The sequence below is a fragment of the Burkholderia sp. NRF60-BP8 genome, from assembly GCF_001522585.2.
Taxonomy (GTDB): domain Bacteria; phylum Pseudomonadota; class Gammaproteobacteria; order Burkholderiales; family Burkholderiaceae; genus Burkholderia.
Genome location: NZ_CP013373.1, coordinates 681412 through 739082, shown reverse-complemented (window position 1 = coordinate 739082; position 57671 = coordinate 681412). Strand labels below are relative to the sequence as shown.

The window sequence follows — 57671 nt, the reverse complement described above, 5'->3', positions numbered from 1 at the left end:
CGGCCGCCGAGACGATCACGGCCATGCCGATCCCGCAGTTGAACACGCGGTGCATTTCCGCGTCGGCGACGCCGCCGTGCTCCTGCAGCCACTTGAACAGCGGCGGCAGCGGCCATGCGTGCTGGTCGAGCTCGGCGGTGAGGCCTTCGCGCAGCACGCGCGGGATGTTCTCGACGAGACCGCCGCCCGTGATGTGCGCCATGCCCTTCACCGTCAGCTTCTGCATCAGCGCGAGCAGCGGCTTCACGTAGATGCGCGTCGGCGCCATCAGCGCGTCGGCCAGCGAGCGGCCGTGGAAATCCGCCGACAGATCGGGATTCGCGCGCTCGATGATCTTGCGCACGAGCGAGAAGCCGTTCGAGTGGATGCCGCTCGATGCGAGGCCGAGCACCACGTCGCCTTCGGCGATCGTGCTGCCGTCGATGATCTTGCTCTTCTCGACCGCGCCGACCGCGAAGCCGGCCAGGTCGTATTCGCCGTCCGGGTACATGCCCGGCATTTCGGCGGTTTCGCCGCCGATCAGCGCGCAGCCCGACAGTTCGCAGCCCTGCGCGATGCCCTTGACGACGGTCGCGGCCGTGTCGACGTCGAGCTTGCCGCACGCGAAGTAGTCGAGAAAGAACAGCGGCTCGGCGCCCTGCACGAGGATGTCGTTCACGCTCATCGCGACGAGATCCTGGCCGACGGTGTCGTGTTTGTTCAGATGAAAGGCCAACTTGAGCTTGGTGCCCACGCCGTCGGTGCCCGACACGAGCACGGGCTCCTTGTACTTCTTCGGCACTTCGAACAGCGCGCCGAACCCGCCGATGCCGCCGAGCACGCCGTCGCGCAAGGTTTTCTTCGCAAAAGGCTTGATCTTGTCGATGAGCGCGTCGCCTGCGTCGATGTCGACGCCTGCGTCGCGGTAGGACAGACCCTGAGCGTCGGGAGCGGATTTCGGAGGATTCATGGGGGAATGCGAGAAGGTCGGTAAAATGCGATTTTACCCGAAGCCGGCCGGTTGGCCGGAATTCCCAGCACCGAATCGTCAGGGATCGCATCTTGGTCAACACGTCCCCGTTTTCATCGCCGGGCGAAGCGCGCCGAAACCCGCGCCGCGCCGTGCGTACGGTCGCGCGTGAAGCCAGCCGGGGCGCCTTCCCTCGCGCGTGCCCGGCGTACGGCACGCGTTTTTTCAACCGACCCGCATTGTGACTGCTGTGTCCCGTCAACTGACGCTCGATCTCGGCACGCCGCCGCCCGCCACGTTCGACAACTTCATCATGAGCGACGAGAACGACGAGCTCGTCACGCGCCTGCAGAAGCTCGATCTCGCGCTCGCGGCCGGCCCCGTGCCGGACCGGTCGTTCTATATCTGGGGCGAACCGGGCAGCGGCCGCACCCACCTGCTGCAGGCGCTCGTGAGCGACGCGTCGTACGGCTACGCGCGCTACCTGACGCCGCAGAGCCCGCTCGGCGCGTTCACGTTCGACCCGCGCATCGGCATTTACGCGATCGACGACTGCGACCGGATGAGCGACACGCAGCAGGTCGCGCTGTTCAACCTGTTCAACGAAGTGCGCGCGCACCCGTCGAGCGCGTTCGTCGCGGCGGGCCCGGCGGCGCCGCTCGCGCTCGACGTGCGTGAGGACCTGCGCACGCGGCTCGGCTGGGGGCTCGTGTTCCACCTGTCGCCGCCGTCCGACGCTGGCAAGATCGCCGTGCTCAAGCTCGCGGCGAAGGAGCGCGGGATCGCGCTCACCGACGACATCGCCGCGTACCTGCTGACCCATTTCCGCCGCGACATGCCGAGCCTGATGGCATTGCTCGACGCGCTCGACCGCTTCTCGCTCGAGCAGAAACGCGCGGTCACGCTGCCGCTGCTGCGCCGGATGCTCGCGCGTCCCGGCGACGACATCGCTCCACCGGGCACGGGCCCGAACCGCTTCGAGTAAAATGCGCTCCCATGACTAATCTGGCACTCTTTGACCTCGATCACACGCTGATCCCGACCGATAGCGACCACGAATGGGGTCGCTTCATGGTGAAGCTCGGCATCGTCGACGCGGAAAGCTTCTCGCGTCAGAACGATCAGTTCTTCGCCGACTACAAGGCCGGCAAGCTCGACATCCACGCGTACCTGTGCGCGATGCTCACGCCGCTCGCGAAGTATTCGCGCGCGCAGCTGGCCGAATGGCACGAGCAGTACATGCACGAGGTGATCCGCCCCGCGATGACGCCCGCCGCGCTCGAACTCGTGCGCAAGCACATCGACGCCGGCGATCTGTGCTGCGTCGTGACGGCCACCAACGAATTCATCACGCGCCCGATCGCGACCGCGTTCGGCGTCGACACGCTGATCGCGTGCGAGGCCGAAACGACCGACGGGCATCCCGATTCGCCGTACACGGGCCGGCCGACCGGTACGCCGAGCTATCGCGAAGGCAAGATCGTGCGCACCGAAGCGTGGCTCGCATCGCTCGGCAAGCACTGGGACGACTTCGAACACAGCTATTTCTACAGCGACTCGCACAACGACATTCCGTTGCTCGAGAAAGTCACCGACCCGATCGCGACCAACCCCGACGACACGCTGCGTGCGCACGCAAGCAACCGCGGCTGGCGCATCCTGGATCTCTTCTGAACGTCGTGATCAAAAAATTCATTCGCAAGCTGCTCGGGCAGGACGAAACCGAGCAAACGCCTCCCGCCGCGGCCCCGGCCGACGAAGCGGCCCCTGCTGCCCCGCGCGCGCCGAAGGGCGCCCGCGGCGGCGCGAAGCAATCGCGCAGCAACCATGCGCCGACCGTCGTGCCGGCCAGCGTGCACGGCATCAACCCGGCACTGATCTCGAGGAACGCGGTACGCGTGACCGACACGCTGCAGCAGGCGGGCTTTCGCGCGTTCATCGTCGGCGGCGCGGTGCGCGACCTGCTGCTCGGCATCGCGCCGAAGGACTTCGACGTCGCGACCGACGCGACGCCCACCGAGGTGCAGCGCCTGTTCCGCCGCGCGCGCCTGATCGGCCGCCGCTTCCAGATCGTCCACGTGCAGTTCGGCCAGGAGCTGATCGAGGTATCGACGTTCCGCGCGCTGGTCGACGCGCCGCCCGAGGCGGCCGCGGCCGAGCCGCCGAAGCGCCTGAAGCGCGACGAACTCGATCGCCGCACGCACGCGGTCGATGCGAGCGGCCGCGTGCTGCGCGACAACGTGTGGGGCGAGCAGCACGAGGACGCCGCGCGCCGCGACTTCACGATCAACGCGATGTACTACGACCCGTCGACGCAGACGGTGCTCGACTATCACGACGGGATGGCCGACGTACGCGCGCGCCTGTTGCGGATGATCGGCGATCCGGCCACCCGCTTCCGCGAGGATCCGGTGCGGATGCTGCGCGTCGTGCGCTTCGCAGCGAAGCTCGATTTCGAGATCGAACCGCATACGCGCGAGCCGATCCACGCGCTCGCCGACCTGATCAACAACGTGCCGGCCGCGCGCCTGTTCGACGAAATGCTGAAGCTGCTGCTGTCGGGGCACGCGCTCGCGTGCCTGCAGCGGCTGCGCAAGGAAGGCCTGCATCACGGGCTGCTGCCGCTGCTCGACGTCGTGCTCGAACAGCCGCAGGGCGAGAAGTTCATCACGCTCGCGCTGAACAACACCGACGCGCGCGTGCGCGCCGGCAAGCCGGTGTCGCCGGGTTTCCTGTTCGCGACGCTGCTGTGGCACGACATGCGCCAGCGCTTCGAGCAGTACACGGCCGCGGGCGAAATCCCGGTGCCGGCGCTCCATCGTGCGATGGACGACGTGCTCGACATGCAGACCGAGAAACTCGCGATCCACAAGCGTTACTCGGCCGACATGCGCGAGATCTGGGGCCTGCAGTTGCGCCTCGAGAAGCGCTCGGGCCGCAGCGCGATGCGGCTGCTGGAACACCAAAGGTTTAGAGCGGGGTATGATTTCCTCCTGTTACGCTGCGAATCCGGCGAGCTCGACGCGGAAGTCGGACAGTGGTGGACGGATTTCATCGAAGGCGACGCCGCCGCTCGCGAGGCATTGCTCACGCAGGGCGGCTCGAAGGAAAAATCGCCCCGCAAGCGGCGCCGCCGCGGCGGCGCGCGAAACCGCAATCCGGGTGAAGGCGCCGCCGCGCAGGCGCCGGATACCGCGGGCGATACCGCGAGCGGTTCCGACGACTGACGCATGCGCCGGCGAACGACGTAGGAAGTGATGCCATGACGGTTGCATATATCGGATTGGGGGCGAATCTCGGCGATGCACGCCAGACCCTGAAGGACGCGGTGGTGTGCCTCGCGCAGCAGCGCACCATCTCGATCCTCGGCAAGTCGAGCCTGTATCGCACGGCGCCGTTCGAAGCCGGCGGCGATGACTACTACAACTGCGTCGTCAAGCTCGACACGACGCTGTCGGCCCGCGAGCTGCTCGCGCTCTGCCAGAAGATCGAACATCACTTCGGCCGCGAGCGCCCGTACCGCAATGCGCCGCGCACGCTCGACCTCGACATCCTGCTGTTCGGCGCCGATTCGATCGACGAACCCGACCTGATCGTCCCGCACCCGCGCCTCACCGACCGCGCATTCGCGCTCGTGCCGCTCGTCGAAATCGAGCCGGCGCTCGACATCCCCGCGCGCGGCCGTGCCGACGCCTTTCTCGCCGCGGTCGCGGATCAGCGCGTCGAAAAGGTGCAAACCTGCCAGTGCCCGATGCAGAAGGCGCTCGCCGCCGGCGAAAACGCCGACAAGACCCGCTGCCGATGAACTCGACTCCGCTGACCGTCACCGCGCCCGACCTGCGCGCCCCGCACCGCTATCTCGTGATCGAAGGCCCGATCGGCGTCGGCAAGACGACGCTCGCGCGCCTGCTCGCCGAGCGCTGGTCGATGCAGACGCTGCTCGAACGCCCGCAGGACAACCCGTTCCTCGAGCGCTTCTATCGCGACACCGCGCGCTACGCGCTGCCCGTCCAGCTGTCGTTCGCGCTGCAGCGCGCGCAGCAGGCGCGCGAGCTGATCGGCGCGCTCGACACGGGCCGGCCCGTGATCGCCGATTTCATGCCGCAGAAGAACGACATCTTCGCGCGGCTGAACCTGCCGGAAGACGAGTGGCAGCTGTATCGCTCGGTCGCCGCGCACGTCGACGTGCCGCAGGCGCCGTCGCCCGATCTCGTCGTCTACCTGCAGGCCAGCCCCGAAGTGCTGTTCTCGCGCATCCAGAAGCGCGGGACGCCGATGGAGCTGCAGATCAGCGACGCATACCTGCGCTCGCTCGTCGACGCGTACAACGAATTCTTCTACCACTACGACCGCACGCCGGTGCTGACGGTCGCGGCCGAACACCTGAATCCGCTGGATTCCCCCGAGGATCTCGCCCTGCTGGTCGAGCGCATCGAGACGATGCGCGGCCGCAAGGAATTCTTCGTCAAGGGCGAGACGGCGCGTTGACGCGTCCCGCCTGTCGTTCCTCCCTCATCGACCCGGATTTCCCATGACCTATCTCCAGGAATCGAGCCGGCCTGCCGTGACGGTACCCAAGCTGCAGGCAATGCGCGACGCCGGCGAGAAGATCGCGATGCTCACGTGCTACGACGCGAGCTTTTCGGCGCTGCTCGATCGCGCCGGCACCGACGTGCTGCTGATCGGCGATTCGCTCGGCAACGTACTGCAGGGCCATACGACCACGCTGCCCGTGTCGCTCGACGACATCGCCTATCACACGGCCTGTGTCGCACGTGCGCAGCCGCGTGCGCTCGTCGTCGCCGATCTGCCGTTCGGCACGTACGGGACGCCGGCCGACGCGTTCGCGAATTCGGTCAAGCTGATGCGCGCGGGTGCGCAGATGGTCAAGCTCGAAGGCGGCGAATGGCTCGCCGATACGATCCGCTTCCTCGTCGAACGGTCGGTGCCCGTGTGCGCGCATCTCGGCCTCACGCCGCAGTCGGTGCATGCGTTCGGCGGCTTCAAGGTCCAGGGCAAGACCGAAGCGGGCGCCGCGCAACTGCTGCGCGATGCGCGCGCGATCGAGGAAGCCGGTGCGCAACTCGTCGTGCTCGAAGCCGTGCCGACGCTCGTCGCATCCGAAGTCACGCACATGCTGAAGATCCCGACGATCGGCATCGGCGCGGGCGTCGACTGCTCGGGGCAGGTACTCGTGCTGCACGACATGCTCGGTGTGTTCCCCGGCAAGCGGCCGCGTTTCGTGAAGGATTTCATGCAGGGACAGCCGAGCATTCAGGCGGCCGTCGAAGCCTACGTGAGCGCGGTGAAGGACCAGTCGTTCCCGGGCCCGGAACACTCGTTCTGACGCGCACCCGGCGGCTCGTTCGCCGGTGCCCCGCCGATAAAAAAACGCGGCGCCCTTTGCGGGCGCCGCGCTTTTTTTCCGGAAGCCGCGTGGCCGATGCTCGGCGGCCGCGGCCCGGGCACGCTGCTCGAGCCGTCACCCCGTCACTTCAGCACCGCGTCGAGCGCCCCGCGCAGTGCGTTGGTCAACAGCAACGCCTGCGCGCGCGCCAGATCGTCGCGCATGACGACCCGCTCCACCGCGCCGAACGCGCGATCGTCGAGCAACACGCCGCGCATCACGCCCGGCAGCACGCCGCTCGTCAACGGCGGCGTCACCCACTGGCCGTCGAGCTTCACGAACAGGTTCGAGCGGCCGCCTTCCGTCACCTCGCCGCGCTCGTTGACGAACAGCATGTCGAACCCGCCGAGCGCCTCCGCCGCCTGCCACGCGCGGTCGTATTCGGCGCGGCGCGTGGTCTTGTGCAGCAGCAGCGCATCGCTCGCGCGGGTGGGCGCGAAGCCGTGCGCGGGGGCCAGCAGCACGCCGACGGGCCCCGCCGGCAGCGGCTTGAGCGGCGCCGCGACGATCTCGATCGTGCCGTCCTTCGCCAGCGAGAGCTTCATCCGGTACGCGCCGTCGCCGTCGAGCGCCGCGCAGCGCGCATCGATCTCGCGACGCAACGCGTCGGCATCGAAGCGAAACCCGAACGCCTCCGCACTGCGTTGCAGCCGCGCGAGATGGCGATCGAGATGGCGGATTCCGTCCGCCCGCGTCGCGGCCGTCGTTTCGAACAGCTGGAAGCCGGGGTCGGCATCCGTCAGGAATCGCGCTTTCAATTCGCACTCCGCGTATTCATCGGCCGCGACGCTGTCGAGCACGATGCCCGCGCCGACGCCCATCGTGCCGCGCCGCCGGCCGGCGGCAACCGTTGCCGCGTCGCGCGCGGCGATCGTCGCGGCCGGGTCGGCTGCGACCGCATCGAGCGTCAGCGTCCGGATCGCGACCGACAGGCAGAAATCGCCGCACCCGGCCGCAGCGCCTGCCGACGCGGCCTCGTCCTTCGGTGCGTCGAGCCAGCCGATCGCACCGGTATACAGCCCGCGCGGCGTCGACTCGATCGCATCGATCAATTGCATCGTCTGGTACTTCGGCGCGCCCGTGATCGACCCGCAAGGAAACAGCGCGCGCAGCATCTGCGCGAAAGTCGTGCCGTCGCGCCAGCCGGCTTCGACCGTCGACGTCATCTGCCACACCGACGCATACGGCTCGACGGAGAACAGCGCCGGCACCTTGACGCTGCCCGTGCGCGCGATCCGCGACACGTCGTTGCGCAGCAAGTCGACGATCATCACGTTTTCCGCACGGTTCTTCGGGTCGCTCGCGAGGAACGCGGCCGCCGCCGCGTCTTCACGCGGGTCGGCCGAGCGCGGCGCGGTGCCCTTCATCGGCCGCGCGCGCAGCACGTCGCCATGCTTCTCGACGAACAGCTCCGGCGAGCACGACACGACCCACGCGCCGTCGGGCAGCGCGATCAGCGCGCCGTACCGCACCGGCTGGCGCGCGCGCAGCCGCCGGTACAGCGCGAGCGGCGTGCCGAATACGTCGAAATTCAGCCGGTACGTGTAGTTGACCTGATACGAATCGCCCGCGCGCAGCGCGTCGTGCACCGCGGCGATCGCCGCGTCGAACGCATCGCGCGACACGCTCTTCGCGACGTGCGCGACGCCCGCGATCGACGGCGTGCCGCCGCCGTCCTGCTGCGCGAGCCATGCGTCGACGTCGTCGCGCGACAGCCGCTCGCAGCGCGCATACAGCAAAAAGCGCAGCGGGGCATCGCCCGGCTGCGCCCGTTGCAGGTTGCGTCCGAATTCGTAATCGCCGACGACGACCGCATGCAGCCCGTCGCGCAGATCCTGCCCGAGCGCCGCGTCGATGGCGTCGAGCTGCGCCGGGTCCGTGCACACGCGTTCGCGCACGAAGCCCGAATACAAACGACTCGACCGCGCGGACGCGGTCGAGTCGCAATCGTCCAAGAGCGCGAACGACGCGCTCTCGTTGCCTTCAGTCATGCCGTTACTCGAAGAAGCTCTTCACCCGGTCGAACCAGCTCTTGCTCTGCGGGCTGTGACGCGCGCCGCCCTCGGCCAGCGACTTCTCGAACTGCTTGAGCAGGTCGCGCTGGTGATCGGTCAGCTTCACCGGCGTCTCGACCTGCACGTGCACGTACAGATCGCCCGCGATGCTCGAACGCAGCCCCTTGATGCCCTTGCCGCGCAGGCGGAACGTCTTGCCCGACTGCGTGCCTTCCGGCACCGGGAACGACGCGCGGCCGGCCAGCGTCGGCACCTCGATCTCGCCGCCGAGTGCGGCGGTCGTGAACGGAATCGGCATCTGGCAGTGGAGATCGTCGCCGTCGCGCTCGAACACCGCGTGCGGCTTGATGTGGATCTCGACGTACAGGTCGCCCGGCGGCCCGCCGTTGATGCCCGGCTCGCCGTTGCCGGCCGAGCGGATCCGCATCCCGTCGTCGATCCCGGCCGGGATCTTCACTTCGAGCGTCTTGGTTTCCTTCACCTTGCCCGACCCGTGGCAATGCGCGCACGGCTCGGGGATGTAGGTGCCCGTGCCGTGGCACTTCGGGCAGGTCTGCTGGATGCTGAAGAAGCCCTGCGACATGCGCACCGTGCCCTGGCCGTGACAGGTCGGGCAGGTTTCCGGCTTCGTGCCGGGCTTCGCCCCCGAGCCGTGACAGACTTCGCACGACACCCAGCTCGGCACGCGGATCTGCGTGTCGTAGCCGTGCGCGGCCTGCTCGAGCGTGATTTCCATGCTGTAGCGCAGGTCGGCGCCGCGATACACCTGCGGGCCGCCGCGGCCGCCGCGCGCGGCGCCGCCCGCGGCCTGGCCGAAGATGTCGCCGAAGATGTCGCCGAATGCATCCGCGAAGCCGCCGAAGCCCTGCGCGCCCGCACCGCCCATGTTCGGATCGACGCCCGCGTGGCCGTACTGGTCGTACGCGGCCCGCTTCTGACCATCCGACAGCATTTCATAGGCTTCCTTCGCCTCCTTGAAATGCTCTTCCGCATCCTTGCTGTCCGGATTGCGGTCAGGGTGATACTTCATCGCAAGCTTGCGATATGCCTTCTTGATTTCGTCGTCGCTCGCGTTCTTCGCGACGCCCAGAACCTCGTAGTAATCCCGTTTCGCCATATCGATTCACTGTGCCGCCACGCATCGCGCACGCGGCGGCTCCTTTCGCCCGCAGTAAAGTCTCTCGACTCGTCTGGCGCTGCGCCGTCCGCGGACGGCTCATGCAGCACCCGCCAAAAAACAAATGTGCCCGGAGGGCCGCAAGGCCCGCCAGGCGTGGAGTCGATCCGGCCATCCGGAAGGAAAGACAGACCGCTTGTCAGCCGCGCCGCGCGCATTTCGCGCGCGGCGTACGGTGCCATGGCAACCCGGCTTAGTCCTTCTTCACTTCCTTGAACTCGGCGTCGACGACGTCGTCGGCAGCCTGTTGCGCACCACCCGCATGGGCCGCGCCTTCCGCCGCACCGGCCGCGCCGGCCGCACCCGCCTGCTGGGCCTGCATGTCGGCGTACATCTTCTCGCCGAGCTTCTGCGACACCTTGCCGAGCTCCTCGACCTTCGCGTCGATCGCCGCCTTGTCGGCCGACGTGTCCTTCAGCACGTCCTCGAGCGACTTCAGCGCCGCTTCGATCGCTTCCTTCTCGCCCGCGTCCAGCTTGTCGCCGTACTCGGTCAGCGCCTTCTTCGTGCTGTGAACCAGCGCGTCGCCCTGGTTGCGCGAATCGGCCAGCTCGCGCAGCTTGTGGTCTTCCGCTGCGTTCGCTTCCGCGTCCTTGATCATCTGGTCGATTTCAGCCTCGGACAGGCCCGAGTTCGCCTTGATCGTGATCTTGTTTTCCTTGCCGGTCGCCTTGTCCTTCGCGCCGACGTGCAGGATGCCGTTCGCGTCGATGTCGAAGGTCACTTCGATCTGCGGCACGCCGCGCGGTGCCGGCGGGATGCCTTCGAGGTTGAACTCGCCGAGCAGCTTGTTGCCCGCCGCCATTTCGCGTTCGCCCTGGAACACCTTGATCGTCACGGCCGACTGGTTGTCGTCCGCCGTCGAGTACACCTGCGCGTGCTTCGTCGGGATCGTCGTGTTCTTGCTGATCATCTTCGTCATCACGCCGCCGAGCGTCTCGATACCGAGCGACAGCGGGGTCACGTCGAGCAGCAGCACGTCCTTGCGGTCGCCCGACAGGACCTGGCCCTGGATCGCCGCGCCAACCGCGACGGCTTCGTCCGGGTTCACGTCGCGGCGCGGATCCTTGCCGAAGAACTCTTTCACCTTGTCCATGACCTTCGGCATGCGCGTCTGCCCGCCGACCAGGATCACGTCGTCGATGTCCGACACCTTGACGCCTGCGTCCTTGATCGCGATGCGGCACGGTTCGATCGTGCGCTCGACGAGGTCTTCCACCAGCGCTTCCAGCTTCGCGCGGGTGATCTTCAGGTTCAAGTGCTTCGGGCCAGACGCGTCCGCCGTGATGTACGGCAGGTTGATTTCGGTCTGCTGGCTCGACGACAGCTCGATCTTCGCCTTTTCGGCCGCTTCCTTCAGGCGCTGCAGCGCGAGCACGTCCTTCGACAGGTCGACGCCCTGCTCCTTCTTGAACTCGCCGATGATGTAATCGATGATGCGCTGGTCGAAGTCTTCGCCGCCGAGGAACGTGTCGCCGTTGGTCGACAGCACTTCGAACTGCATTTCGCCGTCGACGTCCGCGATCTCGATGATCGACACGTCGAACGTGCCGCCGCCGAGGTCGTACACGGCGATCTTGCGGTCACCCTTCTCGGCCTTGTCGAGGCCGAACGCGAGCGCGGCTGCCGTCGGCTCGTTGATGATCCGCTTGACTTCGAGGCCCGCGATGCGGCCGGCGTCCTTGGTCGCCTGGCGCTGGCTGTCGTTGAAGTACGCCGGCACGGTGATCACGGCTTCCGTGACCGGCTCGCCGAGGTAGTCTTCCGCCGTCTTCTTCATCTTGCGCAGCACTTCGGCCGACACCTGCGGCGGCGCGAGCTTTTCGCCGTGCGCTTCGACCCATGCATCGCCGTTGTCGGCCTTGATGATCGAGTACGGCATCAGGCCGATGTCCTTCTGGACTTCCTTCTCTTCGAAACGGCGGCCGATCAGGCGCTTCACGGCGAACAGCGTGTTCTTCGGGTTGGTCACCGACTGGCGCTTGGCCGGCGCGCCGACGAGGACTTCGTTGTCGTCCATGTAGGCGATGATCGACGGCGTGGTGCGCGCGCCTTCCGAGTTCTCGATGACCTTGACCTGGTTGCCTTCCATGATGGCGACGCACGAGTTCGTGGTGCCGAGGTCAATACCGATGATCTTTCCCATTTTTTCCTAATCTCCAGAAATGCTTGTTTGCTGCACGAAACGCCGCGTTTTTGGGTGGTTTCGCACGCCAGAATTCAACTCTGTTCCCGAAATGCGTCCGTCCGATCCGTTTTCAAGACCTGACGAGCGATGCGGATATTAAATTTTTTCAATCGCCGCCGGCTAGCGGATCGTGCCGGCCGCCGACGCTTTCGCCGGACGGCGCGCCTCCCGCCGCGGCCATCTTCGCGCGCGCCGCCGCGACGGCTGCCTGGAACTGCGCGAGGCCATGCCAGCCGGTCGCACGGCCCAGCCGCTTGCCGCGGTGGAAGAAGAACCACGTCGGCACGCCGTGCAGCCCGAAGCGGCGCCCCAGCTGTGGGTGCTCGTACACGTTGCAATGGAACCACTTCAGGCCCAGCGCGCGGATCGCGTCGGGCTGCGCGAGCATCGCCTTCTTCGCGATCTCGCAGTTGAAGCAGTCGACGCCCCAGAAGAACACCACGGCCAGTGCGTCGCCCGCGCCGTCGATGGCCGCGTCGAACGTGCCGGCGTCGAGCGCCTGCATGTCGAATACGTCGAACGCGGCCGGATCGACGCTGGCGGGCACCATGTCGGCCGCCTTACTTCGGCTGGGCGACGGTGACGAGCGCCGGGCGCAGCACGCGGTCCGCGATCATGTAGCCCTTTTGCAGCACCGTGACGACGGTGTTCGGCTCCTGCTCGGCCGGCACCATCGAAATGGCCTGGTGCTGGTGCGGATCGAACTTCTCGCCGACCGGGTTGATCGCGACGACGCGGCCCTTCTCGAGCGCGCTCGTCAACTGCCGCAGCGTCAGCTCGACGCCTTCGCGCACCTTCGCGATGTCGCCGGAGGTATCGCTGACGGCCGCTTCCAGGCTGTCCAGCACGGGCAGCAGGTGTTCCGCGAAGCTCTCGATCGCGAACTTGTGCGCCTTCGACACGTCGTCCTGCGCGCGGCGGCGCACGTTCTCGGTCTCGGCCTTCGCCCGCAGGAAGCTTTCCTGGAGCTCGGCGACCTTGGCTTGAGCCTCCGCGAGCGCCGCGTCGGCGGCTTCGGCGGCGGGTGCGGCGCCTTGCGCCGCCTGCTTTTCGCTACCGATGTCTTCGGCCGATTGGGTAGCCGGGTTCTCTTGCGTGTTTTCCATGTCGCTGAAAGTCGATTAGAGGTTGAAGCCAAATCGGCAACCGTCGGACGTATACCCGACGGCACCGCACATTGGTGGTGCAAATAAGGGCGAAAACTGCGATTTCAAGAGGGTCTTTCGCCGACATTCGCCAATGCCGTGAAACAACCGCGCGTTTCCTGGTGCAGGCGTCGCATCGTTCGCCGGATCGGGCGAAACGGCCTGTAACAACGCTTACCCGGCAAGTACTAGCTCCGCACAGGCCCGCTGCACTACACTCCACTCAAGCGTCGGAAAAGCGTGTTTACCCCTAGCTGACCGCCGCCCGACATCCACCTGGCGCCGTTTTCACCCTTGTTCTCGAGGGGAGTACCGTGAAACTGACCTTTGCGATATCGGTGGTCGCGCTGGTACTCATTGCCGGCACCACCACCATCTGCCTGTCGGGAGCCGTCACCGACCGCACGACCGAATACGGAAGCGCGCGGGCGACGTTCGACCAGATGTTCAGCTCCCACCAGAAAATCTGTCGATGATGCGCCGGTCGCGCTTGGTCGGCCGGCCGTGCAGCCCGGCCGCCGGCTCGCGATACGTGCGGCGTCGCTCCAGTTCGGCGAGCCGCGCGGCCCGCCCCGCTTCCGTTTCCTCGTAGAGCGTCTGCGCGACGCTTGCGGGGCCGCGCACGTCGCACACGCCCAGCACGGCAATGTGCCAGACGATGCCGTCGATCGCAATCTCGACCTCGTCGCCCACTCGCACGTCCTTCGCCGGCTTGACCGCTGCACCGCCGATCTTCACGTGTCCCTTGTCGACCGCATCGGTCGCGAGCGAGCGCGTCTTGAAGAACCGGGCCGCCCACAGCCATTTGTCGATGCGCAGCTTCGCGCCCGGCTCGGTGGAAATCTTGTAGTTCATGTCAGTCTCCGCAGGGCCGCCCCAAGGAGGCTGACCGCTTTCCGGGAAAACGGCGAACGAAAAGCGCGTGGAAATCGTTTCATCTCGTCTCAACCGACCGTTTCGGGCTGCGCGGCCTTGACGGGCCAGCCCTGCAGATTCTCCGCGACGATCTCGCCGAGCGCGCCGATCCACGCGGACGCGCCGTTCAGACACGGAATGCGGTGGAAGGTCTTGCCGCCGCCGGCGAGGAACTCGTCGCGCACTTCCATGCCGATTTCCTCGATCGTCTCCAGGCAATCGGCCGTGAAGCCGGGACAGAACACGTCCGCCCGCCGCACGCCGGCCTCGCCGAATTCGCGCAACGTCGGCGCGGTGTACGGCTGCAGCCATTCGGCCTTGCCGAAGCGCGACTGGAACGTGACGCGGCATTCGGTACTCGACAGCCCGAGCGCGGCCATCAGCAACGCGCCGGTCTGCTGACACTGGTCGTGATACGGGTCGCCGAGGTCGAGCGTGCGCTTCGGCACGCCGTGGAAACTCAGCACCAGCTTGTCGCCGGCCGCGAAATCGGGCCGGCCATGCTGCGCCCAGTACTGGCGCACCTGTTCGGCCAGTGCATGGATATAGGCCGGATGGTCGGCGTAGTGCCGCACCGTGCGCACTTCCGGCTGGTTGCGCATGCGCGCGAGCGCGTCGAACGCGGCATCGAACGCGGTGGCCGTGGTCGACGCCGAGTATTGCGGATACATCGGCATCAACAGCACGCGCTCGACGCCCGCGCGCTTGAACTGCGCGAGCGCATGCGCAATGTTCGGGCTGCCGTAGCGCATCGCGTAGTCGACCGTCACGTGATAGCCGTTCGACACGAGCAGGTGCCGCACGCTGTCGGTCTGACGCTCGGTGTACACGCGCAGCGGCGAGCCCTCGGGCATCCAGACGGCCGCGTATTTCTTCGCGGAGGCACGGCCGCGCAGCGGCAGGATCAGCGTGCGCAGCAGCACCTGCCAGACGGCCTGCGGGATTTCGACGACCCGTGGATCCGACAGGAATTCGGCCAGGTAGCGCCGCACCGCGCGCGGCGTGGGCGCGTCGGGCGTGCCGAGATTGATCAGCAGCACACCGATGCGATGGGCGGCCGCGATGTTCGAAGGCGGCTCGAGATCGAAACGCATGGGCAAGGACGTGCTCGAGGCACGGGACCGGACGGCCCTCAATTATAGCGGGCCGCCCCGTGCCGTTCGGCCGACTGTCGCCACAAGCGGCGGCACGGCACGATAGCGGGGCGGGATCGGGCCGGCGATCGCCGGTTATTGCTGGCTATTGCTGGCTCAGCGTGAGCGACAGCAGGCGCGCGGTGATGTCGACGATCGGTATCACGCGGTTGTACGCCATCCGGGTCGGGCCGATCACGCCGAGCGTGCCGACGATCTGCCCGTTCACCTCGTACGGCGCGGTGACGACGCTCATTTCCTCGATCGGCACGAGCGTCGATTCGCCGCCGATGAAGATCTGCACGCCCTGGGCGTGGCTCGACACGTCGAGCAGTTGCAGGAGGCCCGTCTTTTGGTCGAATACGTCGAACAGCTTGCGCAGCCGCGCCATGTCGGACGACAGATCCGCCACTTCGAGCAGGTTGCGCTCGCCGGAAATCAGCACGGTGTCCTCGGTGTCGGGCACCTCGGTGCTGGCCGTCACGGCCGCGTGCATCAGCGTCGTCATGTCGCCGCGCAGCTGGTCGATCTCGTCGCGCAGGCGGCGGCGCACCTCGTCGAACGACAGCCCGGCGAAATGCGCATTGATGTAGTTGGACGCCTCGGTCAGCTGCGACGGCGAATAGTCGCGCGGCGTCGCGAGCATGCGGTTCTGCACGTCGCCCTCGGGCGTGACGATGATCAGCAGGATGCGCTTGTCGGACAGGCGCATGAACTCGATCTGCTTGAACACGTGGCTGCGGCGCGGCGTCAGCACGACACCCGCGAACTGCGACAGGTTCGACAGCACGCTCGCGGCGGCGGCGACCACCCGCTGCTGCGGCTCGCCGGCCTGCAGCGTGTTCTGCACCTGGCGCGCGACGGCCTCGGCGTCGATCGGCGCCTCGACCGTCAGCATCGTATCGACGAACAGCCGGTAGCCGCGCGGCGTCGGCACCCGGCCGGCCGACGTGTGCGGACTCGACACGAGGCCGAGCTCCTCCAGGTCGGACATCACGTTGCGGATCGTCGCCGGGCTCAGCTCGAGCCCGGAGTAACGGGACAACGTGCGCGATCCGACCGGCTGACCGTCGGCGATATACCGTTCGATCAGGGTTTTCAGGAGGGTTCGTGCGCGAGGATCTAGCATGGTGGAAAATTTTAGCGCAACCGCGCGAGCGCGGCGAGTGGCGTCGACCACCATTGCGCGGGCCGGCCCGATCCGGCCCCGTCGGCGCACAGCCGGTTCTTTTCGTCAACGAGCTATGGTGTAATGCCGGCATGAAAACCGGTAATCAGTTCAACACTGTCGCGCTCGTCGGCCGGAGCAACACGCCCGGCATCGCCGAGCCGCTCGCCACGCTGGCCGACAGCATCGCCACGCTCGGCTGCGAGGTCGTGTTCGAAGGCGAGACAGCACGCGAAATCGGCATCGCCGGGTACCCGGCGCTCACGCCGGCCGAAATCGGGGCGCGAGCGGACGTGGCGATCGTGCTCGGCGGCGACGGCACGATGCTCGGCATCGGCCGCCAGCTTGCGCCCTACCGGACCCCGCTGATCGGGATCAACCACGGGCGGCTCGGTTTCATCACCGACATCGCGGCATCCGACATGCAGGCGCTCGTGCCCGTGATGCTGGCCGGCAAGTTCGAGCGCGAGGAGCGCTCGCTGCTCGAGGCGCGGATCGTGCGCGACGGCGAACCGATCTACCACGCGCTCGCGTTCAACGACGTCGTCGTGAACCGCAGCGGCTTCTCCGGGATGGTCGAGCTGCGCGCGTCGGTCGACGGCCGCTACATGTACAACCAGCGCTCGGACGGCCTGATCGTCGCGACGCCCACCGGCTCGACCGCGTATGCGCTGTCGTCGGCCGGCCCGATCCTCCATCCGCAACTGGCGGGCATCGTGCTCGTGCCGATCGCGCCGCACGCGCTGTCGAACCGGCCGATCGTGCTGCCCGACGATTCGAAGATCGCGATCCAGATCGTCGGCGGCCGCGACGTCAACGTGAACTTCGACATGCAGTCGTTCACGTCGCTCGAACTGAACGATACGATCGAGGTGCGCCGCTCGAAGCACACGGTGCCGTTCCTGCATCCGATCGGCTACAGCTACTACACGACGCTGCGCAAGAAGCTGCACTGGAACGAACACGCATCGAACGAAGACGACAAGGCGTCCTGACGCCGCTCCGCCCGACACCATGCTCCGCCACCTCTCGATCCGCGACTTCGTCATCGTCGCCGCGCTCGATCTCGAATTCGACAGCGGCTTTTCCGTCTTTTCCGGCGAAACCGGCGCCGGCAAATCGATCCTGATCGACGCCCTCGCCCTCGCGCTCGGCGAACGCGCCGACGCGAGCGTCGTGCGCACCGGCTGCGGCCGCGCCGACATCACGGCCGAATTCACGCCGCACGACCGCGTCGCGCGTTGGCTCGACGAGCACGCGTTCGACGCCGAGGACACCGTGATGCTGCGCCGCGTGATCGACGCGAACGGCCGCTCGCGCGCCTTCATCAACGGCACCAGCGCGACGCTCGCGCAACTGCGCGAGCTCGGCGAGATGCTCGTCGACATCCACGGCCAGCACGCGCATCAGTTGCTGATGCGGCCCGACGCGCAGCGCGAGCTGTTCGACACGCACGCGGGGCTCGTCGCCGATGCCGCGAACGTCGCGCGCGCGTGGCGCGTGTGGCGCGACGCGACGCAGGCGATCGACGCCGCGAAGGCGCACGAGCGCGAGCTGCAGCTCGAACGCGAAAAGCTCGCATGGCAGCTCGCCGAACTCGACAAGCTCGCGCCGCAAGCCGGCGAGTGGGACGAAGTCAGCAACGAACACAAGCGCCTGTCGCATTCGGCGAACCTGATCGAAGGCGTACGCGGCGCGCTCAACGCGCTGTCCGAGTCCGACGACGCGATGCTCGCGCAGCTCGGCGCGATCGTGTCGAAGCTGCGCGGCCTGGCCGACTACGACACCGCGCTCGGCGATGCGCTCGCGTCGCTGGAGCCGGCCGAGATCCAGTTGCAGGAAGCCGTCTATTCGCTGTCGCACTATGCACAGCGCGTCGATCTCGACCCCGAGCGGCTCGCGCAGGTCGAAACGCGTCTCGACGCGCTGCACTCGACCGCCCGCAAGTTCCGGCTGCCGCCCGACACGCTGCACGAAGAGCATGCGGCGCGCCGCGCGCAACTCGCCGCGCTCGACGCGGCCGCCGATCTCGGCGCGCTCGAGGCGGCGCAGGCCAAGGCGCGGGAAGCCTATCTCGCCGACGCCAAACGCCTGTCGAAGGCGCGCGCGCAGGCGGCCAAGGCGCTCGGCGCGGCCGTCACGGCCGGCATGCAGGAATTGTCGATGGCGGGCGGAAGCTTCGAAGTCGCGCTCGTGCCGCTCGCAGACGGCGGCCCGCACGGGCTCGAGCAGGTCGAATTCCGCGTGGCCGGTCACCCGGGCGTGCCGCTGCGGCCGCTCGCGAAGGTCGCGTCGGGCGGCGAACTCGCGCGGATCAGTCTCGCGCTCGCGGTGATCGCCAGCGCGGCGAGCCCGACGCCGACGCTGATCTTCGACGAAGTCGATACGGGAATCGGCGGCGGCGTCGCCGAAGTGGTCGGCCGCCTGCTGCACCAGCTCGGGCGCGACCGCCAGGTGTTGTGCGTGACGCACCTGCCGCAGGTCGCCGCGCGCGGCGACCATCATTTCCAGGTGGCGAAGGGCGCCGACGAACGCGGCGGCACGGTATCGACCGTGGTTGCGCTCGACCGCGCCAGCCGGATCGAGGAGGTCGCGCGGATGCTCGGCGGGCTCGAAATCACGGCCACCACGCGCAAGCACGCGAAGGAAATGCTGGCGGCCTGACATTGCCGCCGCCTGTCCCGCTCGAGTCGAACGGGCTCGCCCATTCGGCTCGGGGCGGTAGGCGGATCGATGCCGCGCCCGCCCCGCTTTCCGCTTTCGTTCAAACGCCCGTTTCAACCGCGCCGAACACACGCGTCCACAGCGCCGTCACGGCCGCGCGCTCGTCCGCCACCACCGCCGGATCGACGCGCGCCTTCTCCATCCCGTCGAGCCGCAGCTTGTGCTGCAGCTTCCGATATTTACGGTACGCCGCGCCGACGCGCTCGGCCTCGTCCTCGCCCATCAGTCCGAAGCGCGCGACTTCGCGCAGCAACGCGATGTTGCCGGTATTGCGGATCAGCTCGGCGTCGCTCGACGCATGCAGCAGCACCCAGTACTGGACGATGAACTCGATGTCGACCATCCCGCCGCGATCGTGCTTCAGATCGAACAGCGCGGTCTGGTTCGGGTGGCCGGCAAACACCTTGCCGCGCATGTCGACGATCTCCTTCGCGAGCACGGCGCCGTCGCGCGGCGTCGTCAGCACCTGCTGGCGGATCGCCTCGAAATCCGCGCCGATTTGCGCGTCGCCCGCGCTGTAGCGGGCGCGCGTCAGCGCCTGGTGCTCCCACACCCACGCGGTGTTCGCCGCATCGCCCTCGCGCAGCTGATAGCGACGGAACGCGTCGAGATCGGTGACGAGCAGCCCGGCCTCGCCGTTCGGCCGCAGCCGCAGGTCGATGTCGAACAGCGCGCCCGCGCCGGTCGCGGTCGTGAGCCACGTGATCAGGCGCCGCGTGAAGGTCGTGTAGACGTCCGCCGAACGCTCGTCCGGGTCGTCGTACAGGAAGATCAGGTCGAGATCCGACGCATAGCCGAGCTCCTTGCCGCCCAGCTTGCCGTACGCGATCACCGCGAACTTCGGCACGTCGCGGTGACGCTTCGCGAGCTGCGACCAGACGACTTCGATCGTCACGTCGAGCACCGCGTCGGCCAGCTCGGACAGCCGGTCGCTCACGTGCTCGACCGACAGTTGCCCGGCCAGATCGATCAGCAGGATCCGGAACACCTCCGCATGCTGCGCGTGGCGCAGCAGGTCCATCTGCTGCTCGGGGCCGTCGGCCGCCGCGAGCCGCGCGCGCAGCGCATCCTTGAACGCGGGCCAGTCGAACGGGCTCGCGATCGCCTCGTCGTCGAGCAATTCGTCGAGCAGCTGCGGGTGGCGGATCAGGTAGCCGCCGCCCCAGCGCGTCGCGCCGAGCACCGACAGCACGCGGTCGAGCGCGGCCGGATATTCGGTCAGCAGCGCGAGATAGACGCCGCGCCGGCTGACCGTCTCCAGCAGGTCGAACAGGCGCACGATCGTGTCGTCGCGGCGCGCGGCGTCGATCTTCGGCGCGGCGTCGAGCGCGCGCTGCGCGACGCTGTCGAAGCGCTGCCGGCTCTTTTCCGGCAGCCCCGTATAGCGCGACGATTGCCAGATCGCGCGCAGCCGCGCGAGCACGGCGGCCGGATCGGCGAAGCCCAGGCCGTCGAGGCGCGCGACCAGCGCGTCGTCCTCGCCGTCGTCGGCCAGCGCGCCGCTCCAGATCCACGCGGCGGCCGTGTCGTCGCCGGCCGCGCACGGCGCGCCGCTCGCCTTGTCGGCGAAAATCTGGTCGAACTGCGCTTCGACGAACGTGCGGTGGCCATCCAGCACCGTCATCAGCGCCGCATAGTCGGCAAAACCGAGCGACGCGGCCAGCGCCGCGCGCTCGTCGGGCTCGACCGGCATCGCGTGCGTCTGTGCGTCGTTGCGATACTGCAGCCGGTGCTCGAGCGTACGCAGGAAGTTGTAGGCGTCGGTCAGGCAGGCGCATACGTCGTCGCCGATCAGCCCGCGCGCCTGCGCATGCCGCAGCACCGCGAGCGTCGGCCGCACGCGAAATCCCGCATCCTGGCCGCCGCGGATCAACTGGAACACCTGCGCGCTGAACTCGATCTCGCGGATCCCGCCGCGCCCAAGCTTGATGTCGTCGGCCTTGTCGGGCCGCATCGACGCGCGCCGCGCCGCTTCGTGCCGGATCTGCTGGTGCAGCGAACGGATCGCGCCGATCACGCCGAAATCGAGATAGCGACGGTAGACGAACGGCTTGACGATCGACTCGAGCTGCGACGCGAGCCGCTGCGCCGCGTCGCTGTCGCCTTCCGACACGAGCCGCCCCTTGATCCACGCATAGCGCTCCCACTCGCGCCCCTGCACGTAGAAATATTCCTCGAGCATGCCGAGGCTGCACACGAGCGGCCCCGAATCGCCGTTCGGGCGCAGCCGCATGTCGACGCGAAACACGTAGCCGTCGGCCGTGACCTCGGACAGCACGCCGATCAGGCGCCGGCCGAGCCGCGTGAAGTATTCCTGCGTGGACAGCGGCGAACGTGCGCCGCCGGTGGTCTCGCCGTCGTCCTCGTAGACGAAGATCAGGTCGATGTCCGACGACACGTTCAGCTCGCGGCCGCCGAGCTTGCCCATCCCGACCACGCCGAGCACGACGCGCTGGCCGTCGGCGCCGCGCGGCTCGCCGTACAGCGCCTCGAGTTCGGCCGACAGCAGTGCCAGCGAGCGCTGCACGGCCACCTCGGCGAGATCGGTCATCGCGCCCGTGACCTCGGCGACGTTCGCCAGCCCGCGCAGGTCGCGCTCCGCGACCGCACCGAACGCCTCGGCGCGCAATTGCCGCAGCGCGCGCTTCAGTTGCTCGTCGCCCGGCGCGGCCGTGCCGGCCGGCGTCGCGAGCAGCTCGGTCAAGCGCGCGTCGAGCTGCGCGCGGCCGAGCGGCGCGGCCGCCCACGCGGCGACCTGCTCGGCCAGCGCGGGTCGAGCGGCAGCCGCGCGGGCCAGATATCGGGAATAGGACGTGCTGATCAGGTCGGAAGCGTCGGTCATCGAGAAGCGGGCCTGGCGGAAAGGCCGGGGGCGGCGGGCCGGCGCGTGCGCGCCCCGCTGCCGACCGGCCCCATGGACTCGGCGCGGCGTCGCGACGGACGCTCGTGCGCCCGTCGCGACGCCGCGCGCCGGAAAGCCCGTGCCGCGCTGCCCCAACGGCCGCCGGCACGAACCCGTGTGATACATTTCAACGTCAGTCTGCAAAACTACCATATCGCCGCCCGTCCGCCGCATGTCCGACCGTCAGGAATCCGCCGTAGCTGCGCCCGAAGCGGGACCTCCGAAGCACGATCATCCGGTCCTGCGTCGCGTGTTCAGGGTGACGCTGGCAGTCGGGATCGGCACCTACTTCGTCGCGTCCGGCGCCCTCCTCGGGCTGCGCTACGTACTGCTGCCCCGCATCGACGAATTCCGCCCGCGCATCGAGCGCGCCGTGTCCGACAAGCTCCACGCGCAGCTTTCGATCGGCAAGCTTTCCCCGAACTGGTCCGGCATGCAGCCGGGCGTCGAACTCACGAACCTGACGATTCGCGGCCGTGACGGCCAGGTCGCGCTGTCGGTGCCGCACGCGACGGCCGCGCTGTCGTGGATGTCGCTGCTGCGGCTGTCGCCCGCGCTGTCGAGCCTGATCGTCGACCAGCCCGACCTCGTCGTCGCGCGCGCGGCCGACGGCTCGCTGAGCGTCGCCGGCGTCGGCGTGGCCACCACCCACGGCGGCAACGACACGTTCGGCACCTGGCTGCTGAAGCAGGAGGCGATCGTGCTGCGCGGCGGCACGCTGCGCTGGCGCGACGCGCAGCACGACGCGCCGGAGCTCGTGCTGTCGGGCATCCGGCTCGCGGTGCTCAACGACGGCCGCGTCCACAAGGCCGCGCTGCAGGCGCCCGCGAACGGCACGCTGCTGCTCGGCCCGCTCGATTTCCGCGCGCGCTTCAAACACAAGCCGCTCGCGCCGATCGGCAAGCCGTCGAACTGGACCGGCGACGCCTACCTGTCGACCGGCCCCGTCGACCTGCAGACGCTCACGCGCTATCTCGACGTGCCGCTCACGATCCACGCGGGCCGGATCGACAACGCGATCTGGGCGACCTTCGGCGACGGCCACCTGCGCTCGGCGGGCGGCGACCTGCAAGGCGCCGACGTCGCGCTGCGCGTGCGCCCGACGCAGCCGCGGCTCGACGTGCCGACGGTCGGCTTCGGCTGGGACATGGTGCTCGACGCTGGCCACGACTACACGCTGCACCTGACGCGCTTCAATGCGGAGCTCGGCCAGCCGCCGCTGCCGGACGGCACGCCGCTCGCCCGCTCGCTCGCGCTGTCGACGCTGACCGCGCGCTACCGCGTGCCGACCGCGAACCAAGGGCAACTGCTCAGCGTGGTCGGCGACCGCGTCGATCTCGGCATCCTCAGCGAATTCATCCGCGGGCTGCCGCTGCCGGCGCGCCTGCGCAACGAGCTGATCAAGATCGACCCGCGCGGGATGGTGTCGAACTATCACATCGAGGTCGAGCGCGCGAAACCCGCGCACGCCGATCTCGCCGACGAGGAGCGGCGCCTGGGCGCCGCGCCGATCGTCCGCTACCGCTTCCTCGGCGATCTGCAAGGCATCAGCTTCGCCGCGCAGGAGCCGCCGCCCGGCCTCTCGCCGCGCGGCCACCCGCGCGCCGGCTGGCCGGGCGTCGAGAACCTGTGGGGCCGCGTCGACGCGAACGAGACGGGCGGCGCCGCGCATATCGACACGGTCAACGCGGCCGTCACCGTGCCCGGCGAATTCGACGAGCCGCGCCTGACGTTCGACCGGCTGCGCGGCAATGCCAAATGGACGATCACGCCCGCGCCCGGCGACAAGCACGCGCGCGTCGACGTGTCGCTGCCCGACCTGCTCGTGTCGAACCCCGATGCCGAAATCGCGGTGTCGGGCTCATACACGAACCCCGGCCACGGCCGCGGCTCGCTCGACCTGCGCGCCGATTTCGCGCGCGCGTCGGTCGCGCGCATTCCGCGCTACCTGCCGACCGGGATGTCCGAACACCTGCGCGACTATCTCGGCCACGCGTTGCAGGACGGCAAGGTGACCAAGGGCGCGTCGATCGTCGCGCGCGGCCCGCTCGAGAAATTCCCGTTCGAACACGAGCCGGACGCCGGCGTGTTCCACATCGTCGCGCCGTTCACCGGCGGCCGCTTCGAGCCGACGCCGTACCCGCCGCGCAAGCTCGCGAACGGCACGCCGAGCGTCTGGCCCGCGCTCGACGGCATCGACGGCGTGTTCGAGCTCGCGCAGAACAAGCTGCGCTTCGACATCGAGCGCGCGCACTACAAGCGCGTCGCGCTGACGAAGGTCGCCGGCCGCATCGACGATCTCGGCAATCCGTCGCACTCGCCGCTGATCATCGACGGCCATGCGCAGGGCCCGCTCGCCGACCTGATCGACTACGCGGACAACAGCTCGCTCGGCACGATGAGCAACCACATCGGCCAGCGCATCGATGCGCAGGGCCCCGCGTCGCTCGCGCTCAAGATCACGATTCCGCAGCACGTCCCCCATCCGCACACGCACGTCGAAGGCACGCTCGCGTTCGGCGGCAACACGCTGTCGACCAGCGGCGTGCCGCCGCTGTCGGCCCTGCGCGGCAGCGTCGGCTTCACCGAGGCCGGCGCGTCGCTGCGCGCGCTGTCGGGGCACTTCCTCGGCGGCCCGGTGCGCGCGAACGGCAACTTCCAGTCGCACGGCCCGTACGCGGTGGACGTCGACGGCCGGCTCGCGCTCGACGCCGCGCGCGGCCTGAACCTGCACGGCGCGGCCGCCGCGCTGCTCGAGCACGTGGTCGGCGACGCGCCGTACAAGATCGCCGTGCGCGGCGCGCCGGGCCGCCTGCCCGACGTCAGCGCGCAATCCGACCTGACCGGCGTGGCGCTGAACTTCCCGGCGCCGTTCGCGAAGCCGGCCGGCACGCCGATGCCGTTCCGCTTCACGCTGCAGCCGGCGCCGCAGGCGGACGGCAAACGCCTCGAACACGCCGACCTGACGCTCGGCCCGGTGAGCGCGACCTACCTGCTCGACGCGACGCGCGGCCAGCCGCTGCGCGCGGTGCGCGGCGCGATGGGCATCCACCGGATGCCCGACATGCCGCAGGACGGCGTGAGCGCGGCCGTCGACGTCGGCGAACTGGACGCCGACGCGTGGCTCGCCCTCGCCCATACGCTGCAGCCCGACACGCCGCACGCGCCGGCGCCGCAGGCTGCGCCGCGCGTCGATGTCGCGAGCTTCGCGCCGAAGCGCTTCGCGTTCCATTTCGGCACGCTGAAACTGCTCAAGCGCAACTGGGAAAACGTGATCGTCGGCGCGTCGCACGTCGACGACCTCTGGCAGGCGAACATCGCGTCGAACCAGGTCTCGGGCTACCTGTCGTGGGCGCCGGGCGGCGGTCACAACGGTGCGGGCGTGCTCAACGCGCGGCTCGCGAAGCTCGTCGTGCCGCAGAGTTCGCAGCACGACCTCGTCGGCCGCGCGATGAACCTGCCGACGCCGGCCGACCGCCCGATGCCGTCGATCGACCTGATCGTCGATCAGGTCGTCGCGCGCGATCACGACATCGGCCGCCTCGTCGTCAACGCACGCAACATCGACGAAGACGGCACGCCCGTGTGGCAGCTCGACAAGCTGGAACTGTCGAACCCGGCCGCGAAGCTCACGGCGACCGGCAACTGGCGCACGTCGCGCCGCGCGCTCGCTCGCGGCGCCGACGAACCCGACGCGCCGCGCCGCACCGTGTTCGACTTCAAGCTCGACATCGACAACGCGGGTGCGCTGCTCGACCGCGTCGGCCTGCCGCGCACGCTCGCGGACGGTCACGGCTCGGTCACGGGCAAGGTCGGCTGGCGCGGCGGCCCGACCGCGCTCGACTTCCCGTCGCTCGGCGGCCAGGTCGCGGTCGACCTCGAACACGGGCAGATCCTGAAGGTCGATCCGGGCGCGGCGAAACTGCTCGGCGTGCTGAGCCTGCAAAGCCTCGCGCGCTTCCTGACGCTGAACTTCCGCGACGTGGTCGGCAAGGGGCTGCCGTTCGACAAGATCACCGGTACCGGCCGGATTTCGAACGGGATCGCGCGCACCGACGACTTCTCGATGATGACGGGCCCCGCGAACGTCACCGTGCGCGGCGCGGTCGATCTCGGCGCCGAGACGCAGGATCTGCATGCGCACGTCGCGCCGAAAATCAGCGCGGGCGCAGCCGCGATCGGCGCGGCCATCATCAACCCGCTGCTCGGCGTCGGCGTGCTGGCCGCGAACTATGCGCTGTCCGAGACGCTGTCGCGGGCGTTCGCGCTCGACTACGCGATCACCGGCTCGTGGGCGCACCCGCACATCGAGCGGGTGCGCGGCGATCAGGGTAAGATGAATCACGGTCCGGCCGATGCAGCGAGCCATTGAGCGCGCATCGAAGCGCGCAGGGTGCCGGGCCGCACCCCATTTATGACGCAACCGATTCCGCGATGACCGACCACGCCCGTTCCGCCACGCCCTTCCGGGTCGCCGCGCTGCAGATGGTGAGCACGCCGGACGTCACACGCAATCTGGCCGAAGCGCGCCGCCTGATCGCGGAAGCCGCCGGCGAAGGCGCGCAGCTCGTGCTGCTGCCCGAGTATTTCTGCTTCATGGGTCACCGCGACACCGACAAGCTCGCGCTCGCCGAACCGTACCGCGACGGCCCGATCCAGCACTTCCTCGCCGACGCGGCGCGCCGCCACGGCATCTGGGTGATCGGCGGCACGCTGCCGCTGAAGGCGCCGGAGCCCGATCGCGTGCTGAACACGACGCTCGTGTTCGATCCGTCCGGCCACGAGGCCGCGCGCTACGACAAGATCCACCTGTTCAACTTCGAGAAAGGCGACGAATCGTTCGACGAGGCGCGCACGATCCGCGCGGGCGACACGGTCGTCGCGTTCGACGCGCCGTTCGGGCAGGTCGGCCTGTCGGTCTGTTACGATCTCCGCTTTCCGGAGCTGTACCGCCGCATGGGCGACTGCGCGCTGATGGTCGTGCCGTCGGCGTTTACGTATACGACGGGCCGCGCGCACTGGGAAACGCTGCTGCGCGCGCGGGCCGTCGAGAACCAGTGCTACGTGCTCGCGGCCGCGCAGGGCGGCAAGCACGAGAACGGCCGGCGCACGTGGGGCCACAGCATGCTGATCGACCCGTGGGGCGAGATCGTCGCGGTCCGCGACGAGGGCGCCAGCGTCGTGCTCGGCACGATCGATCCGCAGCGCATCGCCGACGTACGCCAGAGCCTGCCCGCATGGCGGCACCGCGTGCTGACCTGAATCCGCCGCACCGCTTGACACGCCGTGCGGCCCACCCGTCTGCACGGCAGCACCCGACAACTTTTTGAGAACTCCCGATATCCGCATGAACATCATCGAACCCGGCATCCGCAACCTCGCGCTGGCGAAGGACATCCTGCTCACGCCGTACGGCCTCGACGAAAGCCTGCTCACGCGCACGATCGCCGACATCTTCACGCATCGCGTCGACTACGCGGACCTGTACTTCCAGGCGACCCGCAGCGAAGCGTGGAGCCTCGAGGAAGGCATCGTCAAGTCGGGCAGCTTCAGCATCGACCAGGGCGTCGGCGTGCGCGCGGTCGCGGGCGATCGCACCGCGTTCGCGTATTCGGACGACCTGTCGCCCGAAGCGATCGCGCAAGCCGCCGCCGCGACCAAGGCCATCGCGGCGGCCGGCGGCGGCCGCCAGAAGATCAGGGCAGCCACGTCGCTGACGGGCATCTCGGGCCGCGACCTGTACCTGCCGTCCGACCCGCTCGCGTCGCTCGACGCGACGGCCAAGGTCAAGCTGCTCGAACGCATCGAGCAGATGGCGCGCGGGCGCGACCCGCGCGTCACGCAGGTGATGGCCGGGCTCGCCGGCGAATACGACGTCGTGCTGGTCGCGCGCAGCGACGGCGCGCTCGCGGCCGACATCCGGCCGCTCGTGCGCGTGTCGGTCACGGTGATCGCCGAACAGAACGGCCGCCGCGAAATCGGCTCGGGCGGTGGCGGCGGCCGCTTCGACTACGGCTACTTCACCGACGAAGTGTTGTCGCGCTACGTCGACGACGCCGTGCACGCGGCGCTCGTCAACCTCGATGCCCGCCCCGCGCCGGCCGGCGCGATGACGGTCGTGCTCGGGCCGGGCTGGCCGGGCGTGCTGCTGCACGAGGCGATCGGCCATGGCCTCGAGGGTGACTTCAACCGCAAGGGCTCGTCCGCGTTCGCGGGCCGGATCGGCGAGCAGGTCGCCGCGAAGGGCGTGACCGTCGTCGACGACGGCACGCTGCCGAACCGCCGCGGCTCGCTGAACATCGACGACGAAGGCAACCCGACGCAGTGCACGACGCTGATCGAGGACGGCATCCTGAAGGGCTACATCCAGGACACGCTGAACGCGCGCCTGATGAAGATGCCGGTCACGGGCAACGCGCGGCGCGAGTCGTACGCGGCGCTGCCGATGCCGCGCATGACGAACACCTACATGCTGAACGGCGACAAGGATCCGCAGGAAATCATCGCGTCGGTGAAGAACGGCCTGTACGCGGTGAACTTCGGCGGCGGCCAGGTCGACATCACGAACGGCAAGTTCGTGTTCTCGGCGTCCGAGGCGTACATGATCGAGAACGGCAAGATCACCTACCCGGTGAAGGGCGCGACGCTGATCGGCAGCGGCCCGGAATCGCTGAAGTACGTGAGCATGATCGGCAACGACATGTCGCTCGACACGGGCGTCGGCGTGTGCGGCAAGGAAGGCCAGAGCGTGCCGGTCGGCGTCGGCCAGCCGACCCTGCGGATCGACAAGATGACGGTCGGCGGTACGGCATAACCGCATCGCGGTGCAGACAATCCGCGCTTTTTGACCAAAACGCGCGGATTGTCCGCATTTTTGACGATTCCCGGTTGCCAGCCGTCCAGGGACGGGGTATAAATTCCGAATCAACTTTTTTGACGAGCCGAATTTCCGTCATGTCCGCCAAGTTTTACTTTTACTTTTTTTGGTATCTCAGACCGCTGGCGGATCGAGAGGGTTGATGGCGCGTGAAGCGCAACCGAAATTCCCGAAAAAACCGCCGGCGAACCCGGCGGTTTTTTTTCGCCCTTCGCCAGCCGGTCGTCGCCGCAGCGGTCCCGCGGCCCCGACCGACACCACCGAATTGCCCGAATCGATGAATCCGCCGCACGCGCACTGACCGAACGGCGCCCCGGAAAACCAGGAGAAACAGCATGCCCCCGCACAACACCGACGACGTCCGCATTCGCGAACTCAAGGAACTGACGCCGCCCGCCCACCTGATCCGCGAATTCGCGTGCTCCGAAGCCGCGTCCGAGCTGATCTACCACTCGCGCCAGTCGATGCACCGCATCCTGCACGGGATGGACGACCGGCTGATCGTCGTGATCGGGCCGTGCTCGATCCACGACACGAAGGCGGCGATCGAATACGCGGGGCGGCTCGTGAAGGAGCGCGAGCGTTTCAACGGCGAACTGGAAATCGTGATGCGCGTGTACTTCGAGAAACCGCGCACGACGGTCGGCTGGAAGGGGCTCATCAACGATCCGCACCTCGACAACAGCTTCAAGATCAACGAAGGGCTGCGCACCGCGCGCGAGCTGCTGCTGCAGATCAACGAAATGGGGCTGCCGGCCGCGACCGAATACCTCGACATGATCAGCCCGCAGTACATCGCCGACCTGATCTCGTGGGGCGCGATCGGCGCGCGCACGACCGAGTCGCAGGTGCACCGCGAGCTCGCGTCGGGGCTGTCGTGCCCGGTCGGCTTCAAGAACGGCACCGACGGCAACGTGAAGATCGCGGTCGACGCGATCAAGGCCGCGTCGCAGCCGCATCATTTCCTGTCGGTGACGAAGGGCGGCCATTCGGCGATCGTGTCGACGGCCGGCAACGAGGATTGCCACGTGATCCTGCGCGGCGGCAAGACGCCGAACTACGACGCGGACAGCGTGAACGCCGCCTGCGCGGACATCGGCAAGGCCGGCCTCGCCGCGCGCCTGATGATCGACGCGAGCCACGCGAACAGCTCGAAGAAGCACGAGAACCAGATCCCCGTGTGCGCCGACATCGGCCGCCAGATCGCGGCCGGCGACGAACGCATCGTCGGCGTGATGATCGAGTCGCACCTCGTCGAGGGTCGCCAGGACCTGAAGGAAGGCTGCGCGCTGACCTACGGTCAGAGCATCACCGACGCGTGCATCGCGTGGGACGATAGCGTGAAGGTGCTCGAAGGCCTCGCGCAAGCCGTGAAGGCGCGCCGGGTCGCGCGCGGCAGCGGCAACTGAACGACGCCGGCAGGCTGACCGTATGGCGCAGCCTGCCGGCGCATTGGCCATGCGGCCAGCCTGCGGTTGGCGTGTCATTCCGCTAGACCAGCGAACATTGGCTGGCTGACCAGAGAAGCGACCATGCCGACCGTCAACATGCACGACGCCAAGTTGCGGCTTTCAAGCCTCGTCGAAGCGCTCGAATTGGGGCGCGAATCCGAAATCGTGATCGCCCGCAATGGCCATCCGGTCGCCCGAATCGTGCCTTACGCCGCGCCGAAGCGGATCGGCGCGGCGCGTCAGCTGCTTGCCGGATCGAACATCCCGACCGGCGTCGAGGCATTCAATGCGGGCGACGAATCGATCGCTGCCGACTTCGATGCCAGCGCGGACCAGGAACTCGCGCCGTAAAGCTGCTGCTCGATACGCAATCGCGCTCTGAGCGGCGTTGCGTGGGCCGAAACCGGCCGTTGGATCCTCACTCGAGCGCACCCGACCCGAAGATCTCGGTATTCACGCGTTCCGGCGCGACGCCGAGCGCGACAAGCGCGTCGCGCTGCGCCTTCATGAACGCGACCGGCCCGCAGACGTAGTAGTCGGCGTCCGGCACCAGCGCGTACTGCTGCACGCGTTCCGGCGTCAGGCGCCCTTCGAGATCGTGATCGACACCGGCGCGGTCGTTCGGGCCGACCCGTTCGTACAGCACCGTGCGCTTCACGTTCGCGTGCTCGCGCGCCGCGTCGTTCAGCCAGTCGCGGAATGCGTGCACCGCGCCCGAACGGCATGCGTGGATGAATCGCACATCGCGCTTGCTGCCTTCGGCGATCAGCGTCGATGCCATCGACATCATCGGCGTGATGCCGACCCCGCCCGAGATCAGCACGACCGGCGTATCCGCGTCGCGCTTCAGCGAGAAGTCGCCCATCGGTGCGGTCACCTCGACGATCGCACCCTCTTCCACGCCGTCGTGCATCAGCGTCGATACCTTGCCGGCCGGGATCGCTTCGGCCTTGCCGGCCTCGCGCTTCACCGAGATGCGCAGCCACTTGCCGTGCGGCGCATCGGACAGGCTGTACTGGCGCGGCTGGTCGACGCCGAGATCGCCGATGAAGCGCTTCACGGTGAGGTACTGGCCCGGCTCGAACGTCGGCGCCGCGCCGCCGTCGGCGGGCGTCAGGTAGAACGACGTGATCTCGTCGCTTTCGCGCACCTTGCGCGCGACCTTGAACGGACGGAAGCCGCTCCACGCGGCGTTCGCGTACAGATCGGCCTCGGCGCCGATCATGATCTGCGCGAGCTGGCCGTACGCGACGCGCCACGCTTCGAGCGTGGCGGCATCGACCGCGTCGCCGAGCACTTCGACGATCGACGCAAGCAGGTTCTCGCCGACGATCGGGTAGTGCTCGGGGCGAATGTTCAGGCTCGCGTGCTTGTGCGAGATGCGCGCCACCGCGCCGCCGAGCGCGCCGAGGTTGTCGATGTTGGCCGCATACGCATAAACGGCCTTCGCGAGCGTTTCGGGCTGGCTGCCGGTCTTCTGGTGCGTCTGGTTGAACAGGTTCTTCAGTTCCGGATGACGCGCGAACATGCGCTGATAGAAATGCTTCGTGATCGTCGCGCCGTGCTCGGCGAGGACGGGGGCCGTGGCCTTCACACGGGCCATCTGGTCAGCGGTGAGGTGGGTCATGTGCGTTCTCCGTTAAACATGCTCATACAATACATGTTTAAAAACGAACGCCCGCCGGACAAATTGTCGCAGCGCGCAAAAACGTGGCGGCGCGCTAGCGGACGCGCCCGCGCTCCCACAGCACGTCGGCGCCGCCGCCGGCGCGGTTCAGCACGCGCGCCAGCACGAACAGCAGGTCGGACAGCCGGTTCACGTACCGCCGCGGGGCATCGTTGAGCGCGTCGCCGCGCCCGAGCGCGACGATCGAGCGCTCCGCGCGGCGGCACACGGTTCGGCAGACGTGCGCGAGCGATGCGGCGCGCGAGCCGGCCGGCAGGATGAATTCCTTCAGCGGCGGCAGCGTCGCGTTGTAGTCGGCGAGCCACCGGTCGAGGCGCGCGAGATGCGTATCGTCGAGCACCGTGTGGCCGGGAATGCACAGCTCGCCGCCGAGATCGAACAGGTCGTGCTGGATCGTGACGAGCGCCGTGCGCACGTCGTCCGGCAACGGCTCGGCCAGCAGCACGCCGAGATTCGAGTTCAGTTCGTCGACGTCGCCGATCGCGGCGATCCGCGCGTCGTCCTTGCCGATGCGCCGCCCGTCGCCCAGCCCGGTGGTACCGTCGTCGCCCGTGCGCGTCGCGATCTTGCTCAAGCGGTTGCCCATGCGAATGTCCTCTCGTGCGCGGCCGCCACGCGGCCCGGTTGGCTGGAACGCGATTATCGCAGCCCGCGGCGGCAGGCGCAGCGGACGTTACAGCGTAGAATGAGCCGACAGCATGAAAAGTAGTCAGGAGACATTCGTGAATCACCCTGCCCCGCCGGCCGCCACGCGCCGCCCGCTGCCCCCCGCCATGCTCGATGCGCTGCGCGCCGCTTTCGGCGAGCGCGTGTCGACCGCCGACGCGGTTCGCGCCCATCACGGCCGCGACGAATCCCCGTTCGATCCGCAACTGCCCGACGCCGTCGTGTTCGCGCGCAGCACCGACGACGTGCGCGAAGTCGTGTCGCTGTGCTCGCTCTACGGCGTGCCGCTGATCCCGTACGGCGCCGGCTCGTCGCTCGAAGGCCACCTGCTCGCGGTGCGCGGCGGCGTGTCGCTCGACCTGTCGGACATGAACCGCGTGCTGTCGATCAACGCCGAAGATCTCACGGTGACGGTCGAGCCGGGTATCACCCGCAAGGCGCTCAACGAAGCGTTGCGCGACACCGGCCTGTTCTTCCCGATCGATCCGGGCGCCGACGCGAGCATCGGCGGGATGACCGCGACCCGCGCGTCGGGCACCAACGCCGTGCGCTACGGCACGATGCGCGAGAACGTGCTCGGCCTGAGCGCGGTGCTCGCGGACGGCCGCGTGGTGAAAACCGGCTCGCGCGCGCGCAAGTCGTCGGCCGGCTACGACCTCACGCGGCTGTTCGTCGGGTCCGAAGGCACGCTCGGCGTGATCACCGAGATCACGCTGCGCCTGCATCCGCTGCCCGAGGCCGTGTCGGCCGCGATCTGCACGTTCCCGACGATGGGCGACGCGGTCCGCACGGTGATCGAGACGATCCAGATCGGCGTGCCGATCGCGCGCGTCGAATTCGTCGACGCGCTCGCGGTGCGCTCGATCAACCGTCACTCGAACCTGACGCTGACCGAAGCGCCGACGCTGTTCTTCGAATTCCACGGCACCGACGCCGGCGTGAAGGAACAGGCCGAACTTGTGCAGGCGCTCGCCGGCCAGCATTCCGGCCAGGGCTTCGAATGGGCGACGCGCCCCGAGGATCGCACGCGGCTCTGGTCCGCGCGCCACAACGCGTACTTCGCGATGCTGCAGTTGAAGCCCGGTTGCCGCGCGGTGACGACCGACGTGTGCGTGCCGATCTCGCAGCTCGCCGCGTGCGTCGAGGAAACCGAGCTCGACCTGCGCGCGTCGTCGCTGCCCTGCCCGATCGTCGGGCACGTCGGCGACGGCAATTTCCACGTCGCGATCCTGATCGATCCCGACAAGCCCGAGGAACTCGCCGAAGCCGAACGCATCAACGACCGGATCGTCGAGCGCGCGCTGCGCCTGGGCGGCACCTGCACGGGCGAGCACGGCGTCGGGCTGCACAAGATGCGCTTCCTGCCGAAGGAGCACGGCGACAACGCCATCGACACGATGCGCGCGATCAAGCTCGCGCTCGATCCGCGCAACCTGATGAATCCGGGCAAGATTTTCACGTGCTGACACGGCGGCGCGACGCCGCGCCCACGCAGGAGACCTCATGAACGCTCCCGTCGAACTGTCGAGCGCCGCACGCGCGCAGCGCCAGCGCGAAGTCGTGCAGGCGCTGATGGCCGTGCTGCCGACGCACTGCCTGCTGTACCGCGACGAGGACACGGCGCCGTACGAATGCGACGGCCTGTCCGCGTACCGCCGGCTGCCGCTCGCGGTCGCGTTGCCCGAGACGGAGTCGCAGGTGCAGCGGATCGTGCAGATCTGCCGCCGCATGGAAGTGCCGATCGTGCCGCGCGGCGCCGGCACCAGCCTGTCGGGCGGCGCGCTGCCGATCGCGCTCGGCGTCGTGCTGTCGCTCGCGCGCTTCACGCGCATCGTCGAAGTCGACCCGTACGCACGCACGGCGACCGTGCAGCCCGGCGTGCGCAACCTCGCGATCTCGGAAGCGGCCGCGCCGTACGGCCTGTATTACGCACCCGACCCGTCGTCGCAGATCGCCTGCACGATCGGCGGCAACGTCGCGGAAAATTCCGGCGGCGTCCACTGCCTGAAATACGGGCTGACCGTGCACAACGTGATGCGCGTGCGCGCGGTGACGATCGACGGCGAGATCGTCGAGTTCGGCTCGCTCGCACTCGACATGCCGGGCCTCGACCTGCTTGCCGTGATGATCGGCAGCGAAGGGATGTTCGCGATCGTCACCGAGGTCACGGTGCGACTGATCCCGAAGCCGCAGACCGCGCAGCTCGTGATGGCGAGTTTCGACGACGTCGTCAAGGGCGGCGAGGCCGTCGCGGCGATCATCGCGTCGGGCATCATCCCGGCCGGGCTCGAGATGATGGACAAGCCGGCGACGCAAGCCGTCGAGGCGTTCACGCACGCGGGCTACGACCTCGACGCGAAGGCGATCCTGCTGTGCGAATCGGACGGCACGCCCGAAGAAGTCGCCGAGGAAATCGTGCGGATGACGGCCGTGCTGCGCGAACACGGCGCGACGCGCATCCAGGTGTCGCGCAACGAAAGCGAACGGCTGCGCTTCTGGTCCGGCCGCAAGAACGCGTTCCCGGCCGCCGGCCGCATTTCCGCCGATTACTACTGCATGGACGGCACCGTGCCGCGCCGCGCGATCGGCCCGCTGCTCGCGCGCATCGAGCAGCTCGAGACGCGCTACGGGCTGCGCTGCATCAACGTGTTCCATGCGGGCGACGGCAACATGCATCCGCTGATCCTCTACAACGCGAACGATCCGGACGAGCTGCACCGCGCCGAGCAGTTCGGCGCGGAGATCCTCGAATGCTGCGTGGAATTCGGCGGCAGCGTGACGGGCGAGCACGGCGTCGGTATCGAAAAGCTCAATTCGATGTGCGTGCAGTTCTCGCCGCAGGAGCGCGATGCGTTCTTCGCGGTCAAGCGCGCATTCGATCCGGCCGGGCTGCTGAACCCGGACAAGGGCATCCCGACCCGCGCGCGCTGCGCCGAATACGGGCGCCAGCACGTGCGCGGCGGGTTGCTGCCGCACCCCGACCTGCCGCGCTTCTGAGCGGCGCGCGCGGGTCGCGGCCCGCACCGGCGGCCGCGGGGCGCGGGTCCGCCGTGCCCGCGCGGCGCGTTCGCGTGCCGGCCGCACATGCCGGCTGCGGGACTGGGCTTAGGGATAGTCGCGATGTGGAATCGCGCCACCCCGGTACAATCGACCGGACAACGAGACGAGAAAGCAACGGAACATGGAAGAGGACGACATCGTCGCCGGATGGGCCGAGCGCATCCGCGCCGCCAGTGCCGACGGCCGGCCGCTGCGGATCCGCGGCGGCGGCACCAAGGACTGGTACGGCCAGGCGCTCGAGGGCGAAATACTCGACACGCGCGCGTTTCAAGGCGTCGTGTCGTACGACCCGGCCGAACTCGTCGTCACGGTCCGCGCAGGCACGCCGCTCGCGCAACTTGAAACCGTCCTCGCCGAGCACGGCCAGATGCTGCCGTTCGAGCCGCCGCACTTCGGCCGTTCGGCCACCGTCGGCGGCTGCGTCGCGGCCGGCCTCGCGGGCCCGCGCCGCGCCACCTGCGGCGCACCGCGCGATTTCGTGCTCGGCACCACGCTGATGAACGGTCGCGGCGAAACGCTGCGCTTCGGCGGGCAGGTCGTGAAGAACGTCGCCGGCTACGACGTGTCACGGCTGATGGCCGGCGCGCTCGGCACGCTCGGGCTCATGCTCGACCTGTCGATCAAGGTGCTGCCGATGCCTGTCGCCGAAGTCACGCTCAAATTCGAGATGACCGCGACCGACGCGGTGCGCAAGCTCAACGAATGGGGCGGCCATCCGCTGCCGGTCAGCGCGAGCGCGTGGCGCAACGGCACGCTCGTGCTGCGCCTGTCGGGCGCGGAAGCCGCCGTGAAATCCGCGAAAACGCTGCTCGGCGGCGAAGTCGTCGACGCGGTCGAGGCCGAGCGCTTCTGGTCCGGCCTGCGCGAGCATACCGATCCGTTCTTCAACGGCATCCCGCCCGGCTACGCGCTGTGGCGCCTGTCGCTGCCGTCGATCACCGAACCGATGCATCTGCCCGGCACGCAGTTGATGGAATGGGGCGGCGCGCAGCGCTGGTGGATCACCGACGCCGACGCGCAAACCGTGCGCATGAGCGCGAAGCAGGCCGGCGGCCATGCGACGCTGTTCCGCGCGGGCGACACCTACGACCGCAGTGCGGGCGTGTTCACACCGCTGCCCGCGCCGATGATGAAGATCCACCGCGGGCTGAAGAGCGCGTTCGATCCCGCGCGCATCTTCAATCGCGGCCGGCTGTACCCGGAACTTTGAGGGCAGGATGCAAACGAACCTCGCCGATTTCATCCGCAATACGCCCGACGGCGACGAGGCCGACGCGATCCTGCGCAAGTGCGTGCACTGCGGGTTCTGCACCGCGACCTGCCCGACCTATCAACTGCTCGGCGACGAACTCGACGGCCCGCGCGGACGCATCTACCTGATCAAGCAGATGGTCGAAGGCGCGCCCGTCACGCGCAGCACGCAGCAGCACCTCGACCGCTGCCTCACCTGCCGCAGCTGCGAGACGACCTGCCCGTCCGGCGTCCAGTACGGCCGGCTCGTCGAGATCGGCCGCAAGCACGTGGAGGCGCAGGTGGAACGCCCCGCGCAGCAGCGGCTCATGCGCCGCGTGCTCGCGAGCGTCGTGCCGAACGCCGCGCTGTTCTCTCCGGCGATGCGGCTCGGCCAGCACGTGCGGCCGCTGCTGCCGAAGCGGCTACGCGACAAGGTGCCGCCGCGCACGCGGCTGCTCGAATGGCCGCACCGCACGCATACGCGCAAGATGCTGATGCTCGGCGGCTGCGTGCAGCCGTCGATGCTGCCGAACATCAACATCGCGACCGCACGCGTGCTCGACGCGCTCGGCATCGAGACGGTCGTCTCGCCTGACGCGGGCTGCTGCGGCGCGATCCGCCTGCATCTGAACTATCACGACGAAGCGCTCGACGACGCGCGCCGCAACATCGACGCGTGGTGGCCCCACGTCGAACAGGGCGCCGAGGCGATCGTGATGAATGCATCGGGCTGCGGCGCGACGGTGCTCGAATACGCGCACCTGCTGCGCGACGATCCGGCCTATGCGGAGAAAGCGCAACGCATCGTGTCGCTGACGCGCGACATCTCCGACGTGCTGCTCGCGTTCGAGGCCGAACTCGCGACGATCGCCCGGCGCCGCGCGATCCATACGGTCGCGTACCACCCGCCGTGCACGCTGCAGCACGGGCAGCAGTCGCGCGGCAAGGTCGAGCGCCTGCTCGAGACGCTCGGCATCGACGTGCGGCTGCCGGCCGACAGCCATCTGTGCTGCGGCTCGGCCGGCACCTACTCGCTGACGCAGCCGTCGCTGTCGTACCGGTTGCGCAAGCAGAAGCTGCTGAAGCTGCAGGCGCTCGAACCGCAGATGATCGTATCCGGCAACATCGGCTGCATCGCGCATCTGCAAAGCGGCACGCAGGTGCCGGTCGCCCACTGGATCCAGCTCGTCGAGCACTTGCTGTACGGCTAGGCTAGCGCCCGTTCACGCATGACGGGCAGGCGCGCGGCGTCCGTATAATGAGCGGATCGATGCGCCGCGGATCGCTGCGCATCGGCTTCATGCCCGTTTCCGCGCTGCTTGCGTGCCTGCTTCCGTGCCCGTCATGTCCGATCTCGCCGCCCGTCTCGACTCCGTTCACCGCCGCATCGCCGACGCCGCCCGCGCGGCCGGCCGCGATCCCGCCACCGTATCGCTGCTCGCCGTGTCGAAGACGTTTCCGGCCGACGACGTGCGCGCCGCGCATGCAGCCGGGCAGCGCGCCTTCGGCGAGAACTACGTGCAGGAGTCGATCGACAAGATCGACGCGCTCGCCGACCTGCGCGCGAGCCTCGAATGGCATTTCATCGGGCCGCTGCAATCGAACAAGACGCGCCCCGTCGCCGAGCGCTTCGACTGGGTCCATTCGGTCGACCGGCTGAAGATCGCGCAGCGCCTGTCGGAACAACGCCCCGCGCACCTGCCGCCGCTCAACGTATGCGTGCAGGTGAACATCAGCGGCGAGGCGTCGAAGAGCGGCGTCGCGCCGGCCGACGTGGCCGAGGTCGCGCGGGCGGTCGCCGCGCTGCCGTCGCTGCGGCTGCGCGGCCTGATGGCGATTCCCGAGCCGGCCGCCGACACCGACGCGCAGCGCGCGCCGCACCGCGCGCTGCGCGCGTTGTTCGACGCGTTGCGCGCCGACGGCCTGCCGCTCGACACGCTGTCGATGGGCATGTCCGCCGATCTCGACGCGGCCGTGCTCGAAGGCGCGACGATCGTGCGCGTCGGCACCGCGATCTTCGGCGCGCGCGACTACTCGCGCTGAACGCCGCGTTCTTTTCCGCCTTTCCGTTCACTCACTCGCTCATTCCCGACATCATGAAAATCGCATTCATCGGCGGCGGCAACATGGCCGCGGCCCTGATCGGCGGCCTGATCAAGCGCGGCGTCGCCGCGGACGGCCTGTATGCCGTCGACATCAACGAAGACGTCCGCGCGCGCGCCGCGCAGCAATTCGGCGTGCGCACCGGCGCGGCCGTCGACGCAACGCTCGCCGATTACGACGCGATCGTGCTCGCGGTGAAGCCGCAGGTGCTGAAGGACGTCGCGCAGGCGCTCGCGCCGCACCTGAAGTCGCAGCTCGTGATCAGCATCGCGGCCGGCATCCGCGGCACGGATCTCGCCCGCTGGCTCGGCGGCTACGCGCGCGTCGTGCGCACGATGCCGAACACGCCGGCGCTGGTCGGCATGGGCGTGACCGGCCTGGCCGCGCTGCCGGGCGTCGACGCGGCAGGCCGCGAACTCGCGTCGAGCGTGCTCGGCGCGGTCGGCGAGATCGTGTGGTTCGACGACGAATCGCAGCTCGACGCGGTCACGGCGATTTCGGGCAGCGGCCCCGCATACGTGTTCTATTTCATCGAAGCGCTGCAGGAAGCCGCGCGCCGTCTCGGCATGAACGACGAACAGGGCCGCGCGCTCGCGGTCGCGACGTTCGCGGGCGCCGCGCAACTGGCCGCGCAATCGGGCGAGCCGGCGAGCGTGCTGCGCGAACGCGTGACGTCGAAGGGCGGCACGACGGCCGCCGCGCTCGCGGCGTTCGACGCGCAGGGCGTGAAGGAAGCGATCGTGCGCGGCGCGCTCGCAGCCGACGCGCGCGCGAAGGAAATGGGCGACGAGCTCGGCCGCGCGTAAGCGCGACAACGGCGCCGGTTTGGCCGGCGCCGGACGTAAAAAAAGCGACCGTCGGGTCGCTTTTTTCGTTGGCGCCGCCCGCAAAGGCGCGATATGTCGGGGTGTCGTTCAGCGAGCGGCCAGCAGGTAATGCGCGGCGATGCCCGCGAACAGCACGCCGCCGAGCCAGTTGTTGTGGCGGAACGCCGCGAAGCACGGCATCCGTTCGCGACCCTTGATCAGCGTGTAGTGATACAGCGCGCAGCCGAGCGCCGCCGCCCAGCCGGCCCAGTATGCGAGGCCGAAGCCGAGCGTCACGCCGATCCACACGTAGATGCCGAGCGTCACCGCGTAGCACGCCATCACGGCCGCGACGTCGAAGCGGCCGAACGTCAGCGCGGACGTGCGGATGCCGATCTTGATGTCGTCGTCGCGATCGACCATCGCATATTCGGTGTCGTACGCGACCGACCAGAAGATGTTCGCGACCAGCATCACCCACGCCAGCATCGGCACCGTGTCCTGCACGGCCGCGAACGCCATCGGGATGCCGAAGCCGAACGCGATGCCGAGATACGCCTGCGGAATCGCGAAGAAGCGCTTCATGAACGGATAGGAGCCGGCGACGAACAGTGCGACGACCGACAATTCTTTCGTCAGCGTATTGAGCGGCAGGATCAGCAGGAACGCGACGAACGACAGCCCGACCGCGATCGCGACGGCCTCCCATGCGCGGATCTTGCCCGACGTCAGCGGCCGGTCGGCCGTGCGCTTCACGTGGCGGTCGAAATCGCGGTCGGCGTAATCGTTGATCGCGCAGCCGGCCGAGCGCATCAGCAGCGTGCCGAGCGTGAAGATCACGAGCAGCGGCCAGCGCGGCTTACCGTCCGATGCGATCCACAGCGCGTTGAGCGTCGGCCACAGCAGCAGCAGGCTGCCGATCGGCTTGTCCATCCGGACGAGCCGCAGATACAGGGGAAAGCGGGCAAGCATGGCGAAGCACCAGGAAGAGAATCCCGGCATTTTAGAGCCGAGCGGCGCTGCGCGTCATGTCGGCGCGACCCGCGGCCCACGGTCGCGGCGGGCGGGCCGGCCGCCGCGGCCCGCTGCGCACGGCCGCGCGGCGGCGGACATCGATCCAGGGACAGATTCGGCGCCGGCCTGCCCGGGCCCGGCCCGACGCACCAGCGGCTTCGGGCTCACGCGAGCAGCGACCGCAGCATCCATGCGGTCTTTTCGTGCGTCTGCAAGCGCTGCGTGAGCAAGTCGGCGGTCGGCTCGTCGCTCGCCGCGTCGGCGATCGGGAAGATTTCGCGCGCGGTGCGCACGACCGTCTCGTGCCCTTCGACGAGTTGGCGGATCATCTCCTCGGCGGCCGGCACGCCCTTCGCTTCCGGCACCGACGACAGTTTCGCGAAATCGCCGAACGTGCCGGGCGCGACGACGCCCAGCGTGCGAATGCGCTCGGCGACGGAGTCGACCGCGAGCCATAGTTCGTTGTACTGCTCCTCGAACATCAGGTGCAGCGTGTTGAACATCGGTCCGGTCACGTTCCAGTGGAAATTGTGGGTCTTCAGGTACAGCGAAAACGTATCGGCGAGCAGGCGCGACAGGCCCTCCGCGATGTTCTTGCGGTCCTTGTCGCTGATGCCGATGTTGATCTGCGTGGCGTTGCCTTTCTTGGCCATCTTCGGGACTCCTCATTCGAAATGTCGAACCGGCGAAAATGCATCGGGCAATCCGCATGCCGCATCGCGCGGCATCCGTTCGCGACTCGCCAGTCTAGCGTCGCGAATCCGTTGCCGCCCTCAACCGCCGGCGGCCGACACGACCGGCGCGAGCGCGTGCAGCGCCTGCGAGGCCAGCTCCGCCGCTCCGCCGACGACGATCGCGAAGCCGACGACGTAGCGCGCCAGCTCCACCGGCGATCGCAGAATGGGCAACGCGGCCGCGCGCATGTCGAGCATCATTTGCGTCATGGTCGTCACTCCTTTGACAAGACATCGTTCAGGGAAGAAACGGCCGGTCGCCGGACCGGCCGTTTCACGTTACTGCATGACTGCATCACCGCTATCGGGATGCGGCCGGGTTCATGCGAGGTCGAAGCGGTCGAGGTTCATCACCTTGTTCCAGGCCGCGACGAAATCGCGCACGAACTTCTCCTTCGCATCCGCGCTGCCGTACACCTCGGCCAGCGCACGCAGTTGCGCATGCGAACCGAAGATCAGGTCGACGCGCGTGCCCGTCCACTTGAGCTCGCCCGTCGCGCGATCGCGCCCTTCGAACACGTCGTTCGCGGCCGACACCGGCTTCCATTCCGTGCCCATGTCGAGCAGGTTCACGAAGAAGTCGTTCGTCAGCGTTTCCGGACGATCGGTGAACACGCCATGCTTCGCATCGCCGGCATTCGCACCGAGCACGCGCAGGCCGCCGACGAGCACCGTCATCTCCGGTGCGCTCAGCGTCAGCAACTGGGCCTTGTCGACCAGCAGCGCCTCGGCCGGCGTCTTGTACGCGTGCTTCAGGAAGTTGCGGAAACCGTCGGCGAGCGGCTCGAGCACGGCCATCGCGTCGACGTCGGTTTCTTCCTGCGAGGCGTCCATCCGGCCCGGTGCGAACGGCACGGTGACCGCGATACCCGCGTTCTTCGCGGCCTGCTCGACGCCCGCCGCACCGGCCAGCACGATCAGGTCGGCCAGCGACACTTTCTTGCCGTCCGTCTGCGCATCGTTGAACGCCTTCTGCACGCCTTCGAGCGTTTCGAGCACCGCCGCGAGTTCGGCCGGGCGGTTCACTTCCCAGTCCTTCTGCGGCGCGAGGCGGATGCGCGCACCGTTCGCGCCGCCGCGCTTGTCCGAGCCGCGGAACGTCGACGCGGACGCCCAGGCGGTCGACACGAGCTGCGACACCGACAGGCCCGTCGCCAGCACCTTCGCCTTCAGCGCGGCGACGTCGGCGGCGTCGATCAGCGGGTGATCGACGGCCGGGATCGGGTCCTGCCACAGCAGGTGTTCCGCCGGTACTTCCGGGCCGAGATAACGGGCGCGCGGCCCCATGTCGCGGTGCGTGAGCTTGAACCACGCGCGTGCGAACGCGTCGGCGAATTCGTCCGGGTTCTCGTAGAAGCGGCGCGAGATCTTTTCGTAGGCCGGGTCGAAACGCAGCGACAGGTCGGTCGTCAGCATCGTCGGACGATGCTTCTTCGATGCGTCGTACGCGTCCGGAATGATCTCGTCCGCATCCTTCGCGACCCACTGGTGCGCGCCCGCCGGGCTCTTCGTGAGCTCCCACTCGTAGCTGAACAGGTGCTTGAAGAAGTCGTTGCTCCACTTCGTCGGCGTCGACGTCCACGTGACTTCGAGACCGCTCGTGATCGTGTCCTTGCCCTTGCCCGTGCCGAACGTGCTCTTCCAGCCGAGGCCCTGCTGCTCGAGGCCCGCGGCTTCCGGCTCGGGACCGACGTTCGAGGCCGGGCCGGCGCCGTGCGTCTTGCCGAACGTGTGGCCGCCCGCGATCAGCGCGACCGTTTCCTCGTCGTTCATCGCCATCCGCGCGAACGTCTCGCGGATGTCGTGCGCGGCGGCGACCGGGTCGGGGTTGCCGTCCGGGCCTTCCGGGTTCACGTAGATCAGACCCATCTGCACCGCGGCGAGCGGGCTTTCGAGCTCGCGCTTGCCCGTGTAGCGGCTGTTCGGGCCGCCGCTCAGTTCCAGCCAGATCTTTTCCGAGCCCCAGTAGACGTCGTCCGGTTCCCACGTATCGACGCGGCCGCCGGCATAGCCGAACGTCTTGAAGCCCATCGATTCGAGCGCGACGTTGCCGGTCAGGATCAGCAGGTCGGCCCACGAGATGTTGCGGCCGTACTTCTGCTTGATCGGCCACAGCAGGCGGCGCGCCTTGTCGAGGCTCACGTTGTCCGGCCAGCTGTTGAGCGGCGCGAAGCGCTGCTGCCCGCCGCCCGCGCCGCCGCGGCCGTCGGCCGTGCGGTACGTGCCGGCGCTATGCCATGCCATGCGCACGAACAGGCCGCCGTAGTGGCCGAAGTCGGCCGGCCACCAGTCCTGCGACGTCGTCATCAGCGCGTGCAGGTCCTGCTTCACCGCGGCGAGATCCAGCTTCTTGAACGCCTCGGCGTAGTCGAAATCCGCGTCCATCGGATCGGACAGCGCCGAATGCCGATGCAGGACGTTCAGGTTCAGCTGATTCGGCCACCAGTCCTTGTTCGTCGTGCCGCTGCCTGCGGTGTGGTTGAACGGGCACTTCGTTTCGTTCGACATGCTTTTTTCTCCTTCACTGGCTCGTAGGCCCCCACGTGCCGGGCGCGGTTCGTGGAGCGTTGCGGGGGGTAAGAAACGGAACAGGCGGGTCCTCCTGTCGTACTACGGGATGTCGTGCGCGGCCCTGGACACGCGTTCCCGTTGCCGTGCGCCGCAGGCGGGGCACTCGGGGAAGCGGCTGCCGGTAGCCGTCGTACCGGCGACGCGGGCGGTTTTTCGGATATCGGACATGCGATGCTCCCTCAAGGCTCGACGGCAGGTGATTCGGGGGAACACTGGACCGGCGTGCGGCGGCACTCATCCGCCATACACACGGTCCGCCAGGTACGCGAACGCAATCGGGCGCAGGCCGCGAATCGCCGCCCTGGCGCGATGTACGACCGTGTCGCGCGACGGGATGTTCCGCTGCGCGTGCTTCAATACCGACCGCATCATGACATCCTCCTTTGACGCTTGCATCCAACGTGCATCTCGCCCATCGGCTCGACATCAATCCATGTAGAGGATTCTATCTATATCTATCAATTATTTGAATTTGATAAATTTCATCTATACGATAGGGAAAAATAAACGGGGTCACACGACCCCGTTCATCACGCTGCCACAGACGCCTCGTCGGCACGTCAGTTCATCGTGGCCGGCATGTCGAGCTTCGCGACGCCCGGCAGCTCGCATGCGGCAATCGCGTCGCTGATCGCGTCGATCGCCGGCATCCGCGTGAAGCTCTTGCGCCACACGAGCACCACGCGGCGGTCGGGCACCGGTTCGTTGAACGGCACGTACGACAGCAGCTCGGCATCGGGGCCGTTCGCGCGCGGGCCGATCTCGGCGACCGACATCCGCGGCAGCACGGTGATGCCGACGCCGCTCGCGACCATGTGGCGAATGGTTTCGAGCGACGAGCCCTCGAACGTCTTCTGGATGCCGTCGGCCGTCTGCGAGAAGCGCATCAGTTCCGGACACACCCCGAGCACGTGATCGCGGAAGCAGTGGCCGTTGCCGAGCAGCAGCATGGTTTCCTGCTTCAGATCCTCGGCGTCGATTTCGTCGCGCTTCTCCCACGGATGGCCGGCCGGCAGCGCGACGACGAACGGCTCGTCGTACAGCGGCCGCACCATCAGGCCGGTTTCGGGGAACGGCAGCGCCATGATCGCGGCGTCGATCTCGCCCTGCTTCAGCAGTTCGAGCAACTTCAGCGTGTAGTTCTCCTGCAGCATCAGCGGCATCTGCGGGACACGCTGGATCATCTGCTTGACGAGCGTCGGCAGCAGGTACGGCCCGATCGTGTAGATCACGCCGAGGCGGAACGGGCCGACGAGCGGGTCCTTGCCCTGCTTCGCGATCTCCTTGATCGCGAACGTCTGCTCGAGCACGCGCTGCGCCTGGGTGACGATCTGGTCGCCGATCGGCGTCACGCTCACTTCGCTCGCGCCGCGCTCGAAAATCTGCACGTTGAGCTCGTCTTCGAGCTTCTTGATCGCCACCGACAGGGTCGGCTGGCTCACGAAGCACGCTTCGGCCGCGCGACCGAAATGCCGCTCGCGCGCGACCGCGACGATGTACTTCAATTCAGTCAGGGTCATTGTGGGTCAATCAGAGATATACAGGCGATAGGTTTAATTTATACACCCTCTGACCCAGGTTCGCCAAGTTTCTCTGCATCGCGATGCGTCGAGTGGCGGCCTCCGATCCGGCCCCAAGCCGGTCGATCAGGCCTTCAGGTACTGCTCGCGCGCGCCGAGCCAGCGCGCGAGATGCTGCGTGACGACCTCCGGATACGCGGCAATCAGCCGCGCCGCGGCCTCGCGGGCAGGATCGATCAGCCAGCCGTCGGTCTCGAGGTTCGCAAAGCGCAGCATCGCCGCACCCGACTGGCGCGCGCCGAGGAATTCGCCGGGGCCGCGGATTTCGAGGTCGCGCCGCGCGATCTCGAAACCGTCGGTCGTCTCGCGCATCGTCTTCAGCCGCTCGCGGCCGGCGATCGACAGCGGTCCGGTGTACAGCAGCACGCACACCGACGCCGCGGTGCCGCGCCCGACGCGGCCGCGCAACTGGTGCAGCTGCGCGAGGCCGAACCGCTCCGCGTGCTCGATCACCATCAGCGACGCGTTCGGCACGTCGACGCCGACTTCGATCACGGTCGTCGCGACCAGCAACTGCACTTCGTTGCGCGTGAACGCTTCCATCACGGCCGCCTTGTCGGCCGGCGACAGGCGGCCGTGCACGAGGCCGACCTTCAACTCGGGAAGCGCCGCGGCCAGCGTCTCGTAGGTTTCGACGGCCGTCTGCAACTGCAGCGTCTCGCTCTCCTCGATCAGCGGGCACACCCAATACACCTGGCGCCCGGTCAGCGCGGCCTCGCGCACGCGGGCGATCACTTCCTCGCGCCGCGCGTCGCCGACGAGGCGCGTCAGCACGGGCGTGCGGCCGGGCGGCAACTCGTCGATCGTCGATACCTCGAGGTCCGCGTAGTACGTCATCGCGAGCGTGCGCGGAATCGGCGTGGCCGACATCATCAGTTGGTGCGGCTGAAAGTCGCGCGCGCCGTTGGCGGCATTCGCGGCCTTCGCGCGCAACGCGAGACGCTGCTCGACGCCGAAGCGGTGCTGCTCGTCGACGATCACGAGGCCGAGCCGCGCGAATTCGACCGTGTCCTGGATGATCGCGTGCGTGCCGATCACGAGCTGCGCGGTGCCGAGCGCGGCGGCCTCGATCGCCGCGCGTTTCTCCTTCGCCTTCAGGCTGCCCGCGAGCCATGCGACCGTGACGCCGAGCGGCTCGAGCCATGCGCGCAGCTTGCGCGCGTGCTGTTCCGCGAGGATTTCGGTCGGCGCCATCAGCGCGGCCTGGTAGCCGGCGTCGATCGCCTGCGTGGCGGCCAGCGCCGCGACGACCGTCTTGCCGCTGCCGACGTCGCCCTGCAGCAGGCGCTGCATCGGGTGCGGGAGCGTGAGGTCGTGCGCGATCTCGTCGACGACGCGCGCCTGCGCGCCGGTCAACGTGAACGGCAGCGCCGCGTAAAGGCGCGTGGTCAACGCATCGGTATCGGTCGCGGCGCGGCGCGGCATCGCGGGCGCGGCGCGGGTGCGGCGCTCCTCGTGCGCCCGCTTGAGCGACAGTTGCTGCGCGAGCAGCTCCTCGAACTTGATGCGCGTCCATGCCGGATGCGAGCCGTCCATCAGCGCGGCTTCGTCGGAATCGACGCCCGGGTGGTGCAGGATCCGCACGGCCTGCGCGAGCGTCGGCACGCCGAGCGGCTTCAGGTAGTCGCGCTCGATCTCGGGCGGCAGCAGCTCGGGCAGCGGCGTGCGCTCGACCGCGTTCTCGATCGCCTTGCGCAGATACGCCTGCGACACGCCGGCCGTGCTCGGGTAGACGGGTGTGAGCACCTGCGGCAGCGGCGCATCGGCTTCGACGACGCGCACGGCCGGATGCACCATCTCCATTCCGAAGAAGCCGCCGCGCACGTCGCCGCGCACGCGCAGCCGCTGGCCGACGGCCATCTGCTTGACCTGCGAGCCATAGAAATTCAGGAACCGCAGCACGAGTTGCTCGCCGTCGTCGTCCTGGATCTTCACGACGAGCTGGCGGCGCGGCCGGTACGCGACCTCGTTGTCGAACACGACGCCTTCGGTCTGCGCGATGCCGCCCGGCAGCAGTTCGCCGATCGGTGTGAGCGTGGTTTCGTCCTCGTAGCGCATCGGCAGATGCAGCACGAGATCGATCGAGCGCGTGAGGCCGAGCTTCGCGAGCTTGTCGGCGGTTTTCACGGGTTTGTCCGCGGCCGGTTTCTTCTTGCGCTTCGTGCCGGGTGCGCCGGGTGCGCCCGCTTCCGCCGCTTCGTCGCCGTCCGCGCCGGGTTCGACGCCGGGCGCGGCCGCGGCCGGCTGCGCGAGCCGCCCGTCGGCGCCGCGCTTCGGGCCCGCGCGACGCGATGCCGCGCCACGCGGCGCGGCGCGCTCGCCCGCGGCTTGCGCGGGCGGCACGGCATCGTCCGCGTCGAACGGATCGGCGGAATCGGCAACGGCGGCGGAGGAGCGGCGGGGTGATACGGGCATCGGATCGTCTGGGTGCTTCGCAAGGCAAGTACAATAGCGGCTTTCACGTCGTCCGAACGAACGGCGCCGGCCAGGCCGCGCATCCCGCCATCATAGCGGCTCGCGCGCGCCGTTTACGCGTTTCCGCCCTGTCGGCGGCGCCCGCCGGCCGTTTCGAACCAGCCCGCATGTTCACGCTTTCCGATTTCGATTTCAATCTGCCGCCCGAGCTGATTGCACAGACCGCGCTGCCCGATCGCACCGCGAGCCGCCTGCTCGAGGTCGACGGCACCGCCGAGCCCGCACGCCTCGTCGACCGCCGTTTCGCCGAGCTGCCGTCGTGCATCGCGCCGGGCGACCTGCTCGTGTTCAACGATACCAAGGTGCTGAAGGCGCGGTTCTTCGGCCAGAAGGCCAGCGGCGGCAAGATCGAGGTGCTGATCGAGCGCGTGACGGGCACGCACACGGCGCTCGCGCAGATCCGCGCGAGCAAGTCGCCGGGCGCCGGCACGACGCTGCGCCTGGCCGATGCGTTCGACGTGACGGTCGGCGAGCGCGTCGAGCCGTTCTTCACGCTGCACTTCCCCGCGCCGTGCCTCGAGCTGATTGAGCAGTACGGCCGCCTGCCGCTGCCGCCCTACATCGAGCACGATCCCGACGCGACCGACGAAACGCGCTACCAGACCGTCTACGCGAGCAACCCGGGCGCGGTCGCGGCGCCGACGGCCGGGCTGCACTTCGACCAGACGCTGCTGGAGAAGCTCGACGCGATGGGCGTCGAGCGCGCGACGCTGACGCTGCACGTCGGCGCCGGCACGTTCCAGCCGGTGCGCGTCGAGAACATCGCCGAGCACAAGATGCACAGCGAGTGGTACGACCTGCCGCAGTCGCTCGTCGACAGGATCGCCGCGACCCGCGCCCGCGGCGGCAACGTGATCGCGGTGGGCACGACGTCGATGCGCGCGCTCGAAGCCGCCGCGCGTTCGGCCGACGAAGCCGGCCGCCCGCTCGCGGCGACGCAGGCCGAGACCGACATCTTCATCACGCCCGGCTACCGTTTCCGCGTCGTCGACCGGCTCGTCACGAACTTCCACCTGCCGAAGTCGACGCTGCTGATGCTGGTGTCCGCGTTCGCGGGCGTCGAGACGATCCGCGCCGCGTACCGGCACGCGATCGAAGAACGCTACCGCTTCTTCAGCTACGGCGACGCGATGCTGCTCACGCGACGCGACACGCCGGAGGCGCCGCGCGCGTAAAGCACGGCGGGCGCGACGGCCCGCGCACCACGCACCGCGCGGCCGCCGTTGCATCGCGACGCCCGTATTCCCGCTGCGCGCGCTACGCTTTTGCGCGCACCCGCTTTTCCCCGCCGCCGGTTTCCCGGCGGCGTTACCAACATGCGCCGGACTGTTTTCCGGTGGCAAGGAGAATGACGCGATGACCGAAGGTTCATCCCACGATACGCCCGCTGATACGCACGCCCCCGTGCAGGACCGCCCGGCGAACGGGCTCGAATTCGAACTGCTGACGACCGACGGCCACGCGCGCCGCGGCCGCGTGAAGCTCAACCACGGCACGGTCGAGACGCCGATCTTCATGCCGGTCGGCACGTACGGCACCGTGAAGGCGATCCAGCCGCGCGAACTGCACGAAATCAAGGCCCAGATCATCCTCGGCAACACGTTCCACCTGTGGCTGCGCCCGGGCCTCGACACGATCGACGCGCACGGCGGCCTGCACGGCTTCATGGGCTGGAACAAGCCGATCCTGACCGACTCGGGCGGCTTCCAGGTGTTCTCGCTCGGCGACCTGCGCAAGATCACCGAGGACGGCGTCACGTTCGCGTCGCCGATCAACGGCGACAAGCTGTTCCTGTCGCCGGAAGTGTCGATGCAGATCCAGAAGGTGCTGAACTCGGACATCGTGATGCAGTTCGACGAATGCACGCCGTACGCGACCAACGGCGTGCCGACGACGCACAAGGAAGCGGCCGACTCGATGCGCATGTCGCTGCGCTGGGCGAAGCGCTCGCTCGACGAATTCGACCGGCTCGGCAATCCGAACGCGCTGTTCGGGATCGTGCAGGGCGGGATGTTCGAGGACTTGCGCGACGAATCGCTCGCGGGCCTGTCCGAACTCGGCTTCCACGGCCTCGCGATCGGCGGGCTGTCGGTCGGCGAGCCGAAGGAGGACATGATGCGCGTGCTGCGCCACGTCGGCCCGAAGCTGCCGGCGAACAAGCCGCACTACCTGATGGGGGTCGGCACGCCGGAGGATCTCGTCGAAGGCGTCGCGAACGGCGTCGACATGTTCGACTGCGTGATGCCGACCCGCAACGCGCGCAACGGCTGGCTCTTCACCCGCTTCGGCGACGTGAAGATCCGCAACGCGACGCACAAGAATTCGCTGAAGCCGCTCGACGCGAGCTGCACGTGCTACACGTGCCAGAATTTCTCGCGCGGCTACCTGCATCACCTGCACCGGGTCGGCGAAATCCTCGGCGCGCAGCTCAACACGATCCACAACCTGCACTACTACCTGCAGCTGATGAGCGAGATCCGCGAAGCGATCGAGACCCACACGTTCGACGCGTTCCGGCAGCGCTTCGCGGAGGATCGCGCGAGAGGAGTCGACTGACTGGCCGGCGGGCGGCCCCTGTAGGACACGACCTGAAAGAAAACGATATCCAATAGGACACGCACTAAAAAACCCCGGCCCGCCCGCCGAACCGAGCCATCAAACATTACAATTGCCTTTCCAAGCAAGCCGCAACGGTATCGGTTCGCGCTTTAACAGCTTGATCCGAAAGCGCATTTGCCGCGCCGTTTGCGCATGGGGCCGGTGGTAGAATAACCGGCTTATTTTTCGATCTTCCCCTACGGAGAGACCAACGTGCCGTTCATTTCCAATGCCTTCGCGCAAGGTGCCGGTGGCGCCGAATCGAGCCTGATGAGCTTCCTGCCGCTCATCCTGATGTTCGCGGTGCTGTACTTCATCATGATCCGTCCGCAGATGAAGCGCCAGAAGGAACACCGCAACATGCTCGCGGCCATGGCGAAGGGCGACGAAGTCGTCACGAGCGGCGGCCTCGTCGGCAAGGTGACGAAGGTCACCGAAGGCTACATCGGCGTCGAAATCGCCGAAGGCACCGAAATCACCGTGCAGAAGGCTGCCGTCACGACCATTCTGCCGAAGGGCACGATCAAGTCGCTGTAAGGCTTATACCGAGCGTCCGGCTCCCCGCGCCGTGCCCGCCTGAGAGCGCGGGCCGCCGCGGCGCCGGACGCGACGCTTTCACGCCAACCACCCGTTCGGCCCCCTCATGAATCGTTATCCACTCTGGAAATATGTCGTGATGGTCGTGGCGCTCGCCATCGGCCTTCTGTACACATTGCCCAACTTCTTCGGCGAAGCGCCGGCGGTGCAGGTGTCGAGCGGCAAGGCCACGGTCAAGCTCGACTCGGCCACGCTGACCCAGGTCGAATCGGCGCTCGCGTCCGCGCAGATCGCGCCGGACGACGTCACCTTCGAGAACACGGCGACCAACGCGAACATCCGCGTGCGCCTGAAGGACACCGATACGCAGCTGCGCGTCAAGGACCTGCTGCAGAAGTCGCTGAACGCCGACCCGAACGATCCGCAGTACGTCGTCGCACTGAACCTGCAGAGCGCGTCGCCGCGCTGGCTGACCGCCCTGCACGCGCTGCCGATGTATCTCGGCCTCGACCTGCGCGGCGGTGTGCACTTCCTGCTCCAGGTCGACATGACGGGCGCGCTCACGAAGAAGCTCGACTCCGACGCGTCCGACGCGCGCACGCTGCTGCGCGACAAGAACATCCGCGACGGCGGCGTGAGCCGCGTCGAGCAGTCCGTGGTCGTCAACTTCAGCGATGCGCAGACGGCGGAAGACGCCCGCAAGGTGCTCGCCGCGTCGATCACCGAGCTGCAATGGGCGACGCAGCCCGGCGGCGGCGGCACGCAGGTGGTCGGCACCTTCACGCCGGCCGTGCAGAAGTCCGTGGAAGACGCCGCGCTCAAGCAGAACCTGACCACCCTCCACAACCGCGTGAACGAACTCGGCGTGTCCGAGCCGATCCTGCAGCAGCAAGGCAGCGACCGCATCGTCGTCGAACTGCCGGGCGTGCAGGACACCGCGAAGGCGAAGGACATCATCGGCCGCACCGCGACGCTCGAGGCGCGCCTCGCCGACCCGATCAACACGCACCCGAACCCGAACGACCCCGTGCCGCCGGGTGAGGAACTGTTCACGCAGGGCAACCAGGCGCCCGTGCTGCTGAAGAAGGACGTGATCTTCACCGGCGACCGCATCATCGACGCGTCGGCCGGCTTCGACGATCACCAGCGTCCGTCGGTCAACATCCGCCTCGATTCGGCGGGCGGCCGTGCGGTGCGCGCCGTGTCGCGCGAGAACATCGGCAAGCCGATGGCGATGGTGCTGTTCGAGAAGGGCAAGGGCGAAGTGCTGACGGTCGCGACGATCCAGTCCGAACTCGGCGACCGCTTCCAGATCACGGGCCAGCCGACGCCGCAGGCCGCGGCCGACCTCGCGCTGCTGCTGCGCGCCGGTTCGCTCGCCGCGCCGATGGACATCATCGAGGAACGCACGATCGGCCCGAGCCTCGGCGCCGACAACATCAAGATGGGCATCCACTCGGTGATCTGGGGCTTCTGCGCGATCGCCGTATTCATGGTCGCGTACTACATGCTGTTCGGCGTGGTGTCGGTGATCGGCCTGTCGGTGAACCTGTTGCTGCTCGTCGCCGTGCTGTCGCTGATGCAGGCGACGCTGACGCTGCCGGGCATCGCGGCCATCGCGCTCGCCCTCGGCATGGCAATCGACTCGAACGTGCTGATCAACGAGCGCGTGCGCGAGGAACTGCGCGCCGGCCAGCCGCCGCAGCTCGCGATCCAGGCCGGCTACGCGCACGCGTGGGCGACGATTCTCGACTCGAACGTCACGACGCTGATCGCCGGCCTCGCGCTGCTCGCGTTCGGCTCGGGCCCGGTTCGCGCGTTCGCGATCGTGCACTGCCTCGGCATTCTGACGTCGATGTTCTCCGCGGTGTTCTTCTCGCGCGGGATCGTCAACCTCTGGTACGGCGGCCGCAAGAAGCTGAAGTCGCTCGCGATCGGCCAGGTGTGGAAGCCGGAAGGCGCCGCGGCGGGTGCCGCCGGCGCGTCGTTCGACGCGGCCGACGAATCGACCGACACTGCCCGCGCCGCGAAGCTCGCCGCCCCGGCGAAGGGCAACGCGCCGCGCGCCGGCAAGCCGCAGTTGCGCAACCGCGCGCAGCAAGGCGTGTCGCCGAAGAAACCGGGCTCGACCCAATAAGGCGCCGGAGACGAAGCCATGGAATTTTTCCGCATCCGTAAAGACATTCCGTTCATGCGGCACGCGCTGGTGTTCAACGTGATCTCGCTGGTCACGTTCCTCGCCGCCGTGTTCTTCTTGTTCCACCGCGGGCTGCACCTGTCCGTCGAATTCACCGGCGGCACGGTGATCGAGGTCCAGTACCAGCAGGCCGCGCAGCTCGAACCCGTGCGCGCGACGCTCGGCAAGCTCGGCTATGCCGATGCGCAGGTGCAGAACTTCGGCACGTCGCGCAACGTGCTGATCCGCCTGCAACTGAAGGAAGGCCTCACGTCCGCGCAGCAGAGCGACCAGGTGATGGGCGCGCTGAAGGCGCAGAGCCCGGACGTGACGCTGCAGCGCGTCGAGTTCGTCGGCCCGCAAGTCGGCCGCGAGCTCGCGACCGACGGTCTGCTCGCGCTCGCGTGCGTCGTGATCGGCATCGTGATCTACCTGTCGTTCCGCTTCGAATGGAAGTACGCGGTGGCCGGCATCATCGCCAACCTGCACGACGTCGTGATCATTCTCGGCTTCTTCGCGTTCTTCCAGTGGGAGTTCTCGCTGGCGGTGCTCGCGGCGATCCTCGCGGTGCTCGGCTACTCGGTCAACGAGTCGGTCGTCATCTTCGACCGGATCCGCGAAACGTTCCGCCGCGAACGCAAGATGAGCGTGCAGGAAGTGATCAACCACGCGATCACGACCACGATGTCGCGCACGATCATCACGCACACGTCGACGGAAATGATGGTGCTGTCGATGTTCTTCTTCGGCGGTCCGACGCTGCACTACTTCGCGCTCGCGCTGACGGTCGGCATCATGTTCGGCATCTACTCGTCGGTGTTCGTCGCGGGTTCGCTCGCGATGTGGCTCGGCATCAAGCGCGAAGACCTGATCAAGGAAAAGAAGGCCGCGCACGATCCGGACGATCCGAACGCCGGCGCGCAGGTCTGAGCGCTACGCCGTTTCGGCTTCGAAAAGCCGGCCCGTTTGGGCCGGTTTTTTTATGTGCGGGGCCACCGCGGTACGGCAGGCGGCCGGCGCGGTCGCGAGGGTCGGCTACAATCGTCACCGCCCTGCCCCGTCGCGTGCCGGTTGCCTTCGCGCACCCGACACGCGCCTCGCCACCCGTCTGAACGTGCGGTCCCGATGATGCCTCCCATGCGTGTCGTTCGTCGCCTCGCCGTCTGCGCAGCCGTCGCGACCGCGTGCCCGTATGCGCCGCTCGCCGGTGCGCAACCGGCATCCGCGCCGCCCGCCGCTTCACCCTCCGCCGCTTCACCCTCCGCCGCTTCACCCTCCGCCGCTTCGCTGCCTGCCGCTTCACCCGCCGCCGCTTCCGCGCCCGCCGCCCAACCGCCGTCGCCCTGCCCGCCCGACTGGGAGCCGCAGCTCTGCGAACTGAAAGCGGCGGTCGAAGTGCTGAAGAAACAGCACCTGACCGACGTCGATATCGGCGCGCTGCTCGACGCCGCGACCCACGAAGGCATCAAGACGCTGCCGTACGCACGCTTCTTCAACGCGAAGGAAGAGCAGGAACGGCGCGACGACGAACGGCGCGCGCGCGACGGCACGCCGGGCATCGGCATCGTGTTCGAGACGCGGCCCGACGGGCTGCACATCATCGACGTGATTCCCGATGCGCCGGCCGAAAAAGCCGGCGTGCGGCCCGACGATCTCGTCGTCGCGATGAACGACCGAAGCGTCGTCGGCATCGACGGCAGCGAGTTGATGAAGCTCGCGAAGGGCGACGCGGGCGTGCCGCTGAAGCTCACCGTGCAGCGCGGCCCGAAGCATGCGGTGCTGAGCTTCGCGCCCGTGCGCACGATCGTCAAACCGCATCCGGCGACCGCGAAGCGGCTCGACGGCGACATCCTCTACACGCGGCTGTCGAGCTTTCCGGAGCCGGCGGTCGGCGACTATATCGACGCGGTGCAGGCCGCGCGCCGCACGGGACCGCCGCCGAAGGGCGTGATCCTCGACCTGCGCATCAACGGCGGCGGCGCGCTCAATGCGGCGATCGGCATCACCGCGCTGTTCGCGGGACGCGACCGCACCGCGATGGTGACGGTCGAGCGCGGCGACACGCACCGCCGCCGCTACACGACCAACTGGCCCGACTACCAACTGCCCGTCATGCACGGGCAGGACCCGCTCGCGCCGCTGCAGGCCGACGACTGGTGGCGCACGGTGCCGCTCGTGGTGCTGGTCGACGGGCAGAGCGCGTCGGCGGCCGAAGCGACCGCGGCCGCGCTGAAGGATCTCGGCCGCGCGAAACTGCTCGGCATGCCGACCTACGGGAAAGGGCTCGCGCAGACGGGCGTCGACCTGATCGACGGCACGCGTCTCAATTTCACGTTCGCGCGCAACCTGCGGCCGAACGGCTGCCCGATGGACGGCTATGGCGTCGTGCCGGACTGGCTCGTGCCGCCGCGCGTCGATTCGGACGTCGACGGCGTGCTGCTGTGGTACCGGGAAGTCGATCTTCCGCGCGCACCGTACGCGGACCGCCAGGCGCCCGATCCGTTCGCGAAGGTGCGCAAGGATCGGCAGAAGCTGCGCGAGCGGCGCGCATTCGCGAAGATCGATACGGCGAGGAGCGCGGCGCTGCCGCAGCGCGCGTTCGGCACGGCCGCGGACTGGCAGCTCCGACAGGCGCTCGCCGCGCTCGCGGGGCGCCCGGTCCGGAGCGTCGACGCGCCGCCGCAACTGATGCCGGCGCAACCGGTGTGCGAGCGCGGCGGCAACTGACGCGCCGTCCGCCCCTTTCAGCGAAACCCGAACCGCCGCCGCAGCACGACCAGCGCCGCGAGGCTCAGCACGGCCGCGAACATCAGGTAGAAGCTCGGCGCGGTCTTCATCCCGGTCTCGCGGATCAGCCACGCGATGATGAACGGCCCGAAGCCGCCGAAGATCGTCACCGCGACGTTATACGCGAGCGACATCCCGGTCGTGCGCGTCTGCACCGGAAACACCTCGGACAACAGCCCCGGCAGCGCCGCGAAGTAGCCGGTCATCAGGAACGCGAGCAGCACCTGCAGCGCGATCAGCGTGCCGAAGCCCGGATGCGCGACGAGATACGCGAACGCCGGATAGATCAGCACGAGAATGCCGACGGCCGGCGCGATCATCACGCGCACGCGGCCGTAGCGATCCGACCAGTGGCCGACGAGCGGCGCGAACGCCATCTGGATCACGCCGACGACGAGAATCGCCGCGAATGCGGCGGACGGCGCGAGGCCGAGCTGCTTCACGCCGTAGGTCGGCATGAACAGCACGAGATAGGTCGCGACGGTGCCGAGCACGACCACGCCCATTGCCGCGACGAGGCGCGCCTTGTGCGACGCGAACGTATCGCGCAGCGGGTTCGCGGTGCCTTCGGCCGCGAGGAATTCGGGCGTCTCGTCGACCTTGGTGCGGATGTAGTACGCGACCGGCCCGAGCAGCAGCCCGAAGAAGAACGGCACGCGCCAGCCCCACGACGCCATCTGCGCGGCCGACAGCTGCGCGTTCAGCACGGTGCCGAAGCCGGCGGCGAGCAGCGTCGTGAGCCCCTGGCTCGCGACCTGCCAGCTCGCGAAGAAGCCGCGCCGGCCCGGGACGTGCTCGGCGAGGAACGCGGTTGCGCTGCCGAACTCGCCGCCTGCCGAAAAGCCCTGCATCAGCCGCGCGGCGACGAGGATCACCGGCGCGGCGACGCCGATCGTCTCGTAGGTCGGCAACACCGCGATGATCAGCGTGCCGGCCATCATCAGCAGGATCGACAGCGTGAGCGCGGCCTTGCGGCCCGCGCGGTCGGCATAGGCGCCCAGCACGATCGCGCCGAGCGGCCGCATGAAGAACGACACGCCGAACGTGCCGAGCGTGAGCAGCAGCGACACGGTGTCGTTGCCGGCGGGGAAGAACAGCTTCGAGATCGTCACCGCGAAAAAACCGTAGACGACGAGATCGAACCACTCGAGCGCGTTGCCGATCGACGCGGCGATCACCGCGCGCCAGACGCGCGGCGACGAGGCAATGGAACGGGACTGCGTGACGGCATGCATCGGCGATCTCCTTGTCGTTGTACGTTCTGTTCGAGGCGGCCGCCGTCGCGCCGTCGGCCTGCCGGCGCCGCATGGCCGCATGCTGCGCTCGGGAGATTATAGGCGCGCAAAAAAACCGCCGCGCCCCGGTCACGGGAGCGCGGCGGTTTGCCCGCAGGGGCCGGCACGATGGCCGGCCCGGCCGGAGCGTCTTACTGCTGCTTGACCGCTTCGGCCGTGATCAGCAGCTTCGTCTTCATCTTGAAGCCGTACTGCTTGCCGTAGTCGAGACCGAAATCGTCGCGGCTGAATTCGCCGACCGCGTCGACGCCGCACACTTCACGCTTGAGCATCGGGTGCGGCATGCACTTGAACGAAT

46 protein-coding genes (2 of these 46 only partly in view) are annotated in these 57671 nt (G+C 68.3%); 26 read left to right on the top strand and 20 right to left on the bottom strand.

Features of this window, described 5'->3' with window-relative positions:
• Positions 1 to 949: the 5' portion of a phosphoribosylformylglycinamidine cyclo-ligase gene (purM, locus tag WS54_RS16580; RefSeq protein WP_027783630.1), read on the bottom strand. 107 nt of this gene lie to the left of the window's left edge; 949 of the gene's 1056 nt are visible here — the first part of the coding sequence; its start codon is at positions 947 to 949; its stop codon lies off the left edge, out of view.
• Between the two features lie 250 nt (positions 950 to 1199).
• Between purM and hda the strand changes: the two genes are divergently transcribed.
• From hda to panB, 6 genes are read left to right on the top strand one after another with little or no spacing between them, the layout of a single operon-like run.
• Positions 1200 to 1934, top strand: coding sequence for a DnaA regulatory inactivator Hda (gene hda, locus WS54_RS16575; protein WP_034206485.1), 735 nt, complete (start codon positions 1200 to 1202; stop codon positions 1932 to 1934).
• 11 nt (positions 1935 to 1945) lie between these two features.
• Positions 1946 to 2623, top strand: coding sequence for an HAD family hydrolase (locus tag WS54_RS16570; RefSeq protein ID WP_034206484.1), 678 nt, complete (start codon positions 1946 to 1948; stop codon positions 2621 to 2623).
• Positions 2624 to 2628: 5 nt separating this feature from the next.
• On the top strand, positions 2629 to 4176 hold the full coding sequence (gene pcnB / locus WS54_RS16565) for a polynucleotide adenylyltransferase PcnB (RefSeq protein WP_059779271.1): 1548 nt from the start codon (positions 2629 to 2631) through the stop codon (positions 4174 to 4176).
• A gap of 35 nt (positions 4177 to 4211) precedes the next feature.
• Positions 4212 to 4754 carry a 2-amino-4-hydroxy-6-hydroxymethyldihydropteridine diphosphokinase gene (gene folK / locus WS54_RS16560; RefSeq protein ID WP_059779268.1) on the top strand — a complete coding sequence of 181 codons (543 nt, stop codon included), beginning with the start codon at positions 4212 to 4214 and terminating at the stop codon, positions 4752 to 4754.
• Positions 4751 to 5437: a deoxynucleoside kinase gene (locus tag WS54_RS16555; protein ID WP_059501043.1), complete on the top strand. Its 687-nt coding sequence runs from the start codon at positions 4751 to 4753 to the stop codon at positions 5435 to 5437. Before folK ends, WS54_RS16555 begins: the two co-directional genes overlap by 4 nt.
• 43 nt (positions 5438 to 5480) lie before the next feature.
• On the top strand, positions 5481 to 6296 hold the full coding sequence (gene panB, locus WS54_RS16550; protein WP_034206480.1) for a 3-methyl-2-oxobutanoate hydroxymethyltransferase: 816 nt from the start codon (positions 5481 to 5483) through the stop codon (positions 6294 to 6296).
• A gap of 143 nt (positions 6297 to 6439) precedes the next feature.
• Here panB and WS54_RS16545 read toward each other — a convergent pair whose 3' ends face one another.
• The 5 genes from WS54_RS16545 to grpE form a co-directional block, all read right to left on the bottom strand.
• Entirely contained in the window at positions 6440 to 8347 is a 1908-nt protein-coding gene (locus WS54_RS16545) for a chorismate-binding protein (protein WP_059779266.1), read from the bottom strand.
• A gap of 4 nt (positions 8348 to 8351) precedes the next feature.
• Entirely contained in the window at positions 8352 to 9488 is a 1137-nt protein-coding gene (gene dnaJ, locus WS54_RS16540; RefSeq protein ID WP_034206478.1) for a molecular chaperone DnaJ, read from the bottom strand.
• A 253-nt stretch (positions 9489 to 9741) separates the two neighbouring features.
• Positions 9742 to 11694: a molecular chaperone DnaK gene (dnaK, locus tag WS54_RS16535; RefSeq protein ID WP_034206477.1), complete on the bottom strand. Its 1953-nt coding sequence runs from the start codon at positions 11692 to 11694 to the stop codon at positions 9742 to 9744.
• A gap of 148 nt (positions 11695 to 11842) precedes the next feature.
• Positions 11843 to 12286, bottom strand: a complete 444-nt coding sequence (locus WS54_RS16530; RefSeq protein WP_059779264.1) for a thioredoxin family protein — start codon at positions 12284 to 12286, stop codon at positions 11843 to 11845.
• Positions 12287 to 12296: 10 nt separating this feature from the next.
• A complete protein-coding gene (gene grpE, locus WS54_RS16525; protein ID WP_034206475.1) occupies positions 12297 to 12842 on the bottom strand; it encodes a nucleotide exchange factor GrpE in 546 nt (181 codons plus the stop codon).
• 353 nt (positions 12843 to 13195) lie between these two features.
• Between grpE and WS54_RS33990 the strand changes: the two genes are divergently transcribed.
• The gene (locus WS54_RS33990) at positions 13196 to 13357 is read left to right on the top strand and encodes a hypothetical protein (protein ID WP_006476841.1); all 162 of its coding nucleotides are present in this window, start codon (positions 13196 to 13198) and stop codon (positions 13355 to 13357) included.
• On the opposite strand, the gene WS54_RS16515 is transcribed toward WS54_RS33990, so the two are convergent.
• The 3 genes from WS54_RS16515 to hrcA all read right to left on the bottom strand — a co-directional run bounded on the left by WS54_RS16515 (position 13329) and on the right by hrcA (position 16058).
• Positions 13329 to 13736, bottom strand: a complete 408-nt coding sequence (locus WS54_RS16515) for an RNA-binding S4 domain-containing protein (RefSeq protein ID WP_034206474.1) — start codon at positions 13734 to 13736, stop codon at positions 13329 to 13331. The two genes, WS54_RS33990 and WS54_RS16515, sit on opposite strands and share 29 nt — an antisense overlap.
• Positions 13737 to 13825: 89 nt before the next feature.
• The gene (gene hemH, locus WS54_RS16510) at positions 13826 to 14890 is read right to left on the bottom strand and encodes a ferrochelatase (protein ID WP_034206473.1); all 1065 of its coding nucleotides are present in this window, start codon (positions 14888 to 14890) and stop codon (positions 13826 to 13828) included.
• Positions 14891 to 15035: 145 nt separating this feature from the next.
• A complete protein-coding gene (gene hrcA, locus WS54_RS16505) occupies positions 15036 to 16058 on the bottom strand; it encodes a heat-inducible transcriptional repressor HrcA (RefSeq protein ID WP_011544637.1) in 1023 nt (340 codons plus the stop codon).
• A 131-nt stretch (positions 16059 to 16189) separates the two neighbouring features.
• Here hrcA and WS54_RS16500 point away from each other — a divergent pair, with 131 nt between their 5' ends.
• Together WS54_RS16500 and recN are read left to right on the top strand one after the other, a co-directional pair.
• Positions 16190 to 17092 (top strand): NAD kinase, encoded by a 903-nt coding sequence (locus tag WS54_RS16500; RefSeq protein ID WP_059779262.1) that lies wholly within the window; start codon positions 16190 to 16192, stop codon positions 17090 to 17092.
• Between the two features lie 19 nt (positions 17093 to 17111).
• Positions 17112 to 18761: a DNA repair protein RecN gene (gene recN / locus WS54_RS16495; protein WP_059779261.1), complete on the top strand. Its 1650-nt coding sequence runs from the start codon at positions 17112 to 17114 to the stop codon at positions 18759 to 18761.
• A 100-nt stretch (positions 18762 to 18861) separates the two neighbouring features.
• Here recN and glnE read toward each other — a convergent pair whose 3' ends face one another.
• Entirely contained in the window at positions 18862 to 21663 is a 2802-nt protein-coding gene (gene glnE / locus WS54_RS16490; protein ID WP_059779259.1) for a bifunctional [glutamate--ammonia ligase]-adenylyl-L-tyrosine phosphorylase/[glutamate--ammonia-ligase] adenylyltransferase, read from the bottom strand.
• A gap of 232 nt (positions 21664 to 21895) precedes the next feature.
• On the opposite strand from glnE, the gene WS54_RS16485 reads away from it, so the two are divergent.
• The 5 genes from WS54_RS16485 to WS54_RS16465 all read left to right on the top strand — a co-directional run bounded on the left by WS54_RS16485 (position 21896) and on the right by WS54_RS16465 (position 30402).
• A complete protein-coding gene (locus tag WS54_RS16485; protein ID WP_059779257.1) occupies positions 21896 to 26095 on the top strand; it encodes a YhdP family phospholipid transporter in 4200 nt (1399 codons plus the stop codon).
• 62 nt (positions 26096 to 26157) lie between these two features.
• Positions 26158 to 26985, top strand: a complete 828-nt coding sequence (locus tag WS54_RS16480) for a carbon-nitrogen hydrolase family protein (protein ID WP_034206468.1) — start codon at positions 26158 to 26160, stop codon at positions 26983 to 26985.
• A gap of 85 nt (positions 26986 to 27070) precedes the next feature.
• Positions 27071 to 28537, top strand: coding sequence for a metalloprotease TldD (gene tldD / locus WS54_RS16475; protein WP_034206467.1), 1467 nt, complete (start codon positions 27071 to 27073; stop codon positions 28535 to 28537).
• Positions 28538 to 28935: 398 nt separating this feature from the next.
• Positions 28936 to 30009, top strand: coding sequence for a 3-deoxy-7-phosphoheptulonate synthase AroG (aroG, locus tag WS54_RS16470; RefSeq protein WP_059779255.1), 1074 nt, complete (start codon positions 28936 to 28938; stop codon positions 30007 to 30009).
• A gap of 123 nt (positions 30010 to 30132) precedes the next feature.
• Entirely contained in the window at positions 30133 to 30402 is a 270-nt protein-coding gene (locus WS54_RS16465; protein WP_059779254.1) for a type II toxin-antitoxin system Phd/YefM family antitoxin, read from the top strand.
• A 67-nt stretch (positions 30403 to 30469) separates the two neighbouring features.
• Here WS54_RS16465 and hmpA read toward each other — a convergent pair whose 3' ends face one another.
• Together hmpA and WS54_RS16455 are read right to left on the bottom strand one after the other, a co-directional pair.
• Positions 30470 to 31678 (bottom strand): NO-inducible flavohemoprotein, encoded by a 1209-nt coding sequence (hmpA, locus tag WS54_RS16460; protein WP_059779252.1) that lies wholly within the window; start codon positions 31676 to 31678, stop codon positions 30470 to 30472.
• A 94-nt stretch (positions 31679 to 31772) separates the two neighbouring features.
• Positions 31773 to 32324 carry a cob(I)yrinic acid a,c-diamide adenosyltransferase gene (locus WS54_RS16455; RefSeq protein ID WP_034206463.1) on the bottom strand — a complete coding sequence of 184 codons (552 nt, stop codon included), beginning with the start codon at positions 32322 to 32324 and terminating at the stop codon, positions 31773 to 31775.
• Between the two features lie 136 nt (positions 32325 to 32460).
• Between WS54_RS16455 and WS54_RS16450 the strand changes: the two genes are divergently transcribed.
• The 6 genes from WS54_RS16450 (at position 32461) to proC (ending at position 39606) form a co-directional block, all read left to right on the top strand.
• Entirely contained in the window at positions 32461 to 33870 is a 1410-nt protein-coding gene (locus WS54_RS16450) for an FAD-binding oxidoreductase (RefSeq protein WP_034206462.1), read from the top strand.
• A 37-nt stretch (positions 33871 to 33907) separates the two neighbouring features.
• Positions 33908 to 35401: an FAD-linked oxidase C-terminal domain-containing protein gene (locus tag WS54_RS16445; protein ID WP_034206461.1), complete on the top strand. Its 1494-nt coding sequence runs from the start codon at positions 33908 to 33910 to the stop codon at positions 35399 to 35401.
• Positions 35402 to 35585: 184 nt separating this feature from the next.
• A complete protein-coding gene (gene glcE, locus WS54_RS16440) occupies positions 35586 to 36674 on the top strand; it encodes a glycolate oxidase subunit GlcE (RefSeq protein WP_059779250.1) in 1089 nt (362 codons plus the stop codon).
• 7 nt (positions 36675 to 36681) lie between these two features.
• Entirely contained in the window at positions 36682 to 37908 is a 1227-nt protein-coding gene (gene glcF, locus WS54_RS16435) for a glycolate oxidase subunit GlcF (protein ID WP_034206459.1), read from the top strand.
• 133 nt (positions 37909 to 38041) lie between these two features.
• The gene (locus WS54_RS16430; RefSeq protein ID WP_034206458.1) at positions 38042 to 38740 is read left to right on the top strand and encodes a YggS family pyridoxal phosphate-dependent enzyme; all 699 of its coding nucleotides are present in this window, start codon (positions 38042 to 38044) and stop codon (positions 38738 to 38740) included.
• 53 nt (positions 38741 to 38793) lie between these two features.
• Complete coding sequence (proC, locus tag WS54_RS16425) at positions 38794 to 39606, top strand: pyrroline-5-carboxylate reductase (protein WP_059779248.1); 813 nt, start codon at positions 38794 to 38796, stop codon at positions 39604 to 39606.
• A 108-nt stretch (positions 39607 to 39714) separates the two neighbouring features.
• Here the strand turns inward: proC and ubiA are convergent, their stop codons facing one another.
• The 6 genes from ubiA to recG all read right to left on the bottom strand — a co-directional run bounded on the left by ubiA (position 39715) and on the right by recG (position 47920).
• Entirely contained in the window at positions 39715 to 40578 is an 864-nt protein-coding gene (gene ubiA / locus WS54_RS16420; protein WP_034206456.1) for a 4-hydroxybenzoate octaprenyltransferase, read from the bottom strand.
• 206 nt (positions 40579 to 40784) lie between these two features.
• Positions 40785 to 41273 (bottom strand): non-specific DNA-binding protein DpsA, encoded by a 489-nt coding sequence (dpsA, locus tag WS54_RS16415; protein ID WP_034206455.1) that lies wholly within the window; start codon positions 41271 to 41273, stop codon positions 40785 to 40787.
• Between the two features lie 120 nt (positions 41274 to 41393).
• Complete coding sequence (locus WS54_RS33985; protein WP_179948997.1) at positions 41394 to 41564, bottom strand: hypothetical protein; 171 nt, start codon at positions 41562 to 41564, stop codon at positions 41394 to 41396.
• Between the two features lie 111 nt (positions 41565 to 41675).
• Complete coding sequence (katG, locus tag WS54_RS16410; protein ID WP_059779246.1) at positions 41676 to 43862, bottom strand: catalase/peroxidase HPI; 2187 nt, start codon at positions 43860 to 43862, stop codon at positions 41676 to 41678.
• A 623-nt stretch (positions 43863 to 44485) separates the two neighbouring features.
• Positions 44486 to 45445, bottom strand: a complete 960-nt coding sequence (locus WS54_RS16405; RefSeq protein WP_006754461.1) for a LysR substrate-binding domain-containing protein — start codon at positions 45443 to 45445, stop codon at positions 44486 to 44488.
• A gap of 126 nt (positions 45446 to 45571) precedes the next feature.
• Entirely contained in the window at positions 45572 to 47920 is a 2349-nt protein-coding gene (gene recG, locus WS54_RS16400) for an ATP-dependent DNA helicase RecG (protein ID WP_059779244.1), read from the bottom strand.
• A 167-nt stretch (positions 47921 to 48087) separates the two neighbouring features.
• Here recG and queA point away from each other — a divergent pair, with 167 nt between their 5' ends.
• The 6 genes from queA to WS54_RS16370 all read left to right on the top strand — a co-directional run bounded on the left by queA (position 48088) and on the right by WS54_RS16370 (position 56018).
• The gene (gene queA / locus WS54_RS16395; protein ID WP_059779242.1) at positions 48088 to 49155 is read left to right on the top strand and encodes a tRNA preQ1(34) S-adenosylmethionine ribosyltransferase-isomerase QueA; all 1068 of its coding nucleotides are present in this window, start codon (positions 48088 to 48090) and stop codon (positions 49153 to 49155) included.
• 181 nt (positions 49156 to 49336) lie between these two features.
• On the top strand, positions 49337 to 50536 hold the full coding sequence (gene tgt / locus WS54_RS16390) for a tRNA guanosine(34) transglycosylase Tgt (protein ID WP_059779240.1): 1200 nt from the start codon (positions 49337 to 49339) through the stop codon (positions 50534 to 50536).
• Positions 50537 to 50791: 255 nt separating this feature from the next.
• Positions 50792 to 51115 carry a preprotein translocase subunit YajC gene (gene yajC / locus WS54_RS16385; RefSeq protein WP_006476868.1) on the top strand — a complete coding sequence of 108 codons (324 nt, stop codon included), beginning with the start codon at positions 50792 to 50794 and terminating at the stop codon, positions 51113 to 51115.
• Positions 51116 to 51221: 106 nt separating this feature from the next.
• Positions 51222 to 53252, top strand: coding sequence for a protein translocase subunit SecD (gene secD / locus WS54_RS16380; RefSeq protein ID WP_059779238.1), 2031 nt, complete (start codon positions 51222 to 51224; stop codon positions 53250 to 53252).
• 18 nt (positions 53253 to 53270) lie between these two features.
• Entirely contained in the window at positions 53271 to 54221 is a 951-nt protein-coding gene (gene secF, locus WS54_RS16375; RefSeq protein ID WP_034206449.1) for a protein translocase subunit SecF, read from the top strand.
• A 207-nt stretch (positions 54222 to 54428) separates the two neighbouring features.
• Positions 54429 to 56018 (top strand): S41 family peptidase, encoded by a 1590-nt coding sequence (locus WS54_RS16370; RefSeq protein WP_179955217.1) that lies wholly within the window; start codon positions 54429 to 54431, stop codon positions 56016 to 56018.
• A 17-nt stretch (positions 56019 to 56035) separates the two neighbouring features.
• On the opposite strand, the gene WS54_RS16365 is transcribed toward WS54_RS16370, so the two are convergent.
• Both WS54_RS16365 and WS54_RS16360 read right to left on the bottom strand, forming a co-directional pair.
• The gene (locus tag WS54_RS16365) at positions 56036 to 57313 is read right to left on the bottom strand and encodes an MFS transporter (protein WP_059779236.1); all 1278 of its coding nucleotides are present in this window, start codon (positions 57311 to 57313) and stop codon (positions 56036 to 56038) included.
• Positions 57314 to 57504: 191 nt separating this feature from the next.
• On the bottom strand, positions 57505 to 57671 hold the end of the coding sequence (locus WS54_RS16360) for a YceI family protein (protein WP_034187441.1). Its footprint extends 415 nt past the window's final position; the window shows 167 of its 582 coding nt (coding positions 416–582); its start codon lies off the right edge, out of view — the gene reads right to left on this strand; its stop codon occupies positions 57505 to 57507.

Excerpts from the sequence above, each read along its gene's own strand:
- WS54_RS16570 (WP_034206484.1), top strand. The coding sequence starts at position 1,946 with ATGACTAATCTGGCACTCTTTGACCTCGATCACACGCTGATCCCGACC.
- folK (WP_059779268.1), top strand. The coding sequence starts at position 4,212 with ATGACGGTTGCATATATCGGATTGGGGGCGAATCTCGGCGATGCACGC.
- WS54_RS16555 (WP_059501043.1), top strand. The coding sequence starts at position 4,751 with ATGAACTCGACTCCGCTGACCGTCACCGCGCCCGACCTGCGCGCCCCG.
- panB (WP_034206480.1), top strand. The coding sequence starts at position 5,481 with ATGACCTATCTCCAGGAATCGAGCCGGCCTGCCGTGACGGTACCCAAG.
- WS54_RS16545 (WP_059779266.1), bottom strand. The coding sequence starts at position 8,347 with ATGACTGAAGGCAACGAGAGCGCGTCGTTCGCGCTCTTGGACGATTGC.
- dnaJ (WP_034206478.1), bottom strand. The coding sequence starts at position 9,488 with ATGGCGAAACGGGATTACTACGAGGTTCTGGGCGTCGCGAAGAACGCG.
- dnaK (WP_034206477.1), bottom strand. The coding sequence starts at position 11,694 with ATGGGAAAGATCATCGGTATTGACCTCGGCACCACGAACTCGTGCGTC.
- WS54_RS16530 (WP_059779264.1), bottom strand. The coding sequence starts at position 12,286 with ATGGTGCCCGCCAGCGTCGATCCGGCCGCGTTCGACGTATTCGACATG.
- grpE (WP_034206475.1), bottom strand. The coding sequence starts at position 12,842 with ATGGAAAACACGCAAGAGAACCCGGCTACCCAATCGGCCGAAGACATC.
- WS54_RS16515 (WP_034206474.1), bottom strand. The coding sequence starts at position 13,736 with ATGAACTACAAGATTTCCACCGAGCCGGGCGCGAAGCTGCGCATCGAC.
- hemH (WP_034206473.1), bottom strand. The coding sequence starts at position 14,890 with ATGCGTTTCGATCTCGAGCCGCCTTCGAACATCGCGGCCGCCCATCGC.
- hrcA (WP_011544637.1), bottom strand. The coding sequence starts at position 16,058 with ATGCTAGATCCTCGCGCACGAACCCTCCTGAAAACCCTGATCGAACGG.
- WS54_RS16500 (WP_059779262.1), top strand. The coding sequence starts at position 16,190 with ATGAAAACCGGTAATCAGTTCAACACTGTCGCGCTCGTCGGCCGGAGC.
- recN (WP_059779261.1), top strand. The coding sequence starts at position 17,112 with ATGCTCCGCCACCTCTCGATCCGCGACTTCGTCATCGTCGCCGCGCTC.
- glnE (WP_059779259.1), bottom strand. The coding sequence starts at position 21,663 with ATGACCGACGCTTCCGACCTGATCAGCACGTCCTATTCCCGATATCTG.
- WS54_RS16485 (WP_059779257.1), top strand. The coding sequence starts at position 21,896 with ATGTCCGACCGTCAGGAATCCGCCGTAGCTGCGCCCGAAGCGGGACCT.
- WS54_RS16480 (WP_034206468.1), top strand. The coding sequence starts at position 26,158 with ATGACCGACCACGCCCGTTCCGCCACGCCCTTCCGGGTCGCCGCGCTG.
- tldD (WP_034206467.1), top strand. The coding sequence starts at position 27,071 with ATGAACATCATCGAACCCGGCATCCGCAACCTCGCGCTGGCGAAGGAC.
- aroG (WP_059779255.1), top strand. The coding sequence starts at position 28,936 with ATGCCCCCGCACAACACCGACGACGTCCGCATTCGCGAACTCAAGGAA.
- WS54_RS16465 (WP_059779254.1), top strand. The coding sequence starts at position 30,133 with ATGCCGACCGTCAACATGCACGACGCCAAGTTGCGGCTTTCAAGCCTC.
- hmpA (WP_059779252.1), bottom strand. The coding sequence starts at position 31,678 with ATGACCCACCTCACCGCTGACCAGATGGCCCGTGTGAAGGCCACGGCC.
- WS54_RS16455 (WP_034206463.1), bottom strand. The coding sequence starts at position 32,324 with ATGGGCAACCGCTTGAGCAAGATCGCGACGCGCACGGGCGACGACGGT.
- WS54_RS16445 (WP_034206461.1), top strand. The coding sequence starts at position 33,908 with ATGAACGCTCCCGTCGAACTGTCGAGCGCCGCACGCGCGCAGCGCCAG.
- glcE (WP_059779250.1), top strand. The coding sequence starts at position 35,586 with ATGGAAGAGGACGACATCGTCGCCGGATGGGCCGAGCGCATCCGCGCC.
- glcF (WP_034206459.1), top strand. The coding sequence starts at position 36,682 with ATGCAAACGAACCTCGCCGATTTCATCCGCAATACGCCCGACGGCGAC.
- WS54_RS16430 (WP_034206458.1), top strand. The coding sequence starts at position 38,042 with ATGTCCGATCTCGCCGCCCGTCTCGACTCCGTTCACCGCCGCATCGCC.
- proC (WP_059779248.1), top strand. The coding sequence starts at position 38,794 with ATGAAAATCGCATTCATCGGCGGCGGCAACATGGCCGCGGCCCTGATC.
- ubiA (WP_034206456.1), bottom strand. The coding sequence starts at position 40,578 with ATGCTTGCCCGCTTTCCCCTGTATCTGCGGCTCGTCCGGATGGACAAG.
- dpsA (WP_034206455.1), bottom strand. The coding sequence starts at position 41,273 with ATGGCCAAGAAAGGCAACGCCACGCAGATCAACATCGGCATCAGCGAC.
- WS54_RS33985 (WP_179948997.1), bottom strand. The coding sequence starts at position 41,564 with ATGACGCAAATGATGCTCGACATGCGCGCGGCCGCGTTGCCCATTCTG.
- katG (WP_059779246.1), bottom strand. The coding sequence starts at position 43,862 with ATGTCGAACGAAACGAAGTGCCCGTTCAACCACACCGCAGGCAGCGGC.
- WS54_RS16405 (WP_006754461.1), bottom strand. The coding sequence starts at position 45,445 with ATGACCCTGACTGAATTGAAGTACATCGTCGCGGTCGCGCGCGAGCGG.
- recG (WP_059779244.1), bottom strand. The coding sequence starts at position 47,920 with ATGCCCGTATCACCCCGCCGCTCCTCCGCCGCCGTTGCCGATTCCGCC.
- queA (WP_059779242.1), top strand. The coding sequence starts at position 48,088 with ATGTTCACGCTTTCCGATTTCGATTTCAATCTGCCGCCCGAGCTGATT.
- tgt (WP_059779240.1), top strand. The coding sequence starts at position 49,337 with ATGACCGAAGGTTCATCCCACGATACGCCCGCTGATACGCACGCCCCC.
- secD (WP_059779238.1), top strand. The coding sequence starts at position 51,222 with ATGAATCGTTATCCACTCTGGAAATATGTCGTGATGGTCGTGGCGCTC.
- secF (WP_034206449.1), top strand. The coding sequence starts at position 53,271 with ATGGAATTTTTCCGCATCCGTAAAGACATTCCGTTCATGCGGCACGCG.
- WS54_RS16370 (WP_179955217.1), top strand. The coding sequence starts at position 54,429 with ATGCGTGTCGTTCGTCGCCTCGCCGTCTGCGCAGCCGTCGCGACCGCG.
- WS54_RS16365 (WP_059779236.1), bottom strand. The coding sequence starts at position 57,313 with ATGCATGCCGTCACGCAGTCCCGTTCCATTGCCTCGTCGCCGCGCGTC.